The sequence below is a fragment of the Catellatospora sichuanensis genome, from assembly GCF_007483665.1.
GTDB lineage: Bacteria > Actinomycetota > Actinomycetes > Mycobacteriales > Micromonosporaceae > Catellatospora > Catellatospora sichuanensis.
In genome coordinates, this window is sequence record NZ_VIQO01000010.1 from 226644 (window position 1) to 284314 (window position 57671).

Below are 57671 nucleotides of genomic sequence, written 5' to 3' on the forward strand. Positions count from 1 at the left end.
CACCGCGCGGGCGAAGGGCCTGAGCAAATCGCGGGCGTACGGGCGGCACGCGCTGCGCGCCGCGATCACCCCGATCGTGACCATCGCCGGCCTGGACATCGGCGGCGCGCTCGGCGGCACCGTGATCACCGAGACCACCTTCGGCATCCAGGGCCTGGGCCGCACCGCCGTGGAGGCGGTCCGCCTCGGCGACCTTCCGACGATCATGGCGACCGTGCTCATCTCGGCGGTCTTCATCGTCGTCGCCAACATCGTGGTCGACCTGCTGTACGCGGTCATCGACCCGCGGGTGCGGCTCAGCTAGCGCTCCCGCCGCCGTATCGAAGGGTATGGCGAAATCTATCAATCACTGCTACACATTTCGTAAGTTTCCTTCACACCACCGGCACGGGAGTGAATATGAGATCCAGAGCGATACTGGCAGCGGGAGGCGTGCTCGCGCTGACCGTGGCCCTGGGCGCGTGCAGCGAGAACAAGAACACCGACAGCGACGTCGACACCGACCGCGTGGCCTCCGGCGCGATCGCGACCGACCCCAAGGACTCGATGGGTCCGGCCAAGGCGGTCGAGGGCGCGGCCAAGGGCGGCACGTTCACCGTGATCCGCCAGACGAAGATCTCGCACATGGACCCGCAGCGGGTCTACTCGTTCGTGGGTCTCAACACCGCCCCGCTCTACGCCCGCTTCCTGACCACGTGGAAGGACGACGGCAAGGGCAACGTGACCCTCGTCGGCGACCTCGCGGAGACGCCGGGCGTCAACGTCAACAAGGACTGCAAGGTCTGGGAATTCAAGATCAAGGACGGGGTGAAGTTCGAGGACGGCAGCGCGATCACCTCCAAGGAGGTCGCGTACGGCATCGCCCGCTCGTTCGACCCCGACCTGGCCGGCGGCCCGACCTACATCCAGGAGTGGCTGGCCAACGACGCGGCCTTCGACACCAAGTGGGACTTCAAGGCCAACAAGACCTCGCTGCCCCCGGGTCTGACCACCCCGGACGCCAAGACGCTGCGCTTCGAGTTCGCCAAGCCGCACTGCGACCTGCCGTTCGCGGCCTCGCTGCCGGCCACCGCGCCGCTGCCGCCGGCCAAGGACACCGGCGTCGAGCTGGACAACAAGCCGTTCTCGTCCGGCCCGTACAAGCTGGTCAAGAACACGGTCGGCGTGGAGATGCTGTTCGAGCGCAACGAGCACTGGGACGCCAACACCGACCCGGTGCGCAACGCGTACCCGGACAAGTTCGTCTACAAGTTCGGCCCGAACGCCGAGGCGCAGACCAACCGCCTCATCGCCGACGGCGCCGAGGACCAGGCCACGCTCGGCTGGAACGGTGTCGACTCCTCGCTGGTGGCCAAGGTCGCCGGTGACGCCGGGCTGATGGGCCGCACCCTGCGTGAGCCGACCCCGAGCGCGTGGCGGCTGTCCATCAACACCCAGCGGGTGCCGGACCTGTCGGTCCGCCAGGCGCTGAACTACGCCATCGACCGGTCCGGCATGGTCAAGGCCGCCGGCGGCGACCTGAAGGTTGCCCCGCTGACCACCCTGATGCCGCCGTCGACGCTCGGCTTCAAGAAGTTCGACGCCTACCCGGCCGACATCGAGAAGGCCAAGTCCACGCTGGCGGGCAAGACCCCCGAGCTGGTGCTGGTAATCGGCGACGACTCGGGCGCGCAGGAGCTGGGCACCCAGGTGAAGAACGACCTGGAGAAGGCCGGCTTCAAGATCACGATCAAGGTCATCCCGGCGGACAGCAAGCTGGACGAGACCAAGAAGAAGGACAACCCCTGGGACCTGTACCTGGACTCCTGGGCGGCGGACTGGCCGAGCGGCGCCGCGCTCCTGCCGGTGCTCTTCGACGGTCGCACCATCAAGGCTGAGGGCAACAGCAACACGTCCTACATCAACAACGACGCGATCAACGCCGAGTTCGACCGCGTGCTGGCCCTCGACCCGGCCGCTCAGGCGCCCGAGTGGGCCAAGCTGGACGAGCGGATCATGAAGGAGCTGGCCCCGGCGGTCCCGCTCTACGCGGACGTCATGTTCGTGATGCACGGCTCGAAGGTCGGTGGCGTCTACATCGACAGCATCTTCGGCTACCCCGCCTTCACCCGCGCCTTCGTCAAGCAGTAACCGCAACCCTGCTCCACCGGGGCGGCACCCTTCGGGGTGCCGCCCCTTCGCGTCGTGGCCGCCGCCAGGTCAAGATCGCTGTTTCGTGCCAAGATCTGCGGTCTGACCTCACCTTCCGACCTGAAACGGCGATCTTCGCCCGTAAGTGCCCCGCGGCCGGCCGAAGAAACTGACTTTCGGGGGGTGTGGGAGCTGGCTTTTGACGGGTGCGCAGGGGCGGTGAGCTGCGGGATCGTGGGAAGTGCCCAGGTGGACGGCGAGGTCGGCCAGGGCGGCTCATCGGTTCACACGGGAGGTCAGCTCATGGCAATGCGCACGGGTCGATTCGCCGTTCTCGCCGCACTCACCGCCGCGTTCTCCGCGCCCGTGCTCGTGCACGCCGCACCGGCGCTGGCGGCCCCGCCGCCGCACCTGGTCGTCGAGTCGCACGACACCAGGGCCGCGGAGAAGGCCGCGCAGAAGGCGGCCGCCGCGTTGGGTGTCGCCGACGAGACCGCGATCCAGGCCCGGCTGTCGGCCCGCGCCGCCGTTTCGGCGAAGCAGCACGCCGCCGACGCCAAGCAGGCAGCCAAGGCCGCCGCGGCCCGGGTGCGTGCCGACCTGAAGGCCCGGCTCGACGGGGCCCGGGTGGAGCAGGACATGCAGCTTGCCGACCAGGCCAAGCAGCATGCGGCGAGCGCCGCCGAGATCGCCGAGCAGGCCGCTGTGCAGGCCCGCGTCGACGCCAAGGCCGCCGAGAAGGCGCGCCAGAAGGCCGCCGCCGCCGAGGAGATCGCGGCGCAGGCCGCGGTGAAGGCGCAGCTGGGCCGCTGAACGGGCCCGTATACCCTCCGCCCACGCAGCTGGCTGCGTGGGCGGAGCCGTCTCACGCGGCAGCGCGCCAGTCGTCGCGTCGTGCGGCTGGGCCCCGGCTCCTGCCTTTTATAGACGGTGGCCTATCACATCGAGAATGATCTACCAAAAGTCGATGTAATAGGCCAACGTCAATGCGAGTCGGGGGTGGGCGCGGGCGGTCAGGTGCGGATCTCGACCGGCTCGGTCTCCTGGATGATCACGGTGGGCGGCAGGTCCTCCAGGGCGTGCCGGGCGTAGATCTCGCTGTCCAGCTCCTGCGGGCCCAGGTAACGCTCGGCGAGCGGGGCCGGCAGCGCCGACCAGTCCCACGGCTCCACGGCGACCGCCGCCCGCACCGTGTCCGGCCGGCGGGCCGCCAGCAGCGCGGCCAGCCACCCGCCGAAGCCGCGACCGTACGCGGTGACCCGGGCCAGGTCCAGGTCGGAGTGCTTGTCGGCGATGATGCGCAGCGCCTCGGCGTGGTCGGCGACGGCCAGGTCGGCCACCCGCCGGTGGGTCACCTTCTCGAAGCTCGGTGACACCCCGACGGTGCCCCGGCCGTCGACCATCACCACGGCGAATCCCGCCTCGGCCCAGTGCCGGGCCGCCGTGAACGCCTCGTGGTCGTTGCGCACCTGCTGCTGGGTCGGGGTGTCCGGCAGGCACAGCAGCACCGGCAGCCGGCGGCCGAAGACATGGCCGGGCGGGTAGAGCACGGCGGTGGGCAGCCGCCGGTCGGTGACCCGGTCCAGGGCCGGGCGGATCGTGGTCGCGGGCACCGGGCGGCGCGGGGTCAGCTCGGCGACCTGGTTGCCGGCGAACCATACGGTGAGCTGCACGTCCTCGTCGTCGAGGCTGCGCAGGCCGGTCACCACGGTGTCGCCGCCGCAGGCGGCGCTGTGCCAACCCGGCACGCTGGTCAGCCGGTGCACCACCATGCCGCCGCTGGTGCTGCTGCGCACCCGGAACAGGTGCTGCTCGGCGGGCTCGCCCTCGCTGGCCTCGATGAGCAGGTCGCCCAGTTCGCCGCCGGCCGAGCCGGGGCCGAGCCGTCCCACGACGCGCCGGACGTACAGGTTGGGCGGGGTGAGCAGGGTGCCGTCGGCGAACAGGCAGCGCGCGTCGTACCCGTCGTGGGAGATCTCGCCGCCGACCAGCACCCGGCCGTCGGCGAGGTGGCGCGGCGTGCCGGCGATCGGGTTGACCCAGCGCGGGTCGGCCAGCTCGGCGTGGACCTGGGTCTCCCCGGTGCGCCGGTCCACCGCCAGCACCAATCCGTGCCCCTGCGAGCGGCGCAGCGCCGTGATCAGCGGACCGCCGTCGGCCCAGCGCACCGTGCCCAGGTACGGGTAGATCTCGCGGTCCCAGTGCACGTCGACCCAGCCGCCGTCGAGGTCCAGCAGGTGCAGCGAGACCTGCTCGCCGCTGCGGCGGGTGGCCAGGATGCTCTCCCCGTCCGGGGCCCACCACCAGCCGGTACGCCGGCCGAACCAGCCCGCGTGCGGGTCGGCCTCGCCCCAGCGGACCCCGTCCGGCTCCCCGGCCAGCAGTTCGTCCTCGGCGCCGACAGCCACCCGCAGGGTGCCTTCGTGCAGGTAGGCGATGCGGCGGCCGGTCGGATCGGGCCGGGCCGTGGCGACCGGGCCCGGGGTGGACAGGGCGGTCACACCGTCGGCGTCACGCCGGTGGAGCCGACCGTCCGAGGTCCAGACGACGACGGCACCGGTACGGTCGAACGCGAAATCGTCCACCGCCTCGGCCACGGTATGGACCCGGCCCGAAGCCGGTTCACACATGTCCAGCACGTGATCATGCAGGTGGCCCACCCGAAGGCCGTCAGAACTGACGGCTATGCGGTGGCCAGGCCCCGGACCGTCAGGCTGCTGCGCCTCCATGGCCGCGATGCTATCGACGCGAGAGGCAGGCGCGTGGCGGTTTGCCTGATGCGGGCTAGAGTGACCGGGTGGCTCGCAGCATCCTCTTCGTGCACGCGCATCCCGACGACGAGTCGATCGGCACCGGCGCGACCATGGCTCACTACGCAGCGCAGGGCGCACACGTCACCCTGGTGACGTGCACCCTCGGCGAGGAGGGCGAGATCCACGTGCCCGAGCTCGCGCGGCTGGAAGCCGCGCAGGGCGATCAACTGGGCGGATACCGCCTGTCCGAGCTGAAGAGCGCGCTGAACGCGCTGGGCGTGATCGACCACCGCATGCTCGGCGGGGCGGGCCGCTACCGCGACTCCGGCATGATGGGCACCCCTGCCAACGAGCATCCGCGCAGCTTCTGGGGCGCCGACCTCGAGGAGGCCTCGGCGCACCTGGTCGAGATCATGGACGAGGTGCGGCCCCAGATCGTCGTCACGTACGACGCGAACGGCTTCTACGGCCACCCGGACCACATCCAGGCCCACCGGGTCGCCATGCGCGCCTCCGAGATCGCCGCCGAGCGCGGCTTCGGCCCCTCCAAGATCTACTGGACGGCGATGCCGTTGAGCGTGCTGAAGGCCGGGGTCGAGGCGCTGGCCGACTCGACGGACAACCCGTTCGCCGCCGTCACCGACGTGGCCGACTTCCCCTTCGGCACGCCCGACGAGGAGGTCGCGGCCTGCATCGACGGCTCCGACCACCACGACGCCAAGGTCGCCGCGCTGAAGGCGCACGCCACCCAGATCCCGGAGACGTCCTGGCTCTACTCCATCGCCGGCAACTTCGGCCAGGAGTTCATGGGCGTCGAGCACTACACGCTGGCGCACGGCGTCCGTGGTCGCGGCGACGGCCCGTACGGGTGGGAGACCGACCTGTTCAGCGGCCTGCCCGACGGCTCGCCCGCCGCGCGGTGAGGCTGTTCGACCTCGCCCTGCGCGGGATCGGAGGGCTGCTCGCGGTCTTCCTGGGCACCACGTCGGCGGTGCTGGAGGCGGTCTACACGCCGTACCGCATCGGCGGCTGGCCCGCGGTGTGGCTGGTGCCGGTGGCGCTGCTGGTCAGCCTGTTCCTGGGCTGGTTCGCCCGCGCGGCCACGGGCCTGGCCTGGGGCTGGTGGCTCGCTGCGGTGCCGTGGTTCCTCGTCATGATCTTCGCGGTGGGCGGCACCCAGGAAGGCGACCAGATCGCCGCGACCTGGCTTGGACTGCTGGTGCTCGCCACCGGCGGCCTCGGCTTCGTCGGCCCTGCCGCATACCGCGCCGGCAAGCGCACCACCGCGCCGCCGCCGCGGACCGCCGCCCCGCAACTCACGCCGCACCAGTCCTGACCGCATCCGCCCTGCTCGGATGCCGCCGAGTGGTGAGGACGGGCACCCTCCGCACCAATGGCGTCAAGAAGGTGCCCTTCCTTCTGCCAGGTCAGGTGTTGAGGGCGTCCAGGCGGAGCACGACGTTCTGGTACGCCGTCGGCGGCACCCGTTCGGTGCTGGTGAACGGCCGTTCGATCTGGTGGATCGTGAACAGCAGCAACGTGATCATGCCGACCACGGCGGTGGTCATGGCGAGCTGCGTACCGATGTGGTCGAACCGGAAGAACAGGATCGGCATCCCGGCCAGCAGCGCGCCGAACAGCAATGCGAACCAGGTCACGTCGCCGATCCGCTTGTCCGCCAGAGCGAGCCGATCCTCGCGGGCCTGCATCACCGCGTGCACGGTGCTCTCCGGCGACGCGTCGCTGTCGGGCGGCACCGGCACCCGGGCCGCGGCGGCGCGCAGGTCGTTCAGCACCGCCCAGCCCTGCTCGCCGACGGGCTCGCCGGTACGCAGCCGCGGCAGCTCCTGGTCCAGGATCTCGCGCAGGTAGGCGCGCGACAGCGTGTGGATCGCGGCGCGCACCTCAGGCGGGCCGGTCTCGGCGGCCCACGCCACCGACTGCACCGCCTGCGCCTCGCGGTACGTCGCATCCCGGGCGTCGTTGCCGATCTGCCACACGTCGATGAAGACGAACGCGGCGACCACGGCGTACAGCGTGCCGGTCATCGAGAACACCACGCTGAGCACGTCGTGGATGTCGGCGCGGCGGTCCGGTGGCCACGAGCGGCGGATGAACACCACGGCGAGCGCCGCGATCCCGCAGATGCCGAGAAACCACAGGAGACCGCTCGCGTACGCCCGCATGAGTTCCTCCAAAAACACTATTCGCCCAAACGGGACGTTTAGGGCTATACAAGATGCTATGCGTGCGACGTCCAGATATCGACCCCTCGTTGTCGGGCTGTTCCTGGCCACGGCGATCGCCCTGCCGTCGGCCGTCGCGCTGCTCGCGCCTGGCGTCGCGCTGGGCGCACCGCCCGGCGAGCTGCTGCAGGTCCGCTCCGCGGTGCCCAACGCGCCGTCCGAGCTGGTCAGTCTGAATCCCGACACCGGAGCGGTACGCCGCAGAGTCTGGTTGCAGCACACCGTCAACGCGATCGGATACGACCCCGCGCAGGGGCTGCTCTACGGCATCGCCGTCCGGTTCCGGTTGGTGCCCCTCGGCGGCGGGCATCTCGTCGCGATCAGTCCTGATGGGACGGTCGTCGATCACGGGCCGGTGCGTGGCACCCCGCCCGCCGTCCCCATGGGCACCGCGACCGCGGGCGCGATCGTCGGCGGGGAACTGCTGCTGTCGGCCGGCAGCCGGTTGACCGGACTCGACGTGCGAGCCGGGGCCGCCACATTCGGGCAGGTCACAAGGGATGTGGCGCTGTCCGTGCCGGTACGCGTCGCCGACTGGGACTACGACCCGTACCGGCAGGCGCTGCTCGGGGTGGACGCGACCGGGCCCACGCCGCGGCTGATCGCGGTCGACCCGGTCACCGGGCAGGTCAGCACCAGTGAACTCAGCGGTGACCTGCGGCGGGGCGGATCCTACGGTTCCGTCGCGCTGATCGGCGACACGCTTTATGCGAGCCGCAACGGGCTGGCCCGGCCGCTGCGGCAGTACCGCATAGGCCTGTCCACCGGCGAGGCGACTCTGCTGGCCACCACGCAGCCGGTGTACCTCACCGACGCGGCCTGGCTGCCCGCCGCACCGAGCCCGTCGCCGTCCCCAAGTCCGAACCCTTCCCCATCGCCTAGCCCGTCTCCGTCTCCGTCCCCGAGCCCTTCCCCGAGTCCGAGTCCGTCTCCGAGTCCGTCTCCGAGTCCGTCTCCGAGTCCGTCTCCGAGTCCGTCTCCGAGCCCGTCGCCGAGCCCGTCGCCGAGTCCGAGTCCGAGCCCGTCGCCGAGTCCGTCGCCGAGTCCGTCGCCGAGTCCGAGTCCGTCCCCGAGTCCGAGTCCGGTTCCATCACCCAGTCCGTCGCCGAGTCCTTACGGGCCACCGCGCGCGTCGCCTTCATCCAGCCCGAGTCCGTCCCCGTCCCCGTCGCCGACTGTCGCGCCGTCGCCCAGCCCGTCCCCGTCCGCAGTGCTGGTGGCACCGGTGGTGCCGCTGCCGGAGCCGCAGGCGCCGCCGGAGCCGTCCGAGATGCCGAGTCCGTCACCGGAACCGTCGCCGCCTCCGCCGCCGAGCCCGGCGCGGCGACCTGTGGTGATCGAGCCGGAGCCGGTACGCCACGTGCGGGACCCCGTCGAGACCGGGCGCAATACCGTCGTGATCTTCATCCTCGGGCTGTCCGGCACCCGCCTGCTGCTCGCCGCCCGCCGCCGACGTCGCTGACCCGCCTGCTCGCCGCCCTCGTCCGCCGACGGACGTGGACGGCCGAGCCCGCGCGATCGGGTTCGGTCCGGGCCACGGCCCGGCGCAGTGGAGGGTCCGAACGCGACGGTCAGGCCGAGGGCTGCGAGGGATCGTTCGCGGTGGCCGGTGCGGCGGTGGTGGCGCCCGCCGCGACGGCTTCCACCATGGCCAGGTCCGCGGGCAGCATGCCGCTGGCGCGTGCTCCCGCGACGGTCAGTTCGAGCTGGCGGTCCAGTGCGGCGATGGTCGCCACGCGATCGGGTGTCATCGCGCCGCGGTAGCCGGACAGGCAGCAGTCGCGGAGCATGAGCATGGTCCGCAGCAGGGGGATGACCACGCTGGGGTGGGGCGCGGCGTAGTGCCGCAGCTGGTTGAAGGCGTGGGCGACGTACTCGGTGTGGTCGAGGTCACAGGGGGTGAGCAGGATGCGGCCGTCGCGGTCGCGCACTGCCTGGGCCGGGCAGTCGGCCAGCAGCAGCGGCCGCATGACCGTGCCGATGCGCAGGATCACCTCGATCGCCGTGGTCGGGTCGTTGACGGCCTGGGACAGTGCGCGCAGTCCGACGTCGTTCAGCTGGCGCAGGCCGAAGTCGATGTCCTGCTGCATGGTGCGGGCGACGCCGATGATGACCGCCTCGGCGATGAGGCGCGCCGACGTGGCCGGGTCGGCCGGTGGCGGCCACATGGTGACCAGGGGAGTGCCCGCGGTCACGAACGCGCCGACGCGGGTCTCCAGCCGCACCACCGTGTCCGGCGGTACGGCCGCGACGACGGCGCGCCGGCTGATCTGCTGCACCCACCCGTCGGTGACGGCGGTGACGACGAGCGGCGGGCCGAGTGTGCCGACATCGGGCGGGTCGACCGGCTCGCCGACCTTGACGCCGATGCGCGGCCCGTACGGCAGTTCGCTGATCAGGCCGTGGGTTTCCCGGGCGACCCGCTGCACGATCCGGCCGACGTACTGGTTGCGGCTGATCCGGTCCAGGTAGACGACGATCGCGATGACCGAGAGCAGGGTGAGCAGGAGGGCGAAGCCCACGGTCAGCGGGGGCGCGTGGTCGGCGGCGGTGTCGACGCGCGCCAGGGCCAGCACGCAGAACGCGAAGGTGCTGAGCAGCAGGCCGACGAGCACCTGGCCGTGGCGGTCGCGCCAGAAGCCGCGCAGCACCCGCGGCGAGAACTGGCCACTGGCCAGTTGCAGCGAGACCACCAGCAGCGAGAAGACCACGCCGGCCGTCGTGATCATGGCACCGGCGATGATGCCCAGCAGCGTGACGGCGACGTCCGGAGTGAAGCTGATCACTTCACTGGGGTCTGTCATGTAGCGCTCGTCGATCTCCGCGAGCAGCAACGCGATGATCATCGAAGCGGCGAGCATCATGATCGGCAGGAACAGCAGGCTCTCCGCCAGGCGGTCGCGCAGCGCCCGGGAGCGCAGTCGGCGTACGTGCGGGGCCACCTCGTGCTCGTAGTAGGCAGCCGTCCCACTGTCACCATCTCGGACAAATTTGTCCATTAGCCACCATTTTCTCGAATGTGGGCCAGCTTCATATAACGCGCTAACCTGGTCGCCAACGTCTCCCACCAATGATGATGAGGTGCCGTCTTGTCCGTCGCCCCCGTTCCCCACCGACGCTGGCTGATCGCCGGCCTGGCTTCCGTCCTCGCGCTCACCGCGACCGGCGCCTTCGCCGGTCACGCGTTCAGCGCCGATGTGCCCCGCGGCGCGAAGGTGCTCGGCATCTCCATCGACGGCACCGCGGCCGAGGCCGCCGACGCCCTGCGGACCGGCCTGGCGGGCAAGGCCGACCAGCTGGGCGCGCCGCTGACCGTACGCATCGGCGAGAAGACCGCCACCGTGCAGCCGCAGGACGTCGGCCTCGCGGTCGACGTGGACGCGACCGTCGCGGCGGCCGTGTCGCGTGGCCACAACCCGTTCGCCACCCTCTTCGGCGGAGACGAGGTGGCGCCCGTGGTCTCCGTCGACGAGGCGCGGCTGGCGGCCGCGCTGGCACCGGTGGCGCAGCAGTCCGGTGCGGCGATGACCCTGCCCGCGGTCACCTTCGATGGAACCACTCCGAAGCCGGTGTACCCCAAGGCGGGCCGCGGACTCGACCCGGCCGACGCCGCGGACGCCGTCCGCGACGGCTGGCTGCGCCGCGGGGAGGTCGAGGTGAAGCTGGGGGAGAAGAACCCGGCCAGCTCGAAGGACGACGTCGACCGGATGGTCGCCGAGGTGGCCACGCCGGCGGTGTCCGCGCCGGTCACCGTCACCACGCCCAAGGGTGTCGTCACCGTGTCGCCGAAGGCGATCGCGGCAAGCCTGGTGATCTCCTCTGACGCCAAGGGCGAGCTGTCCAGCCGGGTCGACGAGAAGAAGCTGCGCAAGGCGCTGGGCAAGGAGCTGGCCAAGGTCGAGGTGCAGCCGAAGAACGCCACCATCGACGGCTCCGGTGGCGCGCCCCAGGTCGTGGCCGCCAGCGGTGGCACGCTGGTCGACACCGCGAAGCTGGCCGGCGACCTGCTGCCGGTGCTCAAGCGGGGCGCCGATCGCGCCGTCTCGGCCGGGCTCACCGACGTGAAGCCCGCGACGACCACCGGCGACCTCGCCGAACTGGGCATCAAGGAGCAGGTCTCCAGCTTCACGACGTACTTCACCGGTGGGCTCACCAGCCCGCGCAGCAAGAACATCGTGCAGATCGCGAAGGAGGTCGACGGCGCGATCGTGCGGCCGGGGGAGACCTTCTCGCTCAACGGGCACACCGGTCCCCGGGGCTACGCCGAGGGCTACCACGACGCGCCCGTGATCATGGACGGCAAGCTGGTCCCCGGCGTCGGCGGCGGCGCGTCGCAGTTCACCACGACGATCTTCAACGCCTCGTACTACGCGGGCATGAAGGACGTCGAGCACAAGCCGCACTCGTACTACTTCTCGCGGTACCCGGCGGTCATCGAGTCGACCATCATGTACCCGACGCTGGACCTCAGGTTCACCAACACCACCCCGTACGGCGTGCTGATCGACACCTCGTACACGGACAGCTCGGTGACGGTCAGCATGTGGTCGACCAAGGTCTACGACAGCGTCACCACGCAGTACGACCCCAAGCGCGACATCACGGAACCGGAGAAGGTCGTTCTCGAGGACGGTCCCACCTGCATCGCTACTGGGGGTAGTCAAGGTTTCACTCAGGACGCCTGGCGTATCTTCCGCAAGGACGGTAAAGAGATCAAGCGGGAGAAGTTCACCTGGCGGTATGACGCTGAGCCACAGTTCGTGTGCGAGGCGAAGAAGCCGCCGCTGACTGCCAAGCCCTGAGGAGGGTTCGATGAAGGAGCGGTGGCTGCCGGTAGGCGTGATCGCCGGCGTGCTGTTCGTGGTCAATGTGGTCGCCCGGTGGGTCGGCAAGGGCATTGACGATCCGGACACGCAGGCCACGGCGGGGTTCGTCGCACTAGGTGTGATCGGGTTCGTGTTCTTTGCGATGGCGCTGTACTGGGGCCGCCGGCGGCCGTGGTCGCGGGTGGTCGCCGACCTCGGCGCCGCGGCCTTCGCCGCATGCCTGTTGAGCATCTTCGTCGGCCCGCTCGCGGCCGGCGAGGGCCCGTTCGCACACGGCGCGGGCGCGTTCTTCAACCAGGTCTGGGTCTACGCCGCGGTCTTCGCCGTCGGCACCGGCCTGGGCATGGTCGGCCTGATCGCCTTCGCCGCCGACTACCGTGCCAGGCAGCTCAAGCTCTTCGCGGAGCGCGCCAAAGCCCACCCCCGCCGCGTCTAGCCCAAAGGAAGGGCACCTTCACATCGCTATGCGTTGTAGAAGGTGCCCTTCTTAACGCCTGCTGTCCGCGGCGGAAGGCCGCGGGTGCGGCGGCCCTTGACAGCCGCCGTCCGGGCGCGTCAGCGCTCGCCCGGTGGGTCGGCTGCGGGGACGCCGAGCAGCGCCGCCACCTGCACGAGCTGCGCCGCCAGAGCTTCGACGGTGGCCGGGCCGACCGGGCGGCGGGTCGCGCGCACCGTGTAGACCTCGTCACCGACGACAGCCCACGGCGGGATCCGCCCGGTCATGTGCGCGCGGCGCGCCTGCGGGGTGGTCAGCCGGCCGGCCAGCTCGAGGTCCTCGGTGACGACGCGGTATTCGTCCCAGAACGCGTCCTCGTCCCGCCCGCCCCGCGCGCGCTGCGGGCGGCGCTGCACGGCCAAGTACGGCATCGCCCGTGGCAACCGCAGCACCGCGAAAGCGCCGGCGCTCGCCGACCCGTCCACCACGCCGCCGAGACCGGTCACCTCGTCGTCCCACCGGATCTCGCCCACCGTGACGGGCAGACCGGCGGCGTGGGTGTCCACCGCGAACACGACGGTGACCGGGTCGGTCGTGCCGTCCTGCGCCGCCCAGGGCCACGCGGTGCGGTTCGCGACCTCCGCCCCGCCCGCACGTTCGGCCCACCGCACCGTCGCGCGCCGGCTGAGCCACTGCCACCAGCCGTACCCGACGGAGGCGACGCCGGTGAGCGCCAACAGGCTGCCGATCACGGAGACGCCCGCGATGTGACTGGGCGCCGCCTCCGCACCGTAGAAGAGGGCGCCGCAGCCGCAGCACGACAGCAGCAGGAAGCCGGCGCACCCCAGGCCGGTCAGGATCCGGGTGGGCAACGAGTCGGGGCCGCGGTGGCGGCGCACCGGGCCCCGGGACACCCAGAACTTCCGGTTCGAGCCGAGGGGGTGCTGCACGCCGGTGAGGGTATCGCCGGCGGTCCAGTGGTGTTCAGCGCAGCTTGTATCGGGTGTAGTGGTGGTGGCGGACGAAACCGAGCTTGGCGTACATCGCCAGAGCCGGGGCGTTGCGCGACTCGACCTGCAGGAAGGCGTCGGTCGCGCCGAGCTGCGCGGCCCAGCGGGCCAGCACGCCCATCGCCTCCTGGGCCAGGCCGCGCCGACGTGCGGCGGCTGCCGTCTCGACGCCGAAGACGCCCAGCCAGCGGCCGTCGCCGGTGACGGTGCCGCGGGCCCGGGCCAGCAGCGCGCCGCTGTCGTCGTACCGCTGGGCGAACACCAGCTCGGGGACCGCGGTCAGCACGTGCACCGCGGCCTCGGGCAGCGGCCCCCGGTCGTCGGCCACCATCGCCAGGAAGCCGGGCGACATGGTCGGGCTCAGCTCGAACGCGTCACCGGGCGGCGTCACCGCGATCAGCTCGTCAAGGGGGCAGACCTGGACCTCGACGGTGCACTCGGCGTGCCAACCGGCCTTGATCAGCTCCCGCTGTACGCCGGCAGCCAGCGGCAGCGGCACGTCGACCTGCGGGGGCAGTCCCTGGCGGCGGTAGAAGGCGACGACCGCGTCCAGCGCTGTGGGCAGCGGCAGGCCGGGGTCGCCGACCGGCAGCGCCGAGTTGGCCCGGCCGGTGTAGCCGCCGGCCGCCCGCAGCCGCCAGGCGCCCAGCTCCTCGACCACCGGCGGCGGCCAGGCCTCGGTGGCGGCCAGCTCCAGGGCCGCGATCTCGCGGGCGGTCGGGCCGCGCCGGGCGGGTACGACCTTGGCCCGGTGCACCTCGGCCAGCGGTACGACGACCATTCCGTGGGACGTCGCGACGGTCAGAGACGAGTCCCCGAACTCGGTGAGATCGCCCAGCACATCGGTGAACTGCGGGCGATCATCCCGGATTCCGGCGAATCTGCGTACCACCACGCGGGACCCGAGATCACTCTTAGCCAACACTGACTACCTACCTCCCTCACCCGGATACTAGGCTTTGACTTGGCCGCGTGGAGCGGCGGAACGTGCACTGTCATGTTCCGTATGAGAGTGCGTGGAGGGACGACCCGTGACCTACATCATCGCCGAGCCGTGCGTCGATGTGCTCGACAAGGCCTGCATCGAGGAGTGCCCTGTCGACTGCATCTACGAGGGCAACCGCATGCTCTACATCCACCCGGACGAGTGCGTCGACTGCGGTGCCTGTGAGCCGGTCTGCCCGGTAGAGGCGATCTTCTACGAGGACGACGTGCCGGAGCAGTGGCGCGACTACACCACCGCGAACTACGAGTTCTTCAACGAGCTCGGCTCGCCCGGTGGCGCCTCGAAGATCGGAAAGATCAGCGCGGACGCGCCGTTCGTGGCCGGCCAGCCCGCCAAGGAAGGCGACCACTGAGCACGCCGGTTTCCGGTTCAGGCCGGCGGAGAGTCTCCGCCGGCCTGCCGGACTTTCCCTGGGACCTGCTGGAGCCGTCGAAGCGCCGGGCAGCGGCGCACCCTGACGGCATCGTGGACCTGTCCATCGGCACACCCGTCGACCCGGTGCCCGCGGTCGTCCGCAAGGCGCTGGCCGAGGCGTCCGACGCCCCCGGCTACCCGCTGACGGCGGGGACCGCCGAACTCCGGCAGGAGATCACCGCCTGGACCGTGCGCTCCTGCGGCGCCGCGCCCGGGTTCGGCGTGCTGCCGACGATCGGCTCCAAGGAGCTGGTGGCCTGGCTGCCGACGCTGCTCGGCGTCGGTGCGGGCGACACCGTCGTCATCCCCGAGGTCTGCTACCCGACGTACGAGGTCGGCGTGCAGCTCGCCGGAGCCAGGGTGCTGCGGGCCGACACCCCGCCCGCGGGGGAGCGCCCCGCCCTGATCTGGATCAACTCGCCCGGCAACCCGCACGGCCGGGTCGCCTCCGAGGCCGAACTGCGCGCCTGGATCGCGTACGCCCGCGCCACCGGAGCCGTGCTGGTCAGCGACGAGTGTTACCTGACCCTGCCGTGGACCGCGACGCCGGTCTCGGTGCTGTCGCTGTGCGACGGCGACTTCACCGGGGTGCTGGCGGTGCACTCGCTGTCCAAGCGGTCCAACCTGGCCGGTTACCGGGCCGGTTTCGTCGCCGGTGACCCGGAGCTGGTCGGCGAGCTGCTGGCGGTGCGCAAGCACGCGGGCATGATCATGCCCGCGCCGGTGCAGGCCGCGATGATCGCGGCACTGGCCGACGAGTCGCATGTGGACGAGCAGCGGGCCCGCTATGCCGCCCGCCGCGAGCTGCTGCGGGGGGCGCTGCTCGGCGCCGGGTTCACCATCGAGCACTCCGAGGCCGGGCTCTACCTGTGGGCGACCCGCAGCGAGGACTGCTGGACGACCGTGGACGCGCTGGCCGAGCTGGGTGTGCTGGTAGCGCCGGGGGCGATCTACGGACCCGGCGGCGCGAAGCACGTGCGGGTGGCACTCACCGCCACCGACGAGCGGGTGCGCACGGCGGTGGCCCGGCTCGCCTGACCGGTCAGGCCACCGTGACCGGCACCTCCACCGCCCAGTAGAGCTGACCCTGCGGGCCGGTGAAGAGCAGTACCACCATCAGGTGGGCGGACGGCCTCAATCCGGTCTGCTCGTCACGCGGGAGCGTGCCGACGAAACCGGTCGACGTCTCGTCCGGCTGGACGCCGACTGCCATGCCGTCCGGGTAGCTGATCTCGGCGTTGCCGTGCGGGGTCGGGGCCAGTGCCGACAGCCAGGGGTAACGCTTCCAGGCGTCGCGCAGGGCGTCACCGCCCCAGCCGCCGCCGTCCCGGCCGTAGAACCGGCGCACGACCCGGTTGTACCGCCTGTCGATCATGATGAGCTGGTAGTACCCACGCGTCGTCGGCTGCGGCGTGGCGACGTCGAGTCGACCGAGAATGGTTTGGCCGAGCGTGGAGTGGAGGCCGGACACGCCCAGGGCGGCGGCGTCGGCGTCGAAGTGCTCCATGTCGGTCAGCCGGATCGTGGCGACGGGGTGCACCGCCTCGGGCTCGTACGGCGGGCGGTCGCGCCACGCGCCGAAGCCGACCGCTGCCACCGAGGCAGTCACCATGACGATCGCGATGAAGGGCACGAGCCGCAGCCGACGGCCGGGCGCGGATTCGCTCCACAGTGCCGCCGCCAGGAACAGCACGCCGAGCGCCAAGCCGGTGGCGACGGCGCCCGCCCATTCCGCGGTCTCGCCGTTCAGCGCGGCACGCACCTGATCGGCTTGGTGCAGCAGGCAGAGCATGGCGAGCACCAGGCCGACCGTGGTCAGCGAGGCGACGGCGTGCGCCCGCGCCGCCAGGTCCACCGCGCTGGTCGTGTCGGCGAGCGGGGCACGCCGCGTGACGTGCTGCACCGTCGCGGTGACGAACACGCAGGTGACCAGCGCGCCCACGCCCCAGGCGGCGATCTCCCCGCCGTCTCCGAGGCCCGATGACAGCGCCAAGGCGGTGGAAACGAGCGCGATGGCGGCGACGACGAGGGGCGTACGGCGCAGCCACGCCGGGACCGGAACGGCGGTCACGGTCCGGGTCGCGGTGCCCGCCGCCAGTTCGGCCGACGCCGCGCCGAGCAGCCAGCCGGCCAGCAGCGGCACGAACAGGACGGCGAACCGCTGCTCGGGCAGCAGCCAGATCAGCGGGACCACGATGCCGAGCAGGAGGCCCCAGACCCGCCGTCGCCGGATCAGCCGCAGATAGCGCTCGACGGAGGCGGCCCGTTCCTGGGTGAGGTCCAGCCCGTGGCGGTTCGCGAAGCCGAGAATCCGCGGCGGGCCCACCCAGCCGCGGATCGCGATGATCAGCACGGCGACAGCCACCGCCGCGAAAACGATCACAGACACCTCGGCCACGCCTGCTCCTCCACCCCGTAGTGGGCAGGACTCTAGCGTTCGGCCGCCACCGCAGCCGCCCCGTCAGCGGACCACGACGCTCGCCTGACCTTCCGTCCGGACGGTGGGCCGAATGTAACGGTCCGCCGCCATCGCCGCGGCCCTGGCCGGCAGCGGTGAGGGGCGGGCCGGTGCACGCCTGCCGGCCTGATCCTTTTCAGGCCGCGCTGACCGGCACCTGCACCGCCCAGTGGAACTGGTTCCGCGGCCCTTTGAAGATCAGTGCGACGAGCAGGTGCGAACTTCGCAGCCCTGCTCCGTCGGGGACGTTGCCGAAGAACGTGATGCGCATCGGCCCACCGGTGGCGCGGGTGTGCACCGCGGTGGGGCGCTCCGCCCAGAAATCGCCGTCCTGCGCTGCCGGGCCGAGGGCGAGCGCGGAGAGCCAGTCATAACGGTCGGGCAGGTCGCCGGGGTCGCCCCAGCCGTTGCCCTCGCCGCCGTACAGCGCGTACACCGCCCGGTTGTGCCGCCTGTCGATGACGACGATCAGGTACTGGCTGTCTTCCGGGACCTGGGGCGGCGCGGCGACGTCGATCCGGCCGACAAAGGCCCGCTCGCCCTCGACGGCCGCCGTGTTGACGGTGCCGGTGAGGCCGAGCGCCGCCGCGTCGGCGTCGAAGTGCGCGCGGTCCGTCAGCCGGATGGTCGCGTTCGGGCGCAGCTCCTGCGGCCCGTACGGCGGCCGGTCGCGGAGCACGGTCCGGCCGAGCCAGGCGGCGGAGAACACCAGCAGCAGGGCCGTGGTGACGGCGAGCAGGCGGGTGGACCTGCCGGGCACGGCGGCCAACCAGATCAGGACGCCGATGAGCATGATGCCGAACCCCAGGACGGTGCCGACGGTGGCGGTCGCCAGCGCGGTCTGCCCGCCCAGCTCGGCTTGCACGTTGTCGAGCTGGCGCAGCAGGCAGTGCACGGCGAGCACCAGACCGACCGCGGTCACCGCCGCGGTGGCATGTGCGCGGGCCGCCAGGTCCACCGCACGGTCCGTGTCGACGAGCGGGCGGCGGCGCCAGACGTGCTGCACCGTCGCGGTGACGAACACGCACGTGAGCAGCGCTCCGATGCCCCAGCCGACGATCTCCCCGGGGTGCCCGACGCCGGCCCACAGCGCCAGGGCGGTGGAGACCGGTGCGACGGCGGCGACGATGCCGGGCGTCCGGCGCAGCCAGGCCGGCACGGTCATGGGTTCCCCGGCCGGTGTCGCGGTGCCCGCCGCCAGCTCGGCCCAGGATGCGCCGAGCAGCCAGCCCACCAGCACCGGCATGGTCTCGATGGCGAAACGCTGCTCGGGCAGGAGCCAGATCAGCGGGACCGCGCAGCCGAGGAACACGGTGAAGGCCCGGTGCCGCCGGGTCAGCCGCAGGTAGCGCTCGACGGACGCGGCCCGTTCCGGGGTGAGGTCCAGCCCGTGCCGGGTCGCGAACCGTCTGATCCGCGGTGGCCCGACCTGCTCGTGGGCGGCGACCACCAGCGCGATGATCACCACGGCCGCGATGATGAGCAACGGATACTCGGACACGCCTGTTCCTCCGCCCCGTCAGGTGGGCAGACTCTAACCACCGGCCGCCATCGCGGCTGCCCCGTCAGCGGGCCGTGATGCGGTGCGGGGCCAGGCGTTCCAGGAAGGCCCGGTTGGCCTCCCAGCCGTCGACCTGCGGCGGATCCGTGCCGAGCCAGACCGGCTCCGCCGCCGGGTACGCGTGCAGCTGCTCTTCGACCCCGGCCCGGCTCACCACGACGCACGCCTGCCGGTGCCGGGAGGCCAGCACGCACAGCCGTCCCGCCTCCAGGTGGAAGGCGCTGGCGTCGCGCCGCCCGCTCAGCGGATGCCAGGCCAGCACCACCTCGTACTGCCGCCCCTGCAGCCGGTTGGCCGTGTCGACGGTGACCCCGGTGACTCCCCGGCGCTGCAACGCGGCTTCCACGTGCGCCTTCTGGTCCCGGTGCACCACCCCGACGGCCACGTCGGCCCGGCTGAGCGGTCGCGGCCCGGACGGGTCCACCGTGGACACATCCGCGGTGACGAGCTGATGCACCAGGTCGGCCAGCGTCGCGACCAGGGCCGGGTCGGTACGCGGCACGTGCGCGGCGGGCAGTTCCAGCAGGGCCCAGCCGTGCTCGGCGGCGTGTGCCAGTGCGGGGTGCGCGAGGCTGGCCAGTTCGAGCCGCCGGTCGGTCGGCGCGGCTCCGGCGGTGAACGCGCGGGTGTAGAACGCGTCGGAGATCACCGGCGCGGTGTGCGGGGCGAGTCGCCAGCTCACCGGCAGCGGGATGACGGGGGTGTCCGGGTGGTGGCGCAGCAGCGTGCCCGCCGCGGTGTCCAGCGGCCAGGTGGCGAGCGAGCGCACCGAGTGCTCGTCGGCGACGGTGAACGGGGCGAGCTGCCCCGGGTCGCCGACCAGCAGCAGCCGGTCGAACAGGTGCCCGACGCGCACCAGCGCCGCCGCCGACATCTGGTACGCCTCGTCGATGACGCCCAGCGGCCAGGTCCGCTCGTCGGCCTTGACGAAGGCCCACTTCGCGGCGGTGCCCACGATGACGTCGCAGCCGCCCAGCTCGCCGAGCTTGGTACCGGTGCGCACCTTGGTCCGCGGCCAGCCGGTCGGTGGTGTCCATTCCTGGCCGTGCAGGCGGCCGGTGGACAGTCCGGCCCCGGCCAGCGCGATCACCAGGTCGTCGGCCTGGTCGTTGGTCTGCACCACGATAGGCACGTGCTCACCCACGGCCACCAGGCGTTTCGCGAGTTCCCGGACCAGCGTGGACTTGCCCGCGCCGGGCGGCGAGTCGACGACGACGGCCCGGTCGGTGCCGCGTACCCGGTCCCAGACCTCCTCGATGGCGGCCTCATGCCGTGCTCCGGCGCTGCTCACAGTGCTCCTCGCGGCTCACCCGGGGCAGCCGTGCCGCCTGCGGGGACGCCGTCGCCCGGATCGGCACGCGGCCCGGGGACGCGGCCCGGCGTGCCACCGAGGTCGACGGCTGCGGCAGCCGGGGCGGCGGGTGCGAGGTCGGTGTCCAGGTCGTCGTCCTGCTCCGGTTCGGGTGCGGGCTTCGGGCGCGACGACCGGGTGGGCCAGGGCAGCTCGTCGGGCAGGTTGTCGGGGAAGTACTGCAACGGGCCGAACGGGGCCAGCACCACCTCGGCGTCGGTGTCGGGCAGCAGGTTCAGCTTGGGCCGGGTCACCGCGCCGCTGGTCACCATCAGTTCGACGGTGTCGTCGGTGGATCCGCGCACCACCATGCCGACCTTGCCCCACCACAGCTCGGTGCCCGCGGGCCGGTCGAACGCGGCCGCGGTGCGCACCCACAGCAGGGGCCGCAGCACCGAGCGGCCGCCGGAGTTGACGACCGTGTGCTCGGGGTCGCGCTTGAAAACGACCCCGGCGACGGCTTCGCCGGTGGCCAGGTAACGGGCCATGACCAGCGGATCGTCCAGCGCCATCTGCCGTTCCAGGGCGGCCGTGCGGGTCTCCAGCTCGTGCAGGAAGCGGTATGCGGGCACGTCGGACAGCCGCGCGCTGAACGACACCGTGCCCGCGAGCACCCGTTCCCGGTGCCGGGTCCACGACCAGCGGTCGGACTCCCAGCGTTTGGCCACGTGCTCGCCGGGCGGCAGCATCCGCACCAGGTCGATCGCCGCCCAGGTGTCGCGCCAGGCCCCGTCGAGCACCTCGGCGGCGGCCAGTTTGAGCCGCCGTACGTCGCCCTGCTGCTTGGCCCGTTCCAGGGCCGGGCGCAGCACGACCTGGTCCCAGGACGGGTCGCTGGCGGGCCCGGCCGGCGGCATCGCCTCGGCGTCGCGCGCGGCCTGCCAGGCGTCGGCTCCGGCGGGCGGCTCGATCCAGGCCAGCAGCCGGCCCAGGTGCCCGTCCTCGGTGGGCAGCTGGCCGGTGCGCCAGTGCGCGGTGAGCAGGTCGGTTGCGGTGAGCAGCACGCTGGAGCCGGGCAGGTGGCGGCGTGAGGCGATCCAGCCCAGGTGCGCCCCGGCGGCGGCGAGCACCGGGTCGTCGAGGGTGCGCAGGTACTGCCCGAGCAGGCCGACCCAGTGCGCGGTGGCCTCGTTGGGCACGACCAGCTGCGGGGCGTCCACGCAGCAGTGGTCCACCTCCAGTTCGCGGCCGCTGCCGGTGGCCCGCACCACGGGCTCGGTGACCGTGTAGCGGCTCAGGTAGGTGGCCAGGTCGCGGGCCAGGCCGCCGAGCGCGGCGAAGCGCAGCGCCCGGTCCCGTGGCTCGGCCACGGTGAGCAGCTTGGGGGAGTCGCGGAAGGAGCCGTAACGGATCGCGACCGGCGCGGACGGCTCCCCGGCCAGGTGGTAGCCGGTCAGCAGCCAGGGTCGCGGGGACAAATGCCGGTGGGCGCGGGAGGCCGCAGGCACGGCACGGGCCCGGGACAGCGCCAGCAGCCGCTGGTAGACGTCGAGGCTCATCGGGCGCTCCCTCCGGCCGGGCCGGGGCCCGTGGCGACGCCGGAACCACCGACCGCCCAGCCGTACGCCGCCGCGGCGCGCGCCAGCTCGTCCGCGATGGCCTGCTCCGCCTCGCCGGACGGGGAGCGCTCGCCGTGGGCCAGGGCCAGCGCGTGCACGGCCGTGCCGACGGGGCCGCACAGGTTCGCCGCCGCCCCACCCGCGCGGGCGACCGTGCCGGTGCGTTCGGCGTCCTGGCGGCAGTGCGTGTACATCGGACAGCTCGGGCAGCCGTCGCCGAACCGCGCGTCGACCGCGGCCAGCGCGTTGACCAGCGCTTGTCCACCCAGGTCGGGAAGGCGCAGCCGGGCCGGCAGATCGACGGCGTCGAGCCGGTCCAGTGACCAGCCCAGGCGGCGTACCTGTGGCGCGACGTCGAGCAGGGTGCCGACCGGGGCGAGGCCGAAGTTGCGCGGCAGCACCAGCAGGCAGCGGCTGCTGACGCGCTCCGGCACGGGTGCGGCCTGCCGCAGCGCGGCCACGACCACGGCCAGCTCGCGGGCGGTGCCGGCGACCTTGGCCGGGTCGGCGTGACCGTCCAGGCAGGCGTACGACCTGATCTCGACCGGGTGCAGCAGCGTGCCGTCACCGGCCAGCACGATCCGCTCGGGGGTGACCGGCAGGTCGCGCAGGCGCAGCTTCGGCTCGCGCCACACCCACAGGCCCGCGCCGACCGGCAGCTCCGACGTCTCGACGGCGGCCTCGCAGTCGATGCCGAGGTGCCGTCCGACCAGCTCGGGCAGCCGGGCCGTGGCCAGGTGCGTGAAGGTCCCGTCCCGCTCCCGGGCGTACGGGCTCTGCCCGCCCGGCGGCGCGCCGATGGCCTCGGCCAGCAGCCCGAGATCGACCTGCGCCGCGTCCAGGGCCTGCCGGCGACGGCAGCCGGGCGCGTCGAGCAGCCCGGCTATCCGTCGCGGGTCCAAGCCAGCACCTCCAAGTGCGTGCCTCCCAGCTGGGCGAGGTCAGTCGTTGGCGTGCAGTGCCGCGTTGAGCACGATGCCGGTGCCGCTGCGCGGCCGGGCCTCCACCGCGCCGGTCACCGAGTTGCGCAGGAACAGCACGTTGGACGCGCCGGACAGGGTCAGCGCCTTCACCACCTCGCCGGTGGCGACCAGGGTGACCTTGGTGCCCGCGGTGACGTAGCAGCCGGCCTCGACCACGCAGTCGTCACCGAGCGAGATGCCGATGCCGGCGTTCGCGCCGACCAGGCTGCGCTGCCCGACGCTGATGGTCTCCTTGCCGCCGCCGGACAGGGTGCCCATGATGGACGCGCCCGCGCCGATGTCGGAGCCCTCGCCGACGACGACGCCCGCGGAGATGCTGCCCTCGACCATGGAGGTGCCCAGCGTGCCGGCGTTGAAGTTGACGAAGCCCTTCTGCATGACCGTGGTGCCGGAGGCCAGGTGCGCGCCGAGGCGCACCCGGTCGGCGTCGGCGATGCGCACGCCCGGCGGCACGACGTAGTCGGTCATGCGGGGGAACTTGTCCACGCCGTACACGGCGAGGTGGCGGCCGGCGGCGCGCTCGATCAGGCGCAGCTCGTCGACGCGGTCCGGCGGGCAGACGCCCGCGGAGGTCCAGGCGTTGTTCGGCAGCAGCCCGAAGATGCCGTCGAGGTTGGCCTGATGCGGCTGGATGAGCCGGTTGGAGAGCAGGTGCAGGCGCAGGTACGCGTCGGCGGTGTCGCGCGGCGGCTCGGCCAGCGTGGGGATGACCGTGTGCACCCGCGCGATCCGCAGGCCGGGCAGGGCGGGCTCGGCGCCCTTGAGGTCGAGCGCGGAGATGCCGCAGATGTCGAGGCCGAGCTGGCCGGTGGGATACCACACCTCCAGCGTCTGGTCGCCGCTGACGGTGGCGAGACCGAAGCCCCAGGCGGGCCGGTCGGAACGTGTGCTGCTCACGGTGTCTACGCTACCGGTATGCCGAACCCGCTGACGCCGCAGGTGCTCGCCGATCCCATCGCGTCGACCCGTGCGCTGGTCGACATCGAGTCCGTCTCCGGCAACGAGCAGGAGATCGCCGACGCGGTGCAGGAGGTTCTCGAAGCGTGCGCCCACCTGCACGTGGAACGTATCGGGCACACCGTGATCGCGCGCACCGAGCTGGGCCGCGACCAGCGGGTCGTCCTGGCGGGACACCTGGACACGGTGCCGCTGGCGGACAACTTCCCGTCCACGATGGACGACAAGATCATGTGGGGCTGCGGCACGTCGGACATGAAGAGCGGCACCGCCATCGCGCTGCACCTGGCGGTGACCTGTCCGGATCCCCGCTACGACGTCACGTACTTCTTCTACGAGTGTGAAGAGGTCGAGGCGGCCCGCAACGGCTTGAAGATCGTCGGTGACCAGCGGCCGGAGCTGCTGGAGGCCGATTTCGCCGTGCTGCTGGAGCCGACGTACGGCATCGTCGAGGCGGGCTGCCAGGGCACCATGCGGGCGAGGGTGCGCACCACCGGCGTACGGGCGCACGCGGCCCGCTCGTGGCTCGGCGACAACGCGATCCACAAGGCCGGCGAGGTGCTGCGGCGGCTGTCGGACTACCGGGCCCGCGAGGTCGAGATCGACGGCTGCCGGTATCGGGAGGGCCTGAACGCGGTGGCCGTCAGCGGGGGCGTGGCCGGCAACGTGATCCCGGACGCGTGCGAGGTCGAGGTGAACTTCCGCTTCGCCCCGGACCGCTCGGAGGAGCAGGCCGAGACGCATCTGCGCGAGGTGTTCGGCGGATACGAGATCGAGATCACGGACTCGGCGCCGGGCGCGCTGCCGGGCCTGTCGGCGCCGCCCGCGGCGGAGTTCCTGGCGCTGACCGGGGCGGTGCCCGCGGCGAAGCTGGGCTGGACGGACGTGGCGCGTTTCGCGGCGCTGGGCATCCCCGCGCTCAACTTCGGGCCGGGCGATCCCAACCTGGCGCACAAGCGCGACGAGCACGTGGAACTCGACAAGATCGAGGCGGGAGCGGATCTGCTGCGGCGCTGGCTGGCGAGCCCATAAGAAGCCCGTCGGAGCGGCCGCTCGGTGTACATCCGGAGCGAAGCGCAGGATGGACGACCGATTAAGGCCGCGGAGCGGGCTCTGCATGACAGAGCAGCGGGCTCCGCGTGACAGAGTCAGCGGGCCGCGGCAGGCTCCTCGACCGGCTCGAACTCCTTGGCGTCGACCACCATGGCGATGCGGCGGGCGTGCACGGTGGCGCGGATGCGCTGGCGCATCGCCTGCCTCTGGCGGAGCACCTCGCTGCGGGTCATCACATTCATCGCCTCCCTCGTCGTCGGCCTTATTCAATCCACCCGGTATGACAACCTTGACGCCACAGCATGGCGAAAAGTTGCGTAATCCGCTGGGAATTTGCTGCGGAACAGCGCGCCGCGTCGTCACGTAAACGATCGGGCCGGTCTACGGTGATGGCATGACGCAAAGCAACCATCGACCCGAGCGGCACCGGGGCCCGGTGACCCTGCGCCGTGACGCGCTGTCCTCGGGCACCGCGGACCAGGCCCTGCTGGATTCGGCGGGGCGTCCGGATTGGAAGGTCCGCGACTCGTGGCGGACACTGCGCATCCTGAGTGAATTCGTCGAGGGGTTCGACACACTCAGTGAGCTTCCCCCTGCGGTGAGCGTGTTCGGCTCCGCCCGCAGCGTGGCGGACTCGCCCGAGTGCGAGATGGCGCAGCGGCTGGGCGCGGCGCTGGCCCGGGCGGGCTACGCCGTGATCACCGGTGGTGGGCCTGGCGTGATGGAGGCGGCCAACCGAGGGTGCACCGAGGCGGGCGGGCTCTCCGTGGGCCTGGGCATCGAGCTGCCGTTCGAACAGGGCATGAACGAGTGGGTCGACATGGGCATCGACTTCCGCTACTTCTTCGTCCGCAAGACCATGTTCGTGAAGTACGCCCAGGCCTTCGTGGTGCTGCCCGGCGGCATGGGCACCATGGACGAGCTGTTCGAGGCGCTCACCCTGGTGCAGACGGAGAAGGTCACCCGGTTCCCGGTGGTGATGATGGGTACGGCCTACTGGAGCGGCCTGCTGTCCTGGATGCGCGACACCATGCTGGCCAACGGCAAGATCAATGAGGTGGACCTCGACCTCATCCTGTGCACCGACGACGTGGACGAGGCGGTCAACCACATCATGCACGCCGACAAGGCCCTCACCGCCGAACAGCAGGCGCTGCGCGGCGGCGGGCGCCTCGTCGACTAGCCCTACACCCGTTCGCTGAGGCGGTCGGCGGCGCGGTGCAGGCGGGTGTTGAGCTCCGCCTTGTGTTCGAGGATCTCCAGGTCGATCTCGGCACGGCGCTTGCGCAGCACCGCCTCCCGCTCGGCGTACTCAGACTCGATGTCGTGGTTGAGGTCGCGTTCGGCGACCGCGAGCTGGGCGCTGACCAGCTTGTCGTACGTGGTGGAGCCGCCGACGAACTTGACCAGGATCGGCATGCAGTCGACCAGGATGAAGAAGATCCGCACGGCCCAGATGCCCACCGCCAGCACGCCGCTGGAGTCGGCCAGATCGTGCAGCGCGCCGAGCCGCTCCAGCAGGCCGATCTTCCCCTGGTGGCTGCGCTCCTCGGCGACCCGGGCCTCGATCTTCGTCTCGCGCTCGGCTTCGAAGGCGGCGTGCGAGGTGCGCGCCGCCGACTCCAGTTCCGAGATCTGGGTACGCAGGTTCACCAGCTTCACACCGTTGGCGTCGATCTGGCGGGTCCGCTTGAACGCGTCCGCCTCGGCGCGCAGCCGGCGGCAGTTGGGGCCGACACCGCGCTGACCGGTCAGGCCGTCGCCGGAGTCGCCGACGCACTCGCGCCGGGCCATGTCGTTGATGGCGCGCAACTGGACCGAGTCCGCGTCGATGGTCTTGGCCAGCGCGTCCGCGTCGGCGCGGCGGACGGTCAGCTCGCGCAGCGTCGCCACCGGGGACTGGTCGAAGTTGAAGGTCTCGGTCGCCTTGCAGTCGGCGGGTGCGACCGGCTCGGTGGAGCCCGGCACCGGGTTGCAGGTCTTGAGCCGCCCGCCGAGCTGCGCCAGCGCCTCGGTGCGCTGGTCGGCGACGTGCTGGATGACCGCGGTCTCGAAGATGCGCAGCACCAGCGGCTCCGCGATGACCACTCCGAAGAAGAACGCCATCAGCACCCGCATCGCCAGCACGGGCACCCGGCGGAACCAGCCCTCGCCGAGTCGGCTGGAGACCAGCCAGCGGTCCACGTTCAGGATGAACAGGAACCAGACCAGCACCGGGAACACGGCCAGCCAGCTCGACGCGCCCATCGCCTGGGTGATCGCGAAGTACATGGAGATGGCGGCGATGGTCGCGGTGCCCAGCACCACGCCGCCGAGCGAGGTGTACCAGGCGCGCTCCTGCGGCACCCGGTCCAGTAGCCGCTCGTCGACGCCGGCCAGCACCCGCAACCGCCGCCCGAGCTGCGGTCGCGGCAGCCGCCGTCGCGGCGGGCCGGGCTCGGCAGGTGGGGCGGGCTTCTCGGGTGCGGACGGCCGTGCCTCGGCCGACGGCGGCGACGAGGGTTCGGCCGGTGCGGGTGCCGGCGCGTGCGCGGCCGCGGGCGGTAGCGGCACCGTGTCGTCCGGATCGGAGGGACGAGCGTGGCGGCCCGGTGGGTCGGCTTCCGGCTGCGCTGGGGGTTCCGAGGGGTACACGCCGAGCTCCCTGTCGCTGAGGTTGCGGTCCATCTTCCCGTCAACACACGCCTGTGTCTGTCGGGTGGTTGCCGGGGTCCGCCCCTAAGTGCGCCGTCGCCCATCAGGGATCGACACAGGTCTTCGCAAGGAATTGCGTTGAGAGCGCAACAACCTAATGGCTACTTGTATTTGCCGGGCCAGCGTTACGAAAAGATTACGCAGAACCTTGTGGTGGGCGACACAGGGAATCTAAAGTCACCTACACCTCCTGGCGTCCGCTCCGCCTCGAGCGTCTCAGGCGTTCCATCGTTCCTCCGTTCCCTCCAGAAACGAGTCTTCGATGTCACGGAGCATCACAGGAGCTGCGGCGAGGTACCGCCGGCCCCGGCGGTGGGCCCCGATGGCGGTCGCCTCGGCCACCGTCGCGGCCGTCGGTCTCAGCCTCGTCGGCAGCGCCGGCACGGCACAAGCCAGCACCACCAGCGCCGCGCCCGTGGTGACGCGCGCCGCGCTCGACCCGGCGCTCGTCGCGGGCCGGGGCGCCGGCGTCGACTTCCTCGAGCAGGAAGCCGAGAACGCGGCGACCAACGGCACCCTCATCGGCCCGGACCGCGCGGCGTACTCGCTGCCCGCGGAGGCCTCCGGCCGCAAGGCGGTCAAGCTGACCGGCGGCCAGTACGTGGAGTTCACGCTGCCGGCCGCGGCGAACGCGATCACCGTTCGCTACAGCATCCCGGACGCGCCGAACGGCGGCGGCATCACCGCGCCGCTCAACGTCACCGTGAACGGCAAGAACAAGCAGGTCATGACCCTGACCTCCGAGTTCTCCTGGCTGTACAACCAGTACCCGTTCAGCAACGACCCCAACGCCGACCTGCTGCACGCGGACTGGTGGATCACCGAGTGCGCGTGCGTGCCGGCGTTCACCGAGCCGAAGCCGGTCATCACCAAGCCGTTCCGCCCCATGCACTTCTACGACGAGCAGCGCCTGCTGCTCGGCAAGACGTACCAGGCGGGCGACAAGGTGCGGCTCACCGTCCCCGCGGGCAGCAACGCCGCCTGGACCGTCATCGACCTGCTCGACTCCGAGCTGGTCGGCAAGCCGCACGTGCGGCTCGTCGCGTCCAACGTGCTGGCCTTCGGCGCGGACCCGACCGGCCGCCGCGAGTCGGCCGACGCGTTCGACCGGGCCATCGCGTTCGCGAAGAAGTGGCACCTCAAGGTGTACGTCCCGCCGGGCGTCTACCAGGTCAACCGGCACATCATCGTCGACGACGTGACGATCGAGGGCGCCGGCAACTGGTACACGGTCATCAAGGGCAAGGAGGTCGCGCTCAGCGAGCCGGCCGAGGACGGCTCGGTGCACACCGGCGTCGGCTTCTACGGCAGGTACGCCGAGGACGGCGGCAGCAGCAACGTGCACCTGTCCGGCTTCACCATCGAGGGCGACGTGCGCGAGCGCATCGACACCGACCAGGTGAACGGCATCGGCGGCGCGCTGAGCGACTCGACGATCAAGGGCCTCTACATCCGCCACACGAAGGTGGGCGCGTGGTTCGACGGCCCGATGGACAACATCAAGGTCACCGACAACATCATCGTGGACCAGATGGCCGACGCGCTGAACTTCCGCAAGGGCGTCACGAACTCGCTGGTGGCGAACAACTTCATCCGCAACACCGGTGACGACGGCCTGGCCATGTGGTCCGACGGGGTGGCCGACGCGAACAACGTGTACGACCACAACACCGTGCAGACCCCGACCCTGGCCAACGGGATCGCGATCTACGGCGGCACGAACAACACGGTGTCGAACAACCTCATCGCCGACCCGATCCGGGAGGGCTCCGGCCTGCACGCCGGTTCCCGCTTCGGCGCGACGGCGTTCGACGGCTACCTGAAGTTCACGAACAACAGCGTGGTCCGGGCCGGCACGTACGAGCTGAACTGGAACATCGGCCTCGGTGCGATCTGGATCTACGCGCTGGACAAGACCATCGACGCGGACATCCAGGTGACCGGGGACCACTACCTCGACAGCACCTACAACGCGATCATGATGGTCAGCGAGTGGGGCGTGAAGGACCTGGTCCAGATCCGCGGCGTCAAGTTCAAGGACCTGCGGATCGACGGCACCGGCACCTCGGTGCTCAGCGGCCGGGTCGAGGGCGGCGCGTCGTTCGAGAACGTGGACGCCCGCAACGTCGGCGCGGTCGGCATCAACAACTGCGGCTCGTTCCACTTCACCCCGGCCGGTTCCGAGTTCGTGGTGACCGACCTGGGCGGCAACGACGGCGGCGGCACCACCGGCCCCTGGATGGCCTCCTGGGAGCTGCCCAACACCATCACCTGCGACGACCGACCGCCGGTCGTCGCGCCCCCGGCGCCGTCCCCCTGGTGACGACGCGCCACAGCCAGACCGGATGAGGCACGGGCGGGCGTTCGAGTGCACAGACACCGGGCGCCCGACCGGAAATCCGGTACCCGCTCCGGGCGGGATCCGAGCGAACTGCTCGGATCCCGCCCGGAGCCGCTTCGCGGAGCCTGCGACCGGCGTGACCCCGACACCGCGGCGGGTCAGGAACAGTGCCAGAGCACAGCCTGCTGCAGCGGGCCGCGGGTGGCGTCGTCGACGTTGCCGACGATGGTCCTGCCGTCGTCGCTCACCGACGTCGCGAAGTTCGTGCCGTACTTCTCGTCGAACGGGAACACGTCCGGCAGCCGCAGGGTGGTGACGCCGTCGGTGAGGACCGCGTGATCGTCCTCCGACATGCCGACGACCCAGCCGTACGGGTTGACGCCGTCGGACGACTCCAGGCCGGGCAGGACCTGGGCCCGGCCGGTGTTCAGGTCCCAGCGCACGCCCACGACCAGGCCCTGGTCCGAGGACGCGTAGCCGACGACCCACCCGTTGCTGATCGCGCGCGCGTCGTAATAGTCGAACACGTGACCGGGCAGGGTGGGCGCTTCCAGCACGCGGCCGGGGCCCTTGGCAGGCCAGACGTACGCCACGCGCTCGCGGGCCGGATTCTGCCCGTTGCGCTGCACGGTGCCGGAACCCGCCTCCCCCACGTAGCCGACCACCGTGCCGTCGCCGTCCACGTCGTACGCCATCGCGCGGACGTAGCCCTTCGGCACCGCCAGCGGGACCGGCTGCTCGCCACGGGACGGCCAGCGCAGCGCCGCCGACTCGTCCGGCCGGCCGCCCACGATCACGCCGTGATCGTTGATCGCGCGCACGTCGGCAGGGCCGCCGGGCAGCGGTGACGACTTCCCGCCGGACACGACGACGCCGTGCGGCCCGTCGTCGGCCCAGACGTTGCCGACGGCCACGCCGTGGGAGTTGACGTCGTGGAGGCTGTCGTCGCCACCAGGCTTGCCGATCTTCGTCGCCACGCCCTCGTGCCAGAGGACCGGCTGCGTGCCGCCCCGGTAGGTGCGGTAGGTGGCGTACCTGCCGGTGGGGTCGACCGCGTGCGCGTAGCTCTGCCCGCCGTCGGGCACCGGCAGCGCCTCGCCGGTGCACGAGCTGGGCAGGGCCGCGGTGGTGGTGCGGTCGTACGCCGGTGCCGGGGCGCTGCTCGGTGCGGTGGTGGCGCTCGGCCCACCCGTGGCGGCCGCCACGGGTGGGGCCGAACGGCTGATCACCGCGGGCACGGCGGCCACCGCCAGCCCGGCGGCCATTGCGACCGCGGTGACGGCCGCCCGCTGGGCGCGCCGCCGCTTCGTGCCGGTGGCCACCGCGGCGGCGATGTCCACCCGCGACGGAGCTTCCGGGTGCTCGTCCAGCGGCAGCAGGATCCGCCGGGCAAGCTCGTCATCGGTCATGTTCACGCTCTCCTCGATAGGGCAGGTGTGGGTAGGAACGCCTCGTCGCCGAGGTGGCGGCGCAGCGCGGCCAGGCCGTGCGAGGTCTGGCTCTTGACCGTGCCGGCGGTGCAGCCGAGCAGCTCGGCCACCTCGTCGACCGGCAGGTCGCAGAGGAACCGCAGCACCAGGACGGCGCGCTGGCGGGGCGGCACCTTCGCCAGTGCCGCCCGCAGCACCAGCCGCAGATCGGTGTTCGGCTCGGGCTGCCGGGCCTCGTCCGGGGTCTTGCCGAACAGCCGGACCTTCGCCCAGGACAGCCGCCGCTCGTCCAGGAACTCGCGGACGAGCATGGTGCGCACGTAGCGGTCGAGGCGTTCGATCTCGCGCGTGCGGTGCCAGCGCACGTAGAGCTTGGTGATCGCCTGCTGAACCAGGTCGTCGGCCCGGTGCGCGTCGCCGCAGAGCAGGAACGCCGTGCGGCGCAGCGGCGCCAGCTGTCCCGTGACGAAGTCGACGTACTCGGCGTCGCGTTGGAGGTGCTGTGCTGATGCCATCGCCCGCCCCGTGATCGGTGTTTGCCCTAGGACGGGTCCGGGACAGAGGCAGGTTGTATGGCATTTCTGAGTTTTCTGCCGGGAGTCCGGATGCCCGCGGCGCCACATCCGGCTCGCCTGCTGCCGCGGTGTCGCCCGCACGTGCTGGAATGTTCGGCGTGAGCAGCGGCGTTCAGCGGGACTGGCGGCTGGTTCGGGGCAGCGGCCCCGACCGGCCGTCGTTGCGTGCCGACGCCGCGCAGCAGCGGGTGATCGCGCACGAGTCGGGCCCGCTGCTGGTGCGCGGCGGACCGGGCACGGGAAAGACGACGACCCTGGTCGAGGCGGTCGCCCGGCGGGTCGCCGACGGCGTCGACCCGCAGCGCATCCTGGTGCTGACGTTCGGCCGGCGCGGATCGCAGTCGCTGCGCCGGCGCATCGAGGCCCGCATCGCCCGCGGTGTCGGGCACGAACCGCTGGTCAGGACCTTCCCGGCGTACGCCTTCGGGCTGCTGCGCCGGTCGGCGGCGCTGCTGGGCGACCCGTCCCCGCGCCTGCTCTCCGGTCCCGAGCAGGACCTCGTCATCCGTGAGCTGCTGCCCGGCGAGGACGCCGGCTGGCCGGACCGGCTGCTGCCCGCGCTGAACACCCGCGCGTTCGCCGAGCAGCTGCGCGACCTGCTGCTGCGGGCCGCCGAGCGCGGCATCGGCCCCGCCGACCCGCTGTGGCAGCGGCGCGACGACTGGCAGGCCGCCGCGCGTTTCCTGCACGAGTACGAGCAGACGATGGCGCTGCGCGACGCCTCCACCCGCGGCTCGGCCGGCTACGACCACGCCGAGCTGGTCCGGGCCGCCACCGCCATGCTGCGCCGCGACCCCGAGCTGCTGGCCGCGGAGCGCTCCCGGCTGTCCGCGGTCTACGTCGACGAGCTGGCCGACACCGACCCGGCGCAGGTGGAGCTGCTGCAGCTGATCGCCGGTGGGCTGCCGCTGACCGCCTTCGCCGACCCCGACTCCTCGACGTACGCCTTCCGCGGCGCCGACCCGCAGATCGTGCGGACCTTCGGCGAGCTGTTCCCCGGCACGGCCCAGGTGGTGCTGGCCACCACGCACCGGGCCGCGCCCGCGGTCCGCGCCGCGACCGCCCGCATCGCCCGCCGCCTGCCCGGCCACCTGCCGGTGGTGCCCACACCGCGCCAGGAGCAGTCCACGCCGGGTGCCGCCGAGCCTGCTGACGATCCGGATGTCGGTGTCGAGGTGGTGGCGCTGCGCAGCCGGGTCAGCGAGGCCGCGTTCGTGGCGCACCGGCTGCGGCGGGCGCACCTGGTCGACGGGGTGCCGTTCTCGCGCATGGCGGTCATCATGCGTTCCACGAACGCGCAGCTGCCCGCCTATGAGCGCGCGTTGCGGCAGGCAGGTGTGCCGACGAAGGTGCTGGCCGAGGACCTGCCACTGCACCAGCAACCGGCAGTGAAGCCGCTGCTCACGCTGCTGCGCTGTGCGCTGCGGCCGGAGCTGCTCACCGAGGAGTCGGCGGTCGCGCTACTGCACTCGCCACTGGGCGGGGCCGACCCGATGGCCGAGCGTCGGCTGCGCCAGGGTCTGCGGGCGCTCGCGGTGGCCGGCGGCGACACCCGCGGGTCCGGTGAGCTGCTGGTGGAGGCGCTGCGCGACCCGGCCGAGCTGGCCGCGCTGGACCGGCGCTGGGCCTCGCCCGCGACCCGGATCGCCATGCTGCTGGCCACCGCGCGGGAGACGGCGGGCCGTCCGCGCGCCACCGCGGAGGAGGTGCTGTGGTCGGTCTGGCGGGCCAGCGGTCTGGCCGAGCGCTGGGCCTCCGTCGCCACCGCGCCCGCGATGGGCCTGGACCAGCAGCGCCGCGCGGAGGCCGCGGACCGGGACCTCGACGCGATCATGGTGTTGTTCGACGCCGCGGCGCGGTTCACCGACCGGTTGCCGGGCGCGCGCATCGACACGTTCCTCGAACACGTCGCCGACCAGCAGCTGCCCGCCGACTCGCTGGCCGCCAGCGGCGACCGGGGCGAGGCGGTGCGGCTGCTCACCGCGCACGCGGCCAAGGGGCTGGAGTGGGACGTGGTGGTGGTGGCCGGGGTGCAGGAGGGCGTCTGGCCCGACCTGCGGCTGCGCGGCAGCCTGCTCGGCTCGGAGCAGCTCGTCGACGAGGTGGCGCAGCGCGCCCAGCCCGGTGCGAAGGCGCAGCGGGTTGCGCAGACCGCCGCCCTGCTCACCGAGGAGCGGCGGCTGTTCTACGTAGCGGCGACCCGGGCCCGGCGGCGGCTGGTGGTGACCGCGGTGGACTCCGGCGCGGTCGGCGGCGCCGACGGCGAGGACCGGCCCAGCCGCTTCCTGTTCGAACTCGCCCCGCCGGTCAAGGTGGACGAGGACGAGGTGGAGAAGCTGGAGCTGGCCCGGCCGCCGCGGGCGCTGACGCTGTCCGCGCTCGTCGCCGAGCTGCGTTCCGCCGTCACCGGCCCGGACCCGGTCCGGCGGCACGCGGCCGCCCGCGAGCTGGCCCGGCTGGCCGCCGCCGGGGTGCCCGGTGCGCACCCCGACACCTGGTGGGGCCTGCCGGAGCTGTCCGACGACGGCCCGCTGCACGGTCCGGACGAGCCGGTGCGGGTGACCCCGTCGACCATGGAGAGCGCGCTGCGCTGCGGGCTGCGCTGGCTGCTGGAACGGCACGGCGGCGCGGCGGCTTCGACGGCCGCGCAGGGCGTGGGCAACCTGGTGCACGCCGCGGCGATGCTCGCCGACGAGGCGATGAGCGACCCGGCGGTGCTGGTGGAGTACGTCGCGGCGCGTTTCGACGCGATCGAGCTGGCCGCGGCCTGGCTGGCCGGGCGGGAGAAGGACCGGTCGGCGGAGATGCTGGGCAAGCTGACCCGCTGGCTGGCCGAGAACCCGCGGCGGCTGGTCGCGATCGAGCGCGAGTTCACCGTGCGGCTGGATGCCGAGCCGCCGATCGACCTGGTCGGCCGGGTGGACCGGCTGGAGGTCGACGACCAGGGCCGGCTCGTGGTCATCGATCTGAAGACGGGCAAGACGACCACCGCCACCCGCGAGGAGCTGCCCGAGCACCCGCAGCTGGGGGCGTATCAGGTGGCGGTCGAGGCGGGCGGGTTCCCGGAGGGCGACGAGTCCGGCGGGGCCGCGCTCGTGCAGCTGGGCACCACCCACCGGGACGCCAAGGAGCAGGTGCAGGACGCGATCGGGGAGACCGCCGACCCGCAGTGGGCGCACGCCATGGTGCACCGCACCGCGGCCACCATGGCCGCCTCCACCTTCGTCGCGAAGATCAACGACAAGTGCCGGGTCTGCCCGGTGAAGAGCAGCTGCCCCGTCTCCGGCAAGGGCCGCCAGGTGGTCGAGCCGTGAGCGGGCGAACCATGCGTGTGGTCTCCGCCGAGCGCGGCGAGGTGCGGCCGTGAGCGAATTGGTCGGTAGGCCCGTGGTGGAGGAGGGGCCGCGGTGGACGCCGGAGGAGCTGGCGTCGCAGCTGGGGCTCAAGCCGCCCACCGCCGAGCAGGCCGCGGTGATCAGCGCCCCGGTCGCGCCGCTGCTGGTCGTCGCGGGCGCCGGTTCGGGCAAGACGGAGACCATGGCGGCCCGGGTGCTGTGGCTGGTCGCCAACCAGCACGTACGCCCGGAGCACGTGCTGGGGTTGACCTTCACCCGCAAGGCTGCGGGCGAGCTGGCGCACCGGGTGCGGGTGCGGCTGGGCCAGCTGCGCCGGCACGTCGGCACCCGGTTCACCGAGGGGCTCGACGGCGAGCCGACGATCGCCACGTACCACTCGTTCGCGGCGCGCATCGTCACCGAGCACGGCCTGCGCGCCGGGTACGAGCCCAGCACCCGGCTGCTCACCGAGGCGTCCTGCTGGCAGCTCGCGGACGAGGTGGTGCGCTCGTACACCGGGGACATGTCGGCGGTGGAGTCCGCTCCCAGCACGGTGGTGTCGGCGGTGCTGGCGCTCGCCGGCGAGCTGGCCGAGCATCTGGTCACCCCGGACAGCCTGGCCACCTGGACGGGCCGCTTCCACGCGAGCGTCGACGCGAAGCCGGGCCGGGTGATGGCCGACGTGCGCGACCTGCTGGCCCGCCAGCGTGCCCGGCTGCAGCTGCTGCCGCTGGTGCGCAGGTACGCCGAACGCAAGCAGCTGCTGGAGGCGATGGACTTCGGTGACCAGATGTCGCGCGCGGCACGGGTGGCCCGGGACCATCCCGAGGTCGGCGCGGCCGAGCGCGACCGCTTCCGGGTGGTGCTGCTCGACGAGTACCAGGACACCAGCCATGCCCAGGTGACGCTGTTGCGGGCGCTGTTCGCCGGGGACGTGGCGGTCGTCGAGGGCGGCGTGTCCGGGCAGGGGCACCCGGTGACCGCGGTCGGCGACCCGTGCCAGTCCATCTACGGCTGGCGTGGCGCGAGCGCGGGCACGCTGGACCGCTTCCCGGGCGAGTTCCCCGACCGGGACGGCGAGCCGGCCGCCCAGGCGCAGCTGGGGCGCAGTTTCCGCAACCGGTCGGAGATCCTGTCGGTGGCGAACGCGATCTCCGCGCCGCTGCGCGACCGGGGCGCCCGGGTCGTCTCGCTTACCTCCGGCAGCGACGCGCCGGGCATCGTGCAGTGCGCCCTGCTGGAGTCGTATCTGGACGAGGCGGAGTGGATCGCCGACCAGATCGTCACCGCGTGGCGCAGTGAGGCCGGCACGGTCGACGATCAGAACCCGGCGTTCATCCCCGTCGACCGGCGGCCCACCTCGGCGGTGCTGGTGCGGGTGCGCTCGCAGATCGCGCCGATCGAGGCGGCGCTGCGGGCCCGCGGCCTGCCGGTCGAGGTGGTCGGCCTGGGCGGCCTGCTGGACACGCCCGAGGTGCGCGACGTGGTGTGCACGTTGCGGGTGCTCAACGACCCGACGGACGGGGCGAGCCTGCTGCGGCTGCTCACCGGCGCGCGCTGGCGGATCGGGCCCCGTGACCTGGTGGCGCTGCACCGGCGGTCCCGGGCGCTGGCGCACGAGCGCCGTCCGGCCGGTGACGACGCGGACATCGTCACGGACCGGCTCGACGACGCGGCGCTGGCCGAGGCGCTGGAGGATCTCGGCGAGCCGGACCAGTACTCGCCCGCGGCGTACACCCGGCTGTCGGCGTACGCGAAAGAGCTGGCCGGGCTGCGTGCCCGCCTGGACCAGCCGGTGAGCGACCTGATCGCGGACATCGAGCGCACCGCGGGCCTCGACGTGGAGGTCGCGGTGCGGGCCGGGGACGCCGGGCTGGCCCGCGCGCACCTGGACACCCTGGGCGAGGTGGCGGCCCGGTTCGCGATCGAGACCGACGGCGCGCCGCTGGGCGCGTTCCTGTCCTACCTGTCCGCGGCCGAGGACGAGGAGCGCGGCCTGTCCCCGGGCGAGATCGACGTGGCGGAGGGCGCGGTGCAGATCCTCACCGCGCACGCGGCCAAGGGCCTGGAGTGGGACGTGGTCGCCGTGGCCGGGCTGACCAAGGACGTCTGGCCGGGCCCGAGCAAGGGCACCGACCACTTCCTCAAGGGCCTGGGCGTGCTGCCGTTCCCGCTGCGCGGCGACCGCGACGGCCTGCCCGCGCTGGCCGTGAAGAGCGCCGCCGACCAGAAGGAGCTGGGCCGCGCCGTCGCCGACTTCGAGCAGCAGTGGAAAGAGCACGACGCGCGCGAGGAGCGCCGCCTGGCGTACGTGGCGGTCACCCGTCCGCGGACCTGGCTGTTCGCCTCCGGCTACTGGTGGGGCGACAAGGTGCGCAAGCCGCGTGGCCCGTCCGCGCTGCTGGCGGAGATCGTCGAGGTGTGCCGGTCCGGTGAGGGCCACGTCGACGTGTGGACGCCCGAGCCCGAGCCGGACGCGGACAACCCGACCAGCGGCGAGGTCGTGACGACCTGGCCCAGTGATCCGCTGGGCGTGCGACGGCCCACCGTCGAGGCCGCGGCCGACCTGGTCCGGGCCATGCTCGACGAGCCGGGCGACGGGACGGCCGAGCACGACGAGGTGACCCGCCGCTGGCGGCAGGAGTCCGACCTGCTGCTGATCGAGCGGGACGAGCAGGCCCGCCGGGCGAACCGGGCCGAGGTGCTGCTGCCCGCGCACCTGTCGGTGTCGCAGCTGGTGGCTCTGCGCAAGGATCCGGCCGCGCTGGCCCGGCGGCTGCGCCGGCCGCTGCCTGCCGCCCCGGATCCGTACGCCCGCCGGGGCACCATGTTCCACCACTGGCTGGAGCAGCGCTACGGTGCCGACCAGCTGCTCGACCTGGACGACCTGCCCGGCGCCGCCGACGAGGACGCCGCGCCCGACGAGGCGCTGGGCGAGCTGAAGGACCGGTTCGAGCAGAGTGTCTGGGCCGACCGGGTGCCGGTCGAGGTGGAGACGCCGTTCGTGGTGGAGCTGGGCGGGACCGTCGTTCGTGGACGGATGGACGCGGTGTTCCGCGACGACGCCGGCGGCTACGAGGTGGTCGACTGGAAGACCGGCCGGGTGCCCGCCGGCGCGACGGCCACCGCGGCCGCGGTGCAGCTGGCGGCATACCGGCTGGCCTGGGCGGCGCTGGCGGGCGTGCCGGTGGCCAAGGTCAGCGCCGCGTTCCACTACGTACGCGACAACCTGACCGTGCGTCCCGCCGACCTGCTCGACGAGGCCGGGCTGACGGCGCTGCTGACCTCGCTGCCGACGCAGGACGCCGACTAGGCCGCGGGCCGCCGGGTCGCCCCGGCGGTTCGGCCCGCGAACTCATCCGTTTCGGCGGCGGTTCAGCCGAATCGCTGTAGAGACCAGTCTGGAAACCGACTGCGTGATGTCGCACGCAACGGGCATTGTGTGAGCGGACACACGCATTCCTGGGGAGGCGCGCCGTGGAGTCATCAGTCCGGGAACTACTCCTGGTGATGCTCCTTGCGCTGATGGGTGTCGGGGTCGCCGGTGCCGTGGTGCTCGCGCCGTGGCATGCGGCGCAGGCCGGTATCGTCGTGGAGGTGCATCCGCCGGCCCCGCCTATGGCCGGTTGACGATGATTGTTGTGAACGCCTCGATACCCGCCGGAGTGCGCCCGATGTCTGGTCCGAAGTCCCTGGTCACGGCTGCTGTCTCGGCTGCCGTGCTGCTGCTGGGCGCGCCCGCGGCCGCGGCCGAGCCGGACGTGGTGCGCGGTATGCAGTGGCAGCTCACCGGTCTCGAACTGGCCGCGGCACATCAACGTGCGACCGGCACCGGCGTGCTCGTCGCGGTGCTGGACTCGGGTGTGGACCGATCCCATCCGGACCTGGTCGGCCAGGTGCTCGGTGGGCCGGATGGCGCATCGAACACCGATGTGGACGGTCGCGGCACCGGGCTGGCCGGACTCATCGCAGGTCACGGCCATGTTCCGGCGGTGCCTGCCGGTGCCGTGCGACCGACGCCGTCCGTCTCGGCCGGCTGGCCCGCGCCGAGCGCGAGCGCCGCCGCGGTGACCGACCCCCGCACGGCGGGCGTGCTCGGGGTGGCACCGGGTGCGCAGATCCTGCCGATCGCGTTCGCGCCCGCGCCCAGCGCGACCGGCGACCCGGACGCGCTGGCCGGCGCGATCGACCGGGCCGTGCTCGGCGGCGCGAAGGTCGTCTGCATCGGCCGGGGCGTCGTGCCCAGCAGCCGGCTGCAGGCGTCGGTCGACGCGGCCGTGGCGCGCGGCGTGCTGATCGTCGCGGCGGACGCGGACCGGGCGGGCCGCCCGTTCACGCCCTGGCCGGCCTCGTACAACGGGGTGCTCAACGCGATCCCGGCGGACCGCTCGGGCCAGGTGCCCGTCGCACCGCTGAGTGGGCGTACCACCGGCATCACCGTGCCCGGCGTCGACCTGATCACGACCGGGTTGGGCGGCGGCTACCGGATGGACGGCGGGTCCAGCGCAGCGGCGGTGCTGGCGGGCGCGGCGGCGGTGGTCTGGTCGGCATACCCGCAGGCCACGGCCGCACAGGTGCTGCAGCGGCTGCGGACGACCGCGACGGACGCCGGTGCGCCGGGCGCGGACAGCCGTTTCGGCGCGGGCATGCTCAATCTGACCGCGGCCCTGGCCGCGAACCTGCCGCAGGAGGCCGCGCCGAGCGTCTCGCCGAGCCCTGCGGCGTCCAGTCCGGCCGCGTCACCGAGCGGATCGCCCCGGCCGGTGGCGCTCGCCGACAGCCGGGACTGGCGGCGCTGGCTGGTCGCGCTGCCGCTGCTGCTGTTCCTGGCCGCCCTCACGGTGTGGTCGGTCCGGTCGGCCCGGACGCGGCGAGAACAGGCCGTCTGACCGCGCCCACGTGGCGGGACCGGGACCGGATCGGCTGCGGGCCGGATTAACAGATCGTTGCTGAAGGTGGCGTCCCGCGCCCTGCGGGCGGATGCCGCTGGCATGTGTAGGCTGTATATCCTATCGTGCCGGTAGGTTATATGGACTTTCGGCTGACCTCCCCGCGTCCACCGGGCGGGTGACGCCTAACTTGATCAGCGACACGGAGGAGGTACGGCCATGGGCATCGCGGTGGTGGTCGGTGGTGGCTGCAGTGGCGTGCTCGCCACCCGTGAGCTGCTGCGGACCGGCTGGCACGTGGTGCTGGTCGATCCCGGCGCGCGCCCCGGCCGCGGGCTGGCCTACAGCACCGCCGCCCCGTGGCATCTGCTCAACTCGCCCGCCGCCGCGATGAGCGCCGACCCCGACCGGCCCGACGACTTCCTGCGCTGGTGCCGGCAGCGCGACCCGCGCACCGCGCCCACCGACTTCGTGCCGCGCAGCTGGTACGGCGACTACCTGACCGAGGTGCTGCGGACGGCCGACGAGACCGCGCAGGGACGGCTCACCGTGCAACGCGGCCGGGTGGCGCGCATCTTCGAACCGTCCGGCGGCCCGCTGACCGTGCTGCTCACCGACGACGTGGTGATCCCCGCCGACCGGGTGGTGCTCGCGCTGGGCCACCCCGCCCCGTCCACCCCGGCCCGGCTGGACGCCGCCGTGGCCCGCTCGGGGGCGTACGTGGCCGACCCGTGGCGGCCCGGCGCGCTGGCGGACCTGCCGGAGGGCCCGGTCCTGCTCATCGGCACCGGGCTGACCGCCGTCGACGTGGCGCTGACCCTCGCGAACGCGGGCCGACGCGACCTCACCGCAGTGTCCCGGCACGGGCTGCTGCCCCAGTCGCACCGCAGGCCCCCGGCTGCCGCCGCGGCGCACCCGGCGCAGGCTGCGGCAGTCGCGGTGACCACGCCCGGGGGACCGGCGGCGGCCGCACAGGCAGCGCCCGCGCAGGTCACGGCGGTGCAGGTGCAGGCGGTTACGGCGGCGGCGCTGCCTGAGCTGCTGGCCGCGGCTTCGGTGGCGGGGCTGCTGCGGTCGCTGCGGCGGCTGGCCGCCGACACCGGGGACTGGCGGGCCGTGCTGGACGCGCTGCGGCCGCACTGGGACGCGCTGTGGCAGAGCCTGCCCGAGCCGGGCCAGCGCCGCTTCCTGCGGCACCTGGCGCGCTACTGGGAGGTGCACCGGCACCGGATGGCGCCCGACGTCGCGGACAGCATCGGCGCGCTGCGCGAGAGCGGCGCGCTGCGGGTGCGCGCGGCCGAGCTGTGCGGCATCGAGGCCGCCGACGAGGGGGTACGCGTGGTGCTGCGCGAGCGGCACGGCGGCGCGATCACCGCTCCCACGTTCGCCGCGGTGGTCAACTGCACCGGGCCGGGCCGCATCGTCGAGTCGGACCCGCTGGTCCGCGCGCTGGTCGCGGAGGGCATGGCCCGGCCGGGCCCGTACCGTCTGGGACTGGACACCGACCCGCACGGCGCGCTGCGGCGCCGCGACGGCTCGGCGCATCCGGCGCTGTGGACGCTCGGCCCGACCCGGCGTGGCGTGCTCTGGGAGACCACCGCCGCGCCCGAGATCAGGACGCAGGCCCGGGCGCTGGCCGTCGCGCTGGGCGACGCGGGGCGCGACCGTACGCCGATCGCCGAGTGCGTGGAGTCCTAGGGCAACGGCGGCTGTGGGCGAACATTTCACAGCCGCTGCTGCGGACGCCTCCTCCGGCAGCTTGCTAGGGTCGGCTTTGTGTCCACCGAGACCAGCATCCAGATCCCGCGCACGGCGTACGAGGTCGAGCGGTTCACGCTCCCCAACGGTTTGCGCGTCGTGCTCAGCCCGGACCGCAGCGCACCGGTGATCGGTGTCGCGGTCGTCTACGACGTGGGAATCCGGTCCGAGCCCGAGGGCCGCACCGGCTTCGCCCACCTCTTCGAACACCTGATGTTCCAGGGCTCGGCCAACCTGGAGAAGCTGGCCCACTTCCGGCACGTGCAGGGGGCGGGCGGCACCTTCAACGGCTCCACCCACCTGGACTACACCGACTACTTCGAGACGGTGCCGAGCAACGCGCTGGAGCGGATGCTCTTCCTGGAGGCCGACCGCATGCGCGGGCCGCGGCTGACCGAGGAGAACCTCAAGAACCAGATCGACGTGGTCAAGGAGGAGATCCGGGTCAACGTGCTGAACCGCCCGTACGGCGGCTTCCCGTGGCTCAAGCTCCCGCCGGTCATGTTCGACACGTTCCCGAACGCGCACGACGGCTACGGCTCGTTCAGCGACCTGGAGGCCGCGACCGTTCCGGACGCCGCCGAGTTCTTCGACAAGTACTACGCCTGCGGCAACGCCACGCTGGCCGTCTCCGGCGACTTCGAGTCCGCGCACGCCCGGCTGCTGATCGAGCGGCACTTCGGCGACGTCCCGGCCCGCCCGGCCCCGGTGCGCCCGGACTTCACCGAGCCCGATCTGAGCGCCGAGCGGCGCGAGTCCTACGTGGACCGGCTCGCCCCGCTGCCCGCGGTCGCCTCGGCGTGGCGGGTCCCGGACCCGATCACCGACTTCGCCGGCTACCTGCCGTACGTGGTGCTGGCCGAGGTGCTCACCGACGGCGACGCGTCGCGGCTGGTCGAGCGCCTGGTGCTGAAGGACCGCAGCGTCACCAGCGTCGGCGGCTACCTGGGCTTCATGGGTGAGCCGTTCGAGGTGCGCGACCCCACGGCGCTGCTGCTGCAGTCGCACCTGCCGCCGGGCGGCAGCGTGGACAAGGTGCTGGTCACCATCGACGAGGAGTTGGACCGGCTGGCCACCGACGGGCTGACCGCGGGCGAACTGGCCCGTACCCAGGCCCGGATGGCCACCCACCTGCTGCGCGAGACCGACGCGGTGCTGGGCCGCGCGCTGCGCATGGCCGTGCTGGAGCTGCAGCGGGGCAACCCGGGGCTGCTCAACGACCTGCCGCACTCGATCGCGGAGGTGACCGAGGAGCAGGTCCGGGCCGCCGCGGCCGCCCTGCGCCCGAACCGCCGGGCGTCCATCGAGGTCGTGCCCGGAGGAAACCAGTGAGCGAGCGAACCGGTGGGCTCAGTGGGGCTCATGCCGTCGACGAGCGAAGCGAGGAGCAGGCATGAGCGTGACCACCCTTCCCGAGTTGGATGAGAACCGGCCGCTGGTCCTGCCGGTGGAGGTCGAGCAGACGCTGCCCAACGGGCTGACCGTGCTGGCCATCCGCCGGCCGAGCGTGCCGCTGGCCGAGGTGCGGCTGCGCGTGCCGTTCGCCAAGGCCGAGCTGGCCGAGGCGGCGGTGCTGGCGCAGACCCTGTTCTCGGGCACGAGCAAGCGCAGCACCGTCCAGATCGCCGCCGAGCTGCAGACCGTCGGTGGCGGGCTGGGCGCCGGGATCGACCCGGACCGCCTCCAGATCAGCGGCAATTCGCTGGTGTCGGGACTGGACCGGCTGCTGGAGCTGCTGGCCGAGGTGCTCGACGACGCGGTCTACCCGGAGGGCGAGGTCACCACCGAGTCCGAGCGGCTGGCCGACCGGATCCAGGTCGCGCAGAGCCAGCCCGCCCACCTGGCCCGCGTCGCGCTGCTCAAGCGCATCTACCCGGGGCACCCGTACGCGGTGCAGACCCCGTCGGTGGAGGACGTGCGTGCGGTCAGTCCGGAGGCGTTGCGCGCGCTGCACGCCCGGCGGCTGCACCCGGCGGGCGCGACCCTGGTCATCGTCGGCGACCTCGACCCGGAGCAGGCGGTGCAGACCGCGGCCAAGCGCCTCGGCGGGTGGAACGGGGCCGGCGAGAGCGCCGAGCTGTCGCCCATCCCGCTGCTGGTGCCGGGCCCGCTGCTGCTGGTGGACCGGCCGGGCGCGGTGCAGTCGTCGCTGCGTTTCGCGCTGCCGGCGGTGGGCCGCACCCACCCCGACCACGCCGCGCTGCAGCTCGCAAACATGATCTTCGGCGGCTACTTCTCCTCCCGCTGGGTGGAGAACATCCGCGAGGACAAGGGCTACACCTACGGCCCGCACTCGGTGATCGAGCACTCGGTGGCCGGTTCCACGCTGACCGTGTCCGCCGAGGTGGCCACCGAGGTCACCGCCCCGGCCCTGGTCGAGACGCTGTACGAGCTGGGCCGCATCGCGGCGCTGCCGGTCCGCGAGGACGAGTTGGAGCAGGCGCGGCAGTACGCGCTGGGCACGCTGCAGCTGGGCATGTCGACGCAGTCCGGGCTGGCCGGGCTCGCCAGCACCTACGCCGGGTTCGGGCTGCGGCTGGACTTCCTGGCCGAGCACTCGGCCCGGCTGGCCGCGGCGACCCTGGAAGACGTGCACCGGGTCGCGGCGACGTACCTCGCGCCCGCGGTGGCGGCCCCGGTGATCCTCGGCGACGCCGAGAAGATCCAGGCCGCGGTCTCGGCGATCGTGCCGGTGCAGGTCGAGCCGAAGTCGTGAACGAAGCACATGGTGTGACGGTGAGCTGCTCGCATGAGTGATTCGCCTACGGCGGCCCGGTCGGATCTCGACCGGGCCGCGTTCCGGCGCGCCGACCCGCAGTGGCTGGCCGACGCGTGGTCACGCGGCCAGGTGGTCGTGATCGGAGACGACGGGCGGGCGCTGATCCGCGACGACCGGCTGGTGCTGGTCGGTTCGGATCAGGTCGGCGCCGGCGGCCCGGCCGGTGAGCCGCTGTTCCTCGGCGTCGACGCGGGCGGCACGGCCTATTTCGCGGTGAACCGCGAGCTGCCCGAGGTGCCCGGCGCCGAGCCGAAGCACCTGTGGGAGGTCGGCGCGGACCTGCCGCCGCGCGAGACGTCGCTGCTGACCCAGGCGCTGGCGCTGGTGCGCTGGCACCGCGACCACCTCTACGCCCCGCGCAGCGGCAAGCCGACCACGGTGGAGCAGGGCGGCTGGGTGCGCCGGGACGCCGACGGGGAGCTGCACTTCCCGCGTACCGACCCGGCCGTGATCATGTCGGTGCACGACGGGGCGGCCGGTCCGCAGGGGCTCATCCTGCTCGGTGCGAACGTGGTGTGGGCCGGTGCCGCCAAACGCCGCTACTCGGTGCTGGCCGGTTTCGTCGAGGCGGGGGAGACCGCGGAGGAGGCGGTCGCCCGCGAGGTGTACGAGGAGGCGGGCGTGCGGGTGTCCGACATCCGCTACCACGGCAGCCAGGCGTTCCCGTACCCCCGCTCGCTGATGCTGGGCTTCAGCGCGGTCGCCGACCCGGCGGCCGCGCCGCTGCGCACCGACCCGGACGAGCTGCTCGATGCGCAGTGGTTCACGCGCGAGCAGATCGCCCGGGTGCTGGACGGGTCAGACGACTCCTTCACGCTCCCGAACCGGTCCTCCATCGCCCACCAGCTCGTCCTGCGCTGGCTGCGCGAGGGCTGACGGCGGGGTCAGCCCGCGCCCGGCCCACAGGTAAAGCGCGGACACCGCCATCACCGCGCTCATGCCGGCCAGCAGCAGCCGGAAGTCGACCAGCTCGACGAGCACCGCGCCGAATCCGATCGCGAGCGTCTGCGGTGCGCTGATCAGCGCGTCCATCGCCGCCGAGACCCGGCCCATCAGTGCGGCGGGGGTGCTGCGCTGCATCAGCGTCATGAGGCCGACGAGCAGGTAGGGCAGGCCGAAGCCGGAGAGCAGGGCGGTGGGGAAGGCCAGCCACAGGCTCGGGGTCAGGCTGGTGAGCAGCAGCGGCAGGAACAGCGCGATGCCGATGGCGTTGGCCGACAGCTCACCGACCCGGCGGATCAGCCAGGCTGAGGTCAGGCCGCCGAGCAGGCCGCCGACACCCTGGACGCTGATCAGCACGCCGATGAAGGCCGGCGGCCGGTGCAGGCCCTGGTCGACGAAGGCGAAGAAGACGGTCTCGCTGAAGCCGAAGACGAGGATCGAGATCACGTTGCCGATCAGGGCGCGCCGCAGCGTGACGCTGCCGACCAGGTGGCGTACGCCCGCGCCGACCTCGGCCACCCAGTGCTGCTCGGTGCGCTCGGGCTTCTCCTCGGGCACCCGCAACACGGCGATGACCAGGGCCGCGATGATGAAGCCCGCCATGCCGAGCACGGCCAGGCCCCAGCCCTTCGTGGCGGCGTAGAGCGCGGCCCCCAGCAGCGGCCCCACCAGGCGCAGGCCCTGCCGCACCGTCTGCAGCGCCCCGTTGGCCTCGGCCAGCAGGTCCGGCGGGATGACCTCCTTGATCAGACCGTTGAGGGAGCCGCTGACCAGGATGTACGAGACGCCGTAGCCGACCGCGACGGCGAAGATGATCCACAGGTCTTCGCCGCCGTCGACGGCCAGCAGCGGAGTCAGCATCACCGCCGAGCCGACCAGGGACGCGATCAGGAACGGGCGCCGGCGGAACCGGTCCACCACCACGCCGAACAGCGGCGCGAACATCACCGGCAGGACCACGCACAGGATCGCCGCGCCCGCCATGCCGTCGGAGCCGGTGAGGTCCTTGGCCCAGATGGCCAGCGCGAGCACCAGCATCGACTCGGCGGTCATGCTGAAGAACAGGCCCGCGAAGAGCAGGCGGAAATCGGGTCGGCGCAGTACGGCGCGCATGGGGTGTCCCTCCGGGGTGGTGGGGTCGAGGTTCAGCTGGGGTTGGGGTGGGCCCAGGCGACCATGCGAACGGGGCGGGAGCCCGCGGGCCGGGATGCGGGGTCGGTGATTCGCTGGTTGTACCTGGTCATCACCGCGACGAGCTCGTCCTCCAGCGCCGTGAGCTCCTCGGCGGTGAGCCAGTTGACGTTCTGGACGCCGAAGGCGGCGTGCCGCCACGGTGTGTCGTCGGTCTGGCGCTGCTCGTCCCAGCGGTTGCGCAGGCCCAGCTCGTGACCCAGCAGCGTCGCGGTGACCTGGCTGCCCGCCTGCATCAGCTCCGGCGGATCATCCGGGCTGCCCCACCTGTTGCCCATGGGCACCCAGCGCCACGGCCGGTTGCGGCCCACGCCGCCCTCGGCCTCCTCGATGAACCCGAACTTCGCCAGCTGCCGCAGGTGCCACGAGCAGTTCGCCGCGGACTCGCCGACCCGCTCGGCCAGCTCTGTCGCCGTCGCCGGGCCGTCCAGCGCCAACTCGTTCATCAGCCGCAACCGCACCGGGTGCGCCATCGCCCGCAACACACGCGGGTCCGTGATGTCCCGCATCGGCAGTCTCTCCGTCACATCAAAAGAATGCTTTCAAAAGAACTCTTTCGTCAACCCCGGTGCTGCAGTTCGGCGGGTTCGTGATCAACCGGGGCGAAAGGTGTGTCGGTGCGAGGGCGGGGGCGGGCGGGCGGCTTAGCCTGAGGGCTGGTCACCGACGGAGGTCCCCCTTGCCGCGAGGATCCAGCCCGATCGTCCGCCGCCAGCGCCTCGGCGTGGAGCTGCGCCGCCTGCGTGAGACCGCCGGACTCACCGGTGAACAGGTCGTCGACCAGGTCGGCTGGGCGGCCAAGTCGAAACTGTCGCGACTGGAGAACGGGCGCAGCCGCCCGGACCTCGGCGACGTGCTGGATCTGCTGGACCTCTACCAGGTGCGCGGGCGGGACCGGGACCAACTGGTGGCGATCGCGCGGGACGCCGGCAACACCCGCGGCTGGCTGCGGGCCTATCCGGTGATGACGCAGCGGCAGCGCGGTTACGCCGAACTGGAGGCGGGCAGCGCCCGCATCAGGGAGTACGGCCTGGCCATGGTCCCCGGTCTGCTGCAGACACCGGAGTATGCGCGGGCGCGCATCCTCTCCTCGCGCCCGCTGTCGGGGGCGACGTCGCCGACCGACGGCGTGCCGGCGCAGCGCGTGAACCCGGTGGTGGGGCCGGTGGCTGAACTGCCCGCGCCGCAGGAGCCGGACACCGAGGTGGCGGCACGGCTGGCCCGCCAGACGATCCTGACCCGCACCCCGGACGCACCGTGCTACGAGGCGATCCTCGACGAGCAGGCGCTGCTGGGGCGCGGCGCGCCGGACGACGTGCGTGAAGGGCAGCTGGCCCACCTCGCGGCGCTCACTCAGTTACCTAACGTGACGATCAGAGTACTGCCGCGCGCGGCGACGGTCGGCCAGCACTTCATACCGCATACGGGGTTTTCTATCTATCACTTTCCCGACCCGGATGACCCGGAGACGGTGGCCGTGGAGACACTCGCCCGTGAGCTGGTGCTCACCGACCGCAACAGCGTCGAGCGATACGCGAGGGTCTTCGGCTGGCTCGGCGATGCCGCGCTGGACCCGGTGCGGTCGCGGGCGTGGATAAGCGCCCGGATCAGCTGATCTCCTCGACAGAAAATTACGCTCCGTCACCCGTTCGGGCGGTGCTGCCCGACGATCGTCGCGTCTTGCTTGATTCCAGCTGGGGAAATGCACAAGCATGACATCAGCCGAATGTGGAACTTCCACCCATGGACTCCACAGTCGACCTCCGCCCGGCAGGCAGTGACGGAGCAAGCGCATGCGGTACCTGATCGTTCGCACCGAGGTACGACCCTTCGCGCCCGAGGATGTGGTCGCGTCGTTCCTCGATGAGCAACCGCTGCGCGACGAGACGGCGACCCCCGAGCAGCGCCGCCAAGTGGCGGAGGCGGACAGCCTCGACGCCGCCCTCCAGCTCGCCCGCGCGCTCGCCTCGGTCGGCGCCGTCCGCTCCGGCCGCCAGCGGGTCAAGGTGGTCCGCCTAGACGCCCCCCGCTGGCCCAGCTGACCGCGCCCGACGCGGCCGTGCCCGGCGCACGGGAAGATCGCCGTCTCGTGCCGAAAGGTGGGGTCAGACCCCGGCTTGCGGCACGAAACAGCGATCGCGTAGGCGGCCGAGGTCAGGCCGGGTCGGCGGCCGTTTCTGCGATCGCGGCGAGGTGGTCCTTGACCTGGATGATGCTGGGGTTGGTCAGGGCGCTGCCGTCGGCGAAGCGCAGCGTCGGCACGGTCTGGTTGCCGCCGTTCACGCCCATCACGAAGTCCGCCGCGTTGGGGTCCTGCTCGATGTCGATCACCGTGTAGGTGATGCCCTCGCGGTCGAGCTGGCTGCGCAGCCGGTGGCAGTAACCACACCACGTGGTCGAGTACATGGTCAGCATGGCGATCCTCGGGTCGGGGGAGCGGGGGCTCCGGGGGACTCTAGCGATGGCAACATCCACAACACCTGGGATGATTCCCTGTTGTGACCAGAGACGCTGCCCCCGACACGGCCCGGAAGGTACTGAACGGCCTGGACGAAGAGCAGGCGGCCGCGGTCACGGCGCCGGCCGGACCGGTGTGCATCCTGGCCGGGGCGGGCACCGGCAAGACCCGGGCGATCACCCACCGGATCGCGCACCGCGTCGTCACCGGCGAGGTCCAGCCCAAGCATGTGCTCGCGGTCACCTTCACCGCGCGCGCCGCGGCGCAGCTGCGCGAGCGGCTGGCCGGGCTCGACGCGCACGGCGTGCAGGCCCGTACGTTCCACGCCGCCGCCCTGCGCCAGCTGCGCTTCTTCGCCCCCCGCCTCCTGCGCGGCCGGGAGATGCCGGAGCTGGTCGAGAGCAAGGCGCGGCTGATCGTGCTCGCCGCGGCCCGGGCCGGGGTGCGGGCCGACCGCACCGGCGCACGCGACCTCGCCGCCGAGATCGAGTGGTCGAAGTCGTCGCTGATCGAGCCCGGTGAGTACACGGTCGCGGCGGCCAAGGCCGGCCGGGAGACGCCGCTGGACGCGGCCCAGGTCGCCGCGGTGTACACCGCGTACGAGCACGTCAAGCGCCAACAGGGCGTGATCGACTTCGAGGACCTGCTGCGCGCCATGTGCTGGGGGATCGAGGAGCACTCCGACGTCGCCGAGCAGGTCCGCACGCAGTACCGGCACTTCGTCGTCGACGAGTACCAGGACGTGAACCCGCTCCAGCAGCGGCTGCTGGAGGCGTGGCTGGGCGGCCGCAAGGACCTGACCGTGGTCGGCGACGCGGCGCAGACCATCTACTCGTTCACCGGCGCGACCTCGTCGTACCTGGTGGACTTCGCGCGTACCCACCGCAACGCGACCGTGGTGCGGCTGGTCCGCGACTACCGGTCCACCCCGCAGGTGGTGGGCCTGGCCAATGCGGTCATCCGGCAGGCGAAGGGCAGCGAGTCACGGCTGCGCCTGGACCTGGTCGGGCAGCGCGCGGCCGGGCCGGAGCCTGACGCCCGGGTCTTCGCCGACGAGCACAACGAGGCGGTCGGGGTGGCCCGCCGCTGCGCCGACCTGATCGCGGCGGGCACCCCGGCGTCCGAGATCGCGGTGCTGTTCCGGGCCAACTCCCAGTCGGAGACCTACGAGCAGGCCCTCGCCGACGCCGGGGTGCCCTACGTGCTGCGCGGCGGGGAGCGCTTCTTCGAGCGGGCCGAGATCCGCCAGGCGATGATCGCGCTGCGCTCGGCCTCCCGCGCCGACGGCGGCGACGATCTGGTCGCCACGGTCAGCGCGGTGCTGGTCGGGCTGGGCTGGCAGCCCGAGCGTCCGCCGTCGGGTGGGGCCGCGCGGGAACGCTGGGAGGCCCTCGCCGCGCTGGTACGCCTGGCCGCCGAGTTCCGCCCCGACCCGGGCGCGGACAACGGGCTCGCCGATTTCGCGGCCGAGCTGGGCCGGCGCGCCCACGCGCAGCACGCCCCGACCGTGGCCGGGGTGACCCTGGCCAGCCTGCACTCCGCGAAGGGCCTGGAGTGGGACGCGGTGTTCCTGGTCGGGCTCGTCGAGGGGACCATGCCCACCGCGTACGCCCGCAGCGCCGAAGCGCTGGAGGAGGAGCGCAGGCTGCTGTACGTCGGTATCACCAGAGCGCGGCGGATGCTGTGGCTCAGCTACGGCGAGATGCGCTCGTCCGGCGGCCGGGCCCGGCGGCCATGCCGCTTCCTGCAGGGTGTGCCGGGGTTGGCGCCGTTCGGCGGCCAGGCCGCCGCGCCCCGTGCGGAGCGGCCCGCACCCGGCGCGCCCCGGGCGGCCCGCAAGACCGTGATCGTGAGCTGCCGGGTGTGCGGTGCGACCCTGCTCGCCGGGCCGGAGCGCAAGCTGGGCCGGTGTGCGGGCTGCCCGTCCTCACTGGACGAGGAGCTGTTCGAGCGGCTGGGCGACTGGCGGGCCAGGGTCGCCGCGGCGGCGAAGATCCCCGCGTACGTCGTCTTCACCGACGCCACCCTGACCGCGCTGGCCGAGCGTCAGCCATCTGACAGGGCGGGACTCGTGGAGATCGCCGGCATCGGTCCGCGCAAACTCGAGCTGTACGGCGAGGCAGTTCTCGCGCTCTTGAAGGGCGCTTCGGTGGCGGATTTGCTGCCTGAACAACCGACTTCAGAAGATCTTCAAAAAGATTTGGCAACAGAGCCGTAAAACCGTTTGCGCCCTCCCGGCCGGGAGGCATAACCTTCGGTCACACCTCCAAGAGCGCGCACATCCGTGCTGCTCCTGGCTGGTGATTCACGTTCTGCACCGACGAGGCAAGTGAGGAGGCGAGTCCCATGGAGATCACGTTCAAAACCTTGAACGCTGTCGTGCCGTCGCTCGCCGCTGCCTGCGCTCCGTCGGTCACCGTTTCGCCGATCGCCCTGGCTGCACCCTCACAGCCGGCACCCACCGGCCACGCCACGCATGGCGCAGTGGGCGCATTGGGCGGCTCGACCGTCACCGGTCTGCCGGTGGCCCAGCTGCCGGTCCTGCGACAGCTGGCCTGGAACCCGAACCCGATCAAGGTGGCCCCCGCGGGAGCCGCCAAGCCGAAGAGCATCACCAGCACCACCAGCACCACCCTGGCCTACCGGAACCAGGAGTCCTCGGGCATGAAGCTCGATGGATTCAGCGGGCTCCCACCTCGAGGTAAACCAAAGGTCTAAACCAGACCACCGGCTCACCTCGAGGCCGCGGAACCCGTACACCGGGATCCGCGGCCTTAGTTATTTCCACCCCCATGGAAAGCGATCCACGAGATCGAGATGAAAGGAAGGTGACCGGAAGATGAGTCTGGCGTTGGCCCCAGTACTCGACTTCAGCGTCGAGCTGGGTGCGGAGCTGCCCTGCCGGAAGTTCGACCCGGACCTGTGGTTCTCGGACGCTCCCGCGGAGCTTGAGCTGGCCAAGTCGCTGTGCGGCGAGTGCCCGCTCAAGGTCGAGTGCCTCTCCGGGGCACTGGAGCGCGAGGAGCCCTGGGGCGTCTGGGGCGGCGAGATCTTCGAGCGTGGTGCGGTCGTGGCGCGCAAGCGTCCGCGTGGCCGTCCGCGTAAGGACGACCTCGCTCGCGAGGCGGCCCTGGTGGCCGAGACCGAGGCGCGTGTCGCCGCGGTCACCGCTCGCGAGTCGGTCCGGCTCGCTGCCTGAGCAGCAACTCCGCATCACCCAATCCAGCCGCCTGCCGGCTAAGCCACTACCACAGCATCGGAGAGAAGCAATGAGAAACGGCATCAGCGACATCTATATGATCCACGAAATCATGAGTCGGGCTCGAATGCTTGAGCCTCAGAACATCCCCTCTGAGGCTTCCCGTTCCGCCCGTCAGATCATGGTCGCCGCGCGTCGGCGTGCACGTGAGCTGTCGCAGCGATAAGTGAATCAATGCGGATGCCCGCCGGCTCAGCCGGCGGGCATCCGTGTTTTTCGAGGTCGGTAGCCAGGTCAGGGGGTCGGTTCGGCGAAACCGGGGAGCCAGCGCTCCAGGATGGCGCGGTAGTGCGCCTTGGCCTCCAGCTGGCACAGCACGCCGATGGAGCCCAGCGTCACCCGATGGATCATCAGGTACGACGGCGGCAGGTTCAGCTGCCGACCCAGCGAGTACGCCGGGCTGCGCGGGCTGGCCAGCCGGGCCGCCTCCTCACGCAGCCAGGCCCGGGAGAAGCGGAACTCGTGCGCGGCCAGCGGCTCCAGCATGGGCCGCACGTAGTCCAGCACCGCCTGCGCGTCGATGTCGGCGTTCGCCCGCACGAAACCCTCGCCCTGCAGGCCCTTGAGCACCTCGTCGGCCCGCCCGGCCAGGGCGAGTCGGGTGATCCGGCCGACGGGCTCCGGCAGCCCCTGCGGCAGCCGGGCGACCGCACCGAAGTCGATGACGGCGAGCCGGTCGTCGGGCAGCAGCCGGTAGTTGCCCGGGTGCGGGTCGGCGTGCAGGAGCCCGGCCCGCTCGGGGGCGGAGAAGTGCAGCATGGCCATCAGCGCACCGGCCCGGTCGCGCTGCGCCACCGTCCCGGTGCTGATGATCTTCGACAGCGGGATGCCCTCGACCCACTCGGTGACCAGCACTCGCGGGGCGGCCGCCAGCACCTGCGGCACCAGGATCTCCTCGTCCCCCGCGTACGCGGCCGCGAAGGCGCGCTGGCTGGCCGCCTCCAGCTCGTAGTCCAGCTCCTCGACGACCCGCGCGCGCAGCTCGGTGACCAGCGGTTTGACGTCCAGCCCGGGTTGGATCACCTTGAACAGCCCGGCCAGGCGGGACAGCTGGGTCAGGTCGGCGATCAGCGCGTCGCCCGCGCCCGGGTACTGGATCTTCACGGCGACCGGGATCCCGGTGCGCTTGCGCGGGACCTTCCACACGGCCCGGTGCACCTGGCCGATGCTGGCCGCGGCCGCGGGCTCGTCGTCGAACTCGCGGAACAGGGCGCGCCAGTCGCTGCCCAGCTGCTCCGCCAGCACCTTGTGCACGGTGGCGGCGGGCAGCGGCGGGGCCGCCTCCTGGAGCTTGGTCAGCGCGTCGCGGTAGGGCTCCGCCAGCGCGTCGGGCAGGGCCGCCTCGAACACGCTCAGCGCCTGGCCGAGCTTCATCGCGCCGCCCTTGAGCTGGCCCAGCACGCTGAACAGCTGCTCGGCCGTACGCTCCTGGATCTCGGCGGAGATCACGTCGGTGGCGATGCCGGTGACCCGCTTGCCGAACCCGAGCACGGTCCGCCCGGCGAAGCCCAGGGGTAGAGATGCCAGCTTGGCGGTGCGGGAGACGGCGCGGCGCGGGATGTCGGTCACCGTGCCATTGTTGCCGACCCCGCGGATTTCGGCCCGTTCCGGCAGGTGAAGACCCTGTGGAGAATGTCAGCCGCGCCGCCGTCGGATGCAGTCGCACGACGGGTGGGGTGACCAGGTGCGCCGTCGCCAGGGCAGCACGCCGTTGATCTCGACAGTCGTGCCGATCGTGGTCGGCGAGGCTCCGTCGAGGTAGGCCAGCACCTCTGCAGCGGCGAAACCAGCCGCGGTGAGGCGGGTCGCGGCCGGGCACGGATCGCCCCCGGGCGGCACCTGGGCGAGCTGGGCCACCAGCCGGGGCCAGGAAGGGTCGCGGTCGGTGCGGTGCAGATCGAGGCAGTGCAGGCAGGGCCCGCCCGTGACGGGCACCAACGGGCCGACCACGGCGACCCCGTCGCGAACCGTCAGCGCCAGGTGAGGCACCCTGCGGCGAGTTCCACGGGTGGATACGGCATACCCGACCTGGACCCGGAACGTGGCGTCGGTGGCCCGCAGGGTGGCCGGGTGGGGCCCCGCCGCTCGGGCCCCGGACAGCGGGCTCACCGCGGTGGCCGCGCCGGGCGCGGGGCTGACCGTGGCCGCGGCGCCGGGGGAGACGACCAGGCCCACCTTGCCCACTCCGGCATCCAGCAGGGCCGTGGTGACCAGCCGGGCCGTCGGACCGGCGCCTGCGATGATCACCCGCGCCAGGGCCCGCCGCTGCAGCACCCGGGCCGGAGTGCCGGCGCTCTCCGAGCGGCGCAGGGCGAGCGCGGCCGCCTCGTCGGCGAGCCGGGCCCGGTGCTCGGCGGGCAGCGCCGAGGGCATCAGCGTGTGGGCCGGCATGACCAGCCCCCGGCTGGTCAGCGCGGCGAGCACCTCGTGCACGTCCTCGGCCCGCATGCCGAGCCGTCCCATCTCGGTGAGCAGGGCCCGTTCGGTGCGGGAGCCGTCGAGCAGCTCCAGCAGCCGGGCCGCGGAGCGGTGCGGCAGCTCCAGCACGACGGCGTGTTCAGGGTCGGTGCCCAGCTGGACGGTGTGACGGTCGCGCCACATCGGGCGCAGCCCCGGCAGCAGGGCCGGGCGGGACATCGGGGAGCGGCTCACAGCAGTCGAGCGTGCCAGCCCTCAGCGGGCCCCGGTCGCGGTTATCCACAGGCCGTCCCCCGTGATCAAGAGGTTTTCCACAGTGCTGACCTGGGTTATCCACAGATCTTGGAGAAGATTGTCGGGAAAGCGACAGGAGCCCGCAGTGTCTGCGGGCTCCTGTCTCGCGTTGTTCCTCAGGCCTTGCCGAGAATGCGGTTCACGGTCGTACCGCAGACGGGGCAGGGCCCCTTGGCCATCCGCATGCCAGTCTTGGAGATCTCCACCTTGCCGGTGAAATCACGCTTTTCCTTGCACTTCACGCAGTAGCCGTTGTACTTCTCTTCGGCCACGATTCCTCCTCATGATCCACGGTGACTCGTCCCGGCGGCTTGCGCTGTGACGGTCGAAGTCTGCCTGCCCGAATCGATCTGAGTAGTCAGGTTACGCGGGACACGCCGGAGTCATCACGCTTGCCGAAAATGAGGCATTTTCGTAAAGTCGCCTTTGCATTGAGTAATGTCCCTTATGCGAACCAGTGGTCCGGGTCACGGTCAGAAGAATTTTCTTGGCGAAGACCACCTATCCCGGCAAATCTGGCGATGATCACAAGATTGACTCTTGCGCCACCCTGGCACCGGGCCGCTAGCGTCCTAGCCGTGAGTAACACCCCCCTGGTTACCCCCGGGTTCCCCCTGGTCTGCGCCGGTCGTTAATGGCCGCCGCACGCAAACCCGTGGTAGAGGTCCGACGCAGTGAGCGCCGGCGGCGGACGGTGTCCGCCTACCGCGAGGGGGAGCGGGTGGTGGTGCTCATCCCCAGCCAGTTCTCGCGCGCCGAGGAGAGCGAATGGGTGAGCAAGATGCTCGCCCGGCTCGCCGCCCGCGATCAGCGCAGCCTGCGCAGCGACGCCGAGCTCGAAGCCCGCGCCCGCCAGTTGGCCTGTCGCTACCTGCCTGAGTTCGGCGCCGTCGCGGTGCCCGCCACCGTGCGCTGGGTCGGCAACCAGCACGGCCGCTGGGGTTCCTGCACCCCCGCCGACCGCACCATCCGGCTGTCCGAGCGGGTGCGCGAGATGCCCGCGTGGGTCGCCGACTACGTGCTGCTCCACGAGCTGGTGCACCTGATCGTGCCCAGCCACAACGCCCGCTTCTGGGCCCTGGTCGGCCGCTACCCGCGCACCGAGCGCGCCCGCGGCTACCTCGAGGGCATCGCCGCCGCCGAACACGCCCGCGCCGAGTGACCCTGCGCACCCGCCGCCCCGTTTTTGCATAGACGTTGGCCTATCACATCGAGAATCAGTGGCTCGGATTCGATGTGATAGGCCAACGTCGATTGAAAAGCGGGCTCGCCCGCCGAGTCAGTCCTGCTTCGGGCCGTTCTCGGGGCCGCCCTCGTCGTGGCGGGGCAGGTCGTCGAGGCCGCTGAGGTCGAGGACCGTGGTGTCGGCGCTCGCCGCGTAGGCGGCCGGGTCGGCGAAGTCCTCGTCGTCGGGCAGCAGGTCGGGGTGGTCCCACAGGGCGTCACGGCCGGACACCCCGCGGTGCTCGGTCAGCGCCGCCCACAGCGCCGCGGCCTCACGCAGGCGGCGGGGCCGCAGCTCCAGGCCGACGAGCGCGGCGAACGTCTGCTCCGCGGGGCCGCCGGCCGCGCGGCGGCGGCGGAACGTCTCGGAGAGGCGTACGACGTTGGGCAGGCGGTTGCCGGCGGCCTGCTCGACCACGTGCGTGACCCAGCCTTCGACCAGGGCGAGCACGGTCTCCAGGCGGCGCAGGGCGGCCTGCTGCTGCGGGCTGTCGTCGGGCGTGAAGATGCCTTCGAGCTGCAGCTCGGCCATCGACTCGGGGTCGGCGGGGTTGACCCGTTGCAGCGCCTCCTCGATGGCCTCACGGTCCACCCGGATGCCGTTGGCGTAGGCCTCCACCGCGGTCAGCACGTGCCCGCGCAGCCACGGCACGTGGCCGAAGAGCCGCTGGTGGGCGGCCTCGCGCAGGGCCACGAACAGGCGCAGCTCACCCGCGTCCAGTTCCAGGCCCTCGCCGTACGCCCGGATGTTGGCGGGCACGAGCGCGGCGGTGCCGTTGGGGCCGAGCGGCAGGCCGATGTCGCCGGCCGAGAGCACCTCGACGGCGAGCTTGGCCAGCGCGGTGCCGAACTGGCCGCCGAACAGGGCGCCACCCAGGCTGCTGATCATCGCGGCCATCGGGCCGAGCTGGGCGCGGGCCTCCGGCGGAACCAGGTCGCCCATGGCGTTGACCATGCGGTCGGCGACCGGGTCGGCCAGCTTGCGCCAGACGTCCAGAGTGTTGAAGATCCACTCGTTGCGGTTCCACGCGGCCGTGGTGAGCACGCCGCTGGGCAGGGAAGTGGCCGGGTCGAGCCACAGGTCGGCCAGGCGCAGTGCGTCGTCGACCTCGGTGCGGTCGGCGGCGGTCACGGCCGGGTCGCCCTCGCTGTTGAGCGAGGTGGTGGCGACCTGCCGGGCGAGGTCCCAGTTCACGGGGCCTCCCCCGCTGGAGCTCATCGCCATCAGCTGCTGCAGCCCGGCGAGGAACTGCTGCATCTGCTGCGGGTCGTTGGGATCTGGTGGTTGGCCGCCAGGAAGGGCGAACCCGAACGGGGTGTCAGGCACGCTCTCCACCGTAC

General features: G+C 72.3%; 49 protein-coding genes (1 of these 49 only partly in view). 27 read left to right on the top strand and 22 right to left on the bottom strand.

What is annotated here, in order from left to right:
• The 3 genes from FLL47_RS21055 to FLL47_RS21065 all read left to right on the top strand — a co-directional run.
• On the top strand, window positions 1-304 hold the 3' end of the coding sequence (locus tag FLL47_RS21055) for an ABC transporter permease (RefSeq protein ID WP_144122245.1). The gene continues 683 nt to the left of window position 1, outside the view; 304 of the gene's 987 nt are visible here — the last part of the coding sequence; the start codon falls outside the window, past its left edge; it ends in the stop codon at window positions 302-304.
• Window positions 305-399: 95 nt separating this feature from the next.
• Entirely contained in the window at window positions 400-2130 is a 1731-nt protein-coding gene (locus tag FLL47_RS21060; protein ID WP_144122246.1) for an ABC transporter substrate-binding protein, read from the top strand.
• A 303-nt stretch (window positions 2131-2433) separates the two neighbouring features.
• Window positions 2434-2943, top strand: coding sequence for a hypothetical protein (locus FLL47_RS21065; RefSeq protein ID WP_144122247.1), 510 nt, complete (start codon window positions 2434-2436; stop codon window positions 2941-2943).
• A 200-nt stretch (window positions 2944-3143) separates the two neighbouring features.
• On the opposite strand, the gene FLL47_RS21070 is transcribed toward FLL47_RS21065, so the two are convergent.
• Window positions 3144-4715: a S9 family peptidase gene (locus FLL47_RS21070; RefSeq protein WP_246158342.1), complete on the bottom strand. Its 1572-nt coding sequence runs from the start codon at window positions 4713-4715 to the stop codon at window positions 3144-3146.
• 212 nt (window positions 4716-4927) lie between these two features.
• On the opposite strand from FLL47_RS21070, the gene mshB reads away from it, so the two are divergent.
• Both mshB and FLL47_RS21080 read left to right on the top strand, forming a co-directional pair.
• On the top strand, window positions 4928-5806 hold the full coding sequence (mshB, locus tag FLL47_RS21075) for an N-acetyl-1-D-myo-inositol-2-amino-2-deoxy-alpha-D-glucopyranoside deacetylase (RefSeq protein ID WP_144122249.1): 879 nt from the start codon (window positions 4928-4930) through the stop codon (window positions 5804-5806).
• The gene (locus tag FLL47_RS21080; protein ID WP_144122250.1) at window positions 5803-6219 is read left to right on the top strand and encodes a hypothetical protein; all 417 of its coding nucleotides are present in this window, start codon (window positions 5803-5805) and stop codon (window positions 6217-6219) included. The genes mshB and FLL47_RS21080 overlap by 4 nt, the downstream gene beginning before the upstream one ends.
• A 91-nt stretch (window positions 6220-6310) precedes the next feature.
• On the opposite strand, the gene FLL47_RS21085 is transcribed toward FLL47_RS21080, so the two are convergent.
• Window positions 6311-7069: a bestrophin-like domain gene (locus FLL47_RS21085; protein WP_144122251.1), complete on the bottom strand. Its 759-nt coding sequence runs from the start codon at window positions 7067-7069 to the stop codon at window positions 6311-6313.
• Window positions 7070-7127: 58 nt separating this feature from the next.
• Here FLL47_RS21085 and FLL47_RS43015 point away from each other — a divergent pair, with 58 nt between their 5' ends.
• A complete protein-coding gene (locus tag FLL47_RS43015; protein WP_186315817.1) occupies window positions 7128-8591 on the top strand; it encodes a DUF6923 family protein in 1464 nt (487 codons plus the stop codon).
• A gap of 109 nt (window positions 8592-8700) precedes the next feature.
• Here the strand turns inward: FLL47_RS43015 and FLL47_RS21095 are convergent, their stop codons facing one another.
• On the bottom strand, window positions 8701-10128 hold the full coding sequence (locus FLL47_RS21095; RefSeq protein WP_144122252.1) for a DUF2254 domain-containing protein: 1428 nt from the start codon (window positions 10126-10128) through the stop codon (window positions 8701-8703).
• Between the two features lie 90 nt (window positions 10129-10218).
• Here FLL47_RS21095 and FLL47_RS21100 point away from each other — a divergent pair, with 90 nt between their 5' ends.
• Both FLL47_RS21100 and FLL47_RS21105 read left to right on the top strand, forming a co-directional pair.
• On the top strand, window positions 10219-11931 hold the full coding sequence (locus tag FLL47_RS21100; protein ID WP_246158344.1) for a VanW family protein: 1713 nt from the start codon (window positions 10219-10221) through the stop codon (window positions 11929-11931).
• Between the two features lie 10 nt (window positions 11932-11941).
• A complete protein-coding gene (locus FLL47_RS21105) occupies window positions 11942-12391 on the top strand; it encodes a hypothetical protein (RefSeq protein ID WP_144122253.1) in 450 nt (149 codons plus the stop codon).
• Between the two features lie 119 nt (window positions 12392-12510).
• On the opposite strand, the gene FLL47_RS21110 is transcribed toward FLL47_RS21105, so the two are convergent.
• Together FLL47_RS21110 and FLL47_RS21115 are read right to left on the bottom strand one after the other, a co-directional pair.
• A complete protein-coding gene (locus FLL47_RS21110) occupies window positions 12511-13341 on the bottom strand; it encodes a hypothetical protein (protein WP_144122254.1) in 831 nt (276 codons plus the stop codon).
• Between the two features lie 34 nt (window positions 13342-13375).
• Window positions 13376-14326: a GNAT family N-acetyltransferase gene (locus tag FLL47_RS21115; protein ID WP_144122255.1), complete on the bottom strand. Its 951-nt coding sequence runs from the start codon at window positions 14324-14326 to the stop codon at window positions 13376-13378.
• A 106-nt stretch (window positions 14327-14432) separates the two neighbouring features.
• On the opposite strand from FLL47_RS21115, the gene fdxA reads away from it, so the two are divergent.
• Both fdxA and dapC read left to right on the top strand, forming a co-directional pair.
• Window positions 14433-14759: a ferredoxin gene (gene fdxA / locus FLL47_RS21120; RefSeq protein ID WP_155374515.1), complete on the top strand. Its 327-nt coding sequence runs from the start codon at window positions 14433-14435 to the stop codon at window positions 14757-14759.
• Entirely contained in the window at window positions 14756-15859 is a 1104-nt protein-coding gene (gene dapC / locus FLL47_RS21125; protein ID WP_246158373.1) for a succinyldiaminopimelate transaminase, read from the top strand. Before fdxA ends, dapC begins: the two co-directional genes overlap by 4 nt.
• 4 nt (window positions 15860-15863) lie before the next feature.
• On the opposite strand, the gene FLL47_RS21130 is transcribed toward dapC, so the two are convergent.
• The 6 genes from FLL47_RS21130 to FLL47_RS21155 form a co-directional block, all read right to left on the bottom strand.
• Complete coding sequence (locus FLL47_RS21130) at window positions 15864-17219, bottom strand: hypothetical protein (RefSeq protein WP_144122257.1); 1356 nt, start codon at window positions 17217-17219, stop codon at window positions 15864-15866.
• A 196-nt stretch (window positions 17220-17415) separates the two neighbouring features.
• Complete coding sequence (locus FLL47_RS21135) at window positions 17416-18780, bottom strand: hypothetical protein (protein WP_144122258.1); 1365 nt, start codon at window positions 18778-18780, stop codon at window positions 17416-17418.
• A 64-nt stretch (window positions 18781-18844) separates the two neighbouring features.
• Window positions 18845-20131 (bottom strand): AAA family ATPase, encoded by a 1287-nt coding sequence (locus tag FLL47_RS21140; protein WP_144122259.1) that lies wholly within the window; start codon window positions 20129-20131, stop codon window positions 18845-18847.
• Window positions 20128-21690 carry a hypothetical protein gene (locus FLL47_RS21145; protein WP_144122260.1) on the bottom strand — a complete coding sequence of 521 codons (1563 nt, stop codon included), beginning with the start codon at window positions 21688-21690 and terminating at the stop codon, window positions 20128-20130. Before FLL47_RS21145 ends, FLL47_RS21140 begins: the two co-directional genes overlap by 4 nt.
• The gene (locus FLL47_RS21150) at window positions 21687-22652 is read right to left on the bottom strand and encodes a hypothetical protein (RefSeq protein ID WP_144122261.1); all 966 of its coding nucleotides are present in this window, start codon (window positions 22650-22652) and stop codon (window positions 21687-21689) included. Before FLL47_RS21150 ends, FLL47_RS21145 begins: the two co-directional genes overlap by 4 nt.
• Window positions 22653-22691: 39 nt before the next feature.
• Window positions 22692-23630, bottom strand: coding sequence for a DapH/DapD/GlmU-related protein (locus tag FLL47_RS21155; RefSeq protein WP_144122262.1), 939 nt, complete (start codon window positions 23628-23630; stop codon window positions 22692-22694).
• 18 nt (window positions 23631-23648) lie between these two features.
• Here FLL47_RS21155 and dapE point away from each other — a divergent pair, with 18 nt between their 5' ends.
• Window positions 23649-24722, top strand: coding sequence for a succinyl-diaminopimelate desuccinylase (gene dapE / locus FLL47_RS21160; RefSeq protein WP_144122263.1), 1074 nt, complete (start codon window positions 23649-23651; stop codon window positions 24720-24722).
• A 116-nt stretch (window positions 24723-24838) separates the two neighbouring features.
• On the opposite strand, the gene FLL47_RS43020 is transcribed toward dapE, so the two are convergent.
• Window positions 24839-24985 carry a hypothetical protein gene (locus FLL47_RS43020; RefSeq protein ID WP_155388920.1) on the bottom strand — a complete coding sequence of 49 codons (147 nt, stop codon included), beginning with the start codon at window positions 24983-24985 and terminating at the stop codon, window positions 24839-24841.
• A gap of 152 nt (window positions 24986-25137) precedes the next feature.
• On the opposite strand from FLL47_RS43020, the gene FLL47_RS21165 reads away from it, so the two are divergent.
• Window positions 25138-25926, top strand: a complete 789-nt coding sequence (locus FLL47_RS21165; RefSeq protein ID WP_144122264.1) for an LOG family protein — start codon at window positions 25138-25140, stop codon at window positions 25924-25926.
• Between the two features lie 2 nt (window positions 25927-25928).
• Here FLL47_RS21165 and FLL47_RS21170 read toward each other — a convergent pair whose 3' ends face one another.
• On the bottom strand, window positions 25929-27377 hold the full coding sequence (locus FLL47_RS21170; RefSeq protein WP_144122265.1) for a DUF4407 domain-containing protein: 1449 nt from the start codon (window positions 27375-27377) through the stop codon (window positions 25929-25931).
• 382 nt (window positions 27378-27759) lie between these two features.
• Between FLL47_RS21170 and FLL47_RS21175 the strand changes: the two genes are divergently transcribed.
• A complete protein-coding gene (locus FLL47_RS21175) occupies window positions 27760-29760 on the top strand; it encodes a glycosyl hydrolase family 28-related protein (RefSeq protein WP_222106127.1) in 2001 nt (666 codons plus the stop codon).
• Between the two features lie 176 nt (window positions 29761-29936).
• On the opposite strand, the gene FLL47_RS21180 is transcribed toward FLL47_RS21175, so the two are convergent.
• Both FLL47_RS21180 and FLL47_RS21185 read right to left on the bottom strand, forming a co-directional pair.
• Window positions 29937-31187, bottom strand: a complete 1251-nt coding sequence (locus FLL47_RS21180; protein ID WP_144122267.1) for a hypothetical protein — start codon at window positions 31185-31187, stop codon at window positions 29937-29939.
• A 2-nt stretch (window positions 31188-31189) separates the two neighbouring features.
• Window positions 31190-31723 carry a SigE family RNA polymerase sigma factor gene (locus FLL47_RS21185; protein WP_144122268.1) on the bottom strand — a complete coding sequence of 178 codons (534 nt, stop codon included), beginning with the start codon at window positions 31721-31723 and terminating at the stop codon, window positions 31190-31192.
• A gap of 149 nt (window positions 31724-31872) precedes the next feature.
• On the opposite strand from FLL47_RS21185, the gene FLL47_RS21190 reads away from it, so the two are divergent.
• From FLL47_RS21190 to nudC, 8 genes are all read left to right on the top strand, one after another.
• Window positions 31873-35097: an ATP-dependent helicase gene (locus FLL47_RS21190; protein ID WP_144122269.1), complete on the top strand. Its 3225-nt coding sequence runs from the start codon at window positions 31873-31875 to the stop codon at window positions 35095-35097.
• A gap of 49 nt (window positions 35098-35146) precedes the next feature.
• Complete coding sequence (locus FLL47_RS21195) at window positions 35147-38431, top strand: ATP-dependent helicase (protein ID WP_144122270.1); 3285 nt, start codon at window positions 35147-35149, stop codon at window positions 38429-38431.
• 164 nt (window positions 38432-38595) lie between these two features.
• Window positions 38596-38748: a hypothetical protein gene (locus FLL47_RS21200; protein WP_186315827.1), complete on the top strand. Its 153-nt coding sequence runs from the start codon at window positions 38596-38598 to the stop codon at window positions 38746-38748.
• A 44-nt stretch (window positions 38749-38792) separates the two neighbouring features.
• Entirely contained in the window at window positions 38793-40007 is a 1215-nt protein-coding gene (locus FLL47_RS21205; protein WP_186315818.1) for a S8 family serine peptidase, read from the top strand.
• Between the two features lie 219 nt (window positions 40008-40226).
• Window positions 40227-41705 carry an FAD/NAD(P)-binding protein gene (locus FLL47_RS21210; RefSeq protein WP_144122273.1) on the top strand — a complete coding sequence of 493 codons (1479 nt, stop codon included), beginning with the start codon at window positions 40227-40229 and terminating at the stop codon, window positions 41703-41705.
• Window positions 41706-41783: 78 nt separating this feature from the next.
• Window positions 41784-43097: a M16 family metallopeptidase gene (locus tag FLL47_RS21215; RefSeq protein WP_144122274.1), complete on the top strand. Its 1314-nt coding sequence runs from the start codon at window positions 41784-41786 to the stop codon at window positions 43095-43097.
• A gap of 61 nt (window positions 43098-43158) precedes the next feature.
• Window positions 43159-44481, top strand: coding sequence for a M16 family metallopeptidase (locus tag FLL47_RS21220; protein ID WP_144122275.1), 1323 nt, complete (start codon window positions 43159-43161; stop codon window positions 44479-44481).
• Window positions 44482-44514: 33 nt separating this feature from the next.
• Entirely contained in the window at window positions 44515-45420 is a 906-nt protein-coding gene (gene nudC / locus FLL47_RS21225; protein WP_144122276.1) for an NAD(+) diphosphatase, read from the top strand.
• Here nudC and FLL47_RS21230 read toward each other — a convergent pair.
• Complete coding sequence (locus FLL47_RS21230; protein WP_144122277.1) at window positions 45343-46599, bottom strand: MFS transporter; 1257 nt, start codon at window positions 46597-46599, stop codon at window positions 45343-45345. The genes nudC and FLL47_RS21230 overlap by 78 nt on opposite strands.
• A 32-nt stretch (window positions 46600-46631) precedes the next feature.
• Window positions 46632-47204: a winged helix-turn-helix domain-containing protein gene (locus FLL47_RS21235; protein WP_144122278.1), complete on the bottom strand. Its 573-nt coding sequence runs from the start codon at window positions 47202-47204 to the stop codon at window positions 46632-46634.
• A 152-nt stretch (window positions 47205-47356) separates the two neighbouring features.
• On the opposite strand from FLL47_RS21235, the gene FLL47_RS21240 reads away from it, so the two are divergent.
• Both FLL47_RS21240 and FLL47_RS21245 read left to right on the top strand, forming a co-directional pair.
• The gene (locus FLL47_RS21240) at window positions 47357-48292 is read left to right on the top strand and encodes a helix-turn-helix domain-containing protein (protein ID WP_186315819.1); all 936 of its coding nucleotides are present in this window, start codon (window positions 47357-47359) and stop codon (window positions 48290-48292) included.
• Between the two features lie 178 nt (window positions 48293-48470).
• Window positions 48471-48719, top strand: a complete 249-nt coding sequence (locus FLL47_RS21245) for a hypothetical protein (RefSeq protein WP_120321679.1) — start codon at window positions 48471-48473, stop codon at window positions 48717-48719.
• 112 nt (window positions 48720-48831) lie between these two features.
• Here FLL47_RS21245 and FLL47_RS21250 read toward each other — a convergent pair whose 3' ends face one another.
• The gene (locus FLL47_RS21250) at window positions 48832-49092 is read right to left on the bottom strand and encodes a mycoredoxin (RefSeq protein WP_144122280.1); all 261 of its coding nucleotides are present in this window, start codon (window positions 49090-49092) and stop codon (window positions 48832-48834) included.
• 83 nt (window positions 49093-49175) lie between these two features.
• Here FLL47_RS21250 and FLL47_RS21255 point away from each other — a divergent pair, with 83 nt between their 5' ends.
• From FLL47_RS21255 to FLL47_RS21265, 3 genes are all read left to right on the top strand, one after another.
• Window positions 49176-51353 carry an ATP-dependent DNA helicase UvrD2 gene (locus FLL47_RS21255; RefSeq protein ID WP_144122281.1) on the top strand — a complete coding sequence of 726 codons (2178 nt, stop codon included), beginning with the start codon at window positions 49176-49178 and terminating at the stop codon, window positions 51351-51353.
• Window positions 51354-51481: 128 nt separating this feature from the next.
• The gene (locus tag FLL47_RS21260; protein WP_144122282.1) at window positions 51482-51853 is read left to right on the top strand and encodes a hypothetical protein; all 372 of its coding nucleotides are present in this window, start codon (window positions 51482-51484) and stop codon (window positions 51851-51853) included.
• A 121-nt stretch (window positions 51854-51974) separates the two neighbouring features.
• Entirely contained in the window at window positions 51975-52334 is a 360-nt protein-coding gene (locus FLL47_RS21265; RefSeq protein ID WP_120318150.1) for a WhiB family transcriptional regulator, read from the top strand.
• Between the two features lie 294 nt (window positions 52335-52628).
• Here FLL47_RS21265 and FLL47_RS21270 read toward each other — a convergent pair whose 3' ends face one another.
• The 3 genes from FLL47_RS21270 to FLL47_RS43025 form a co-directional block, all read right to left on the bottom strand.
• Window positions 52629-53963: an ABC1 kinase family protein gene (locus tag FLL47_RS21270; protein ID WP_144122283.1), complete on the bottom strand. Its 1335-nt coding sequence runs from the start codon at window positions 53961-53963 to the stop codon at window positions 52629-52631.
• Window positions 53964-54029: 66 nt separating this feature from the next.
• On the bottom strand, window positions 54030-55046 hold the full coding sequence (locus tag FLL47_RS21275; protein ID WP_144122284.1) for a hypothetical protein: 1017 nt from the start codon (window positions 55044-55046) through the stop codon (window positions 54030-54032).
• A gap of 176 nt (window positions 55047-55222) precedes the next feature.
• Complete coding sequence (locus FLL47_RS43025) at window positions 55223-55378, bottom strand: DUF5679 domain-containing protein (protein ID WP_166381884.1); 156 nt, start codon at window positions 55376-55378, stop codon at window positions 55223-55225.
• A gap of 362 nt (window positions 55379-55740) precedes the next feature.
• On the opposite strand from FLL47_RS43025, the gene FLL47_RS21280 reads away from it, so the two are divergent.
• Window positions 55741-56268, top strand: coding sequence for a M48 metallopeptidase family protein (locus FLL47_RS21280; RefSeq protein ID WP_144122285.1), 528 nt, complete (start codon window positions 55741-55743; stop codon window positions 56266-56268).
• A gap of 117 nt (window positions 56269-56385) precedes the next feature.
• On the opposite strand, the gene FLL47_RS21285 is transcribed toward FLL47_RS21280, so the two are convergent.
• Window positions 56386-57657, bottom strand: a complete 1272-nt coding sequence (locus FLL47_RS21285) for a zinc-dependent metalloprotease (RefSeq protein ID WP_186315820.1) — start codon at window positions 57655-57657, stop codon at window positions 56386-56388.
• Window positions 57658-57671 lie beyond the last annotated feature (14 nt).

Bases quoted from the DNA above. Each gene is read 5' to 3' on its own strand.
- FLL47_RS43020 (WP_155388920.1), bottom strand. From the start codon at position 24,985: ATGAATGTGATGACCCGCAGCGAGGTGCTCCGCCAGAGGCAGGCGATG.
- FLL47_RS21205 (WP_186315818.1), top strand. From the start codon at position 38,793: ATGTCTGGTCCGAAGTCCCTGGTCACGGCTGCTGTCTCGGCTGCCGTG.
- FLL47_RS21085 (WP_144122251.1), bottom strand. From the start codon at position 7,069: ATGCGGGCGTACGCGAGCGGTCTCCTGTGGTTTCTCGGCATCTGCGGG.
- FLL47_RS21065 (WP_144122247.1), top strand. From the start codon at position 2,434: ATGGCAATGCGCACGGGTCGATTCGCCGTTCTCGCCGCACTCACCGCC.
- FLL47_RS21165 (WP_144122264.1), top strand. From the start codon at position 25,138: ATGACGCAAAGCAACCATCGACCCGAGCGGCACCGGGGCCCGGTGACC.
- FLL47_RS21105 (WP_144122253.1), top strand. From the start codon at position 11,942: ATGAAGGAGCGGTGGCTGCCGGTAGGCGTGATCGCCGGCGTGCTGTTC.
- FLL47_RS21180 (WP_144122267.1), bottom strand. From the start codon at position 31,187: ATGACCGATGACGAGCTTGCCCGGCGGATCCTGCTGCCGCTGGACGAG.
- FLL47_RS21060 (WP_144122246.1), top strand. From the start codon at position 400: ATGAGATCCAGAGCGATACTGGCAGCGGGAGGCGTGCTCGCGCTGACC.
- FLL47_RS21265 (WP_120318150.1), top strand. From the start codon at position 51,975: ATGAGTCTGGCGTTGGCCCCAGTACTCGACTTCAGCGTCGAGCTGGGT.
- FLL47_RS21280 (WP_144122285.1), top strand. From the start codon at position 55,741: ATGGCCGCCGCACGCAAACCCGTGGTAGAGGTCCGACGCAGTGAGCGC.
- FLL47_RS21210 (WP_144122273.1), top strand. From the start codon at position 40,227: ATGGGCATCGCGGTGGTGGTCGGTGGTGGCTGCAGTGGCGTGCTCGCC.
- FLL47_RS21260 (WP_144122282.1), top strand. From the start codon at position 51,482: ATGGAGATCACGTTCAAAACCTTGAACGCTGTCGTGCCGTCGCTCGCC.
- FLL47_RS21185 (WP_144122268.1), bottom strand. From the start codon at position 31,723: ATGGCATCAGCACAGCACCTCCAACGCGACGCCGAGTACGTCGACTTC.
- FLL47_RS21245 (WP_120321679.1), top strand. From the start codon at position 48,471: ATGCGGTACCTGATCGTTCGCACCGAGGTACGACCCTTCGCGCCCGAG.
- FLL47_RS21190 (WP_144122269.1), top strand. From the start codon at position 31,873: ATGTTCGGCGTGAGCAGCGGCGTTCAGCGGGACTGGCGGCTGGTTCGG.
- FLL47_RS21220 (WP_144122275.1), top strand. From the start codon at position 43,159: ATGAGCGTGACCACCCTTCCCGAGTTGGATGAGAACCGGCCGCTGGTC.
- FLL47_RS21145 (WP_144122260.1), bottom strand. From the start codon at position 21,690: ATGAGCCTCGACGTCTACCAGCGGCTGCTGGCGCTGTCCCGGGCCCGT.
- FLL47_RS21230 (WP_144122277.1), bottom strand. From the start codon at position 46,599: ATGCGCGCCGTACTGCGCCGACCCGATTTCCGCCTGCTCTTCGCGGGC.
- FLL47_RS21175 (WP_222106127.1), top strand. From the start codon at position 27,760: ATGGCGGTCGCCTCGGCCACCGTCGCGGCCGTCGGTCTCAGCCTCGTC.
- FLL47_RS21250 (WP_144122280.1), bottom strand. From the start codon at position 49,092: ATGCTGACCATGTACTCGACCACGTGGTGTGGTTACTGCCACCGGCTG.
- FLL47_RS43015 (WP_186315817.1), top strand. From the start codon at position 7,128: ATGCGTGCGACGTCCAGATATCGACCCCTCGTTGTCGGGCTGTTCCTG.
- FLL47_RS21095 (WP_144122252.1), bottom strand. From the start codon at position 10,128: ATGGACAAATTTGTCCGAGATGGTGACAGTGGGACGGCTGCCTACTAC.
- nudC (WP_144122276.1), top strand. From the start codon at position 44,515: ATGAGTGATTCGCCTACGGCGGCCCGGTCGGATCTCGACCGGGCCGCG.
- dapE (WP_144122263.1), top strand. From the start codon at position 23,649: ATGCCGAACCCGCTGACGCCGCAGGTGCTCGCCGATCCCATCGCGTCG.